The organism is Endoryza foliicola, assembly GCF_050589245.1.
GTDB lineage: Bacteria > Bacteroidota > Bacteroidia > Chitinophagales > Chitinophagaceae > Endoryza > Endoryza foliicola.
Genome location: NZ_JBOBEW010000001.1, coordinates 1 through 57671, shown reverse-complemented (window position 1 = coordinate 57671; position 57671 = coordinate 1). Strand labels below are relative to the sequence as shown.

The 57671-nt window shown below is 40.5% G+C and carries 44 protein-coding genes (1 of these 44 running past the window's edge); 30 read left to right on the top strand and 14 right to left on the bottom strand.

Annotation, left to right across the window (positions count from 1 at the left end; translation table 11 throughout):
* The 5 genes in view from ACQ2HE_RS00220 to ACQ2HE_RS00200 are tightly spaced (at most 51 nt apart) and all read left to right on the top strand, a layout consistent with a single transcriptional unit that may run on beyond the window.
* Positions 1–1517, top strand: partial view of a glycoside hydrolase family 9 protein gene (locus tag ACQ2HE_RS00220; protein WP_430895717.1) — the 3' portion only. Its footprint begins 256 nt before the window's first position; 1517 of the gene's 1773 nt are visible here — the last part of the coding sequence; the start codon falls outside the window, past its left edge; the stop codon is at positions 1515–1517.
* Positions 1518–1536: 19 nt separating this feature from the next.
* On the top strand, positions 1537–2919 hold the full coding sequence (locus tag ACQ2HE_RS00215; RefSeq protein ID WP_430895719.1) for a UDP-N-acetylmuramate--L-alanine ligase: 1383 nt from the start codon (positions 1537–1539) through the stop codon (positions 2917–2919).
* A gap of 51 nt (positions 2920–2970) precedes the next feature.
* Positions 2971–3645: a sterol desaturase family protein gene (locus ACQ2HE_RS00210; RefSeq protein ID WP_430895721.1), complete on the top strand. Its 675-nt coding sequence runs from the start codon at positions 2971–2973 to the stop codon at positions 3643–3645.
* 4 nt (positions 3646–3649) lie between these two features.
* Positions 3650–3922, top strand: coding sequence for a hypothetical protein (locus ACQ2HE_RS00205; protein WP_430895723.1), 273 nt, complete (start codon positions 3650–3652; stop codon positions 3920–3922).
* A gap of 25 nt (positions 3923–3947) precedes the next feature.
* The gene (locus tag ACQ2HE_RS00200) at positions 3948–4718 is read left to right on the top strand and encodes a TIGR02757 family protein (protein WP_430895725.1); all 771 of its coding nucleotides are present in this window, start codon (positions 3948–3950) and stop codon (positions 4716–4718) included.
* Positions 4719–4775: 57 nt separating this feature from the next.
* Here ACQ2HE_RS00200 and ACQ2HE_RS00195 read toward each other — a convergent pair whose 3' ends face one another.
* The gene (locus tag ACQ2HE_RS00195) at positions 4776–5915 is read right to left on the bottom strand and encodes a cystathionine gamma-synthase (protein ID WP_430895727.1); all 1140 of its coding nucleotides are present in this window, start codon (positions 5913–5915) and stop codon (positions 4776–4778) included.
* A 323-nt stretch (positions 5916–6238) separates the two neighbouring features.
* Between ACQ2HE_RS00195 and ACQ2HE_RS00190 the strand changes: the two genes are divergently transcribed.
* Entirely contained in the window at positions 6239–6670 is a 432-nt protein-coding gene (locus ACQ2HE_RS00190; RefSeq protein WP_430895729.1) for a hypothetical protein, read from the top strand.
* 16 nt (positions 6671–6686) lie between these two features.
* On the opposite strand, the gene asnB is transcribed toward ACQ2HE_RS00190, so the two are convergent.
* From asnB to ACQ2HE_RS00175, 3 genes are all read right to left on the bottom strand, one after another.
* A complete protein-coding gene (gene asnB, locus ACQ2HE_RS00185; protein ID WP_430895731.1) occupies positions 6687–8531 on the bottom strand; it encodes an asparagine synthase (glutamine-hydrolyzing) in 1845 nt (614 codons plus the stop codon).
* Positions 8532–8709: 178 nt separating this feature from the next.
* Entirely contained in the window at positions 8710–9273 is a 564-nt protein-coding gene (locus ACQ2HE_RS00180; RefSeq protein WP_430895733.1) for a DUF2911 domain-containing protein, read from the bottom strand.
* 51 nt (positions 9274–9324) lie between these two features.
* Positions 9325–9912 (bottom strand): acyl carrier protein phosphodiesterase, encoded by a 588-nt coding sequence (locus ACQ2HE_RS00175; RefSeq protein ID WP_430895735.1) that lies wholly within the window; start codon positions 9910–9912, stop codon positions 9325–9327.
* 430 nt (positions 9913–10342) lie between these two features.
* On the opposite strand from ACQ2HE_RS00175, the gene ACQ2HE_RS00170 reads away from it, so the two are divergent.
* The 5 genes from ACQ2HE_RS00170 to ACQ2HE_RS00150 all read left to right on the top strand — a co-directional run bounded on the left by ACQ2HE_RS00170 (position 10343) and on the right by ACQ2HE_RS00150 (position 15936).
* Positions 10343–10792, top strand: a complete 450-nt coding sequence (locus ACQ2HE_RS00170) for a hypothetical protein (RefSeq protein ID WP_430895737.1) — start codon at positions 10343–10345, stop codon at positions 10790–10792.
* 78 nt (positions 10793–10870) lie between these two features.
* Entirely contained in the window at positions 10871–11320 is a 450-nt protein-coding gene (locus ACQ2HE_RS00165) for a hypothetical protein (protein ID WP_430895739.1), read from the top strand.
* A 977-nt stretch (positions 11321–12297) separates the two neighbouring features.
* Positions 12298–13272: a deoxyhypusine synthase family protein gene (locus tag ACQ2HE_RS00160; RefSeq protein WP_430895741.1), complete on the top strand. Its 975-nt coding sequence runs from the start codon at positions 12298–12300 to the stop codon at positions 13270–13272.
* Between the two features lie 33 nt (positions 13273–13305).
* Positions 13306–15420, top strand: coding sequence for an LTA synthase family protein (locus ACQ2HE_RS00155; protein WP_430895743.1), 2115 nt, complete (start codon positions 13306–13308; stop codon positions 15418–15420).
* An 84-nt stretch (positions 15421–15504) separates the two neighbouring features.
* Positions 15505–15936, top strand: a complete 432-nt coding sequence (locus ACQ2HE_RS00150; protein ID WP_430895745.1) for a hypothetical protein — start codon at positions 15505–15507, stop codon at positions 15934–15936.
* A 209-nt stretch (positions 15937–16145) separates the two neighbouring features.
* Here the strand turns inward: ACQ2HE_RS00150 and rpiB are convergent, their stop codons facing one another.
* From rpiB to ACQ2HE_RS00120, 6 genes are all read right to left on the bottom strand, one after another.
* Positions 16146–16601: a ribose 5-phosphate isomerase B gene (rpiB, locus tag ACQ2HE_RS00145; RefSeq protein WP_430895747.1), complete on the bottom strand. Its 456-nt coding sequence runs from the start codon at positions 16599–16601 to the stop codon at positions 16146–16148.
* A gap of 33 nt (positions 16602–16634) precedes the next feature.
* Positions 16635–17486 (bottom strand): twin-arginine translocase subunit TatC, encoded by an 852-nt coding sequence (tatC, locus tag ACQ2HE_RS00140; protein WP_430895749.1) that lies wholly within the window; start codon positions 17484–17486, stop codon positions 16635–16637.
* Positions 17487–17558: 72 nt separating this feature from the next.
* Positions 17559–18845 (bottom strand): hemolysin family protein, encoded by a 1287-nt coding sequence (locus ACQ2HE_RS00135; protein ID WP_430895751.1) that lies wholly within the window; start codon positions 18843–18845, stop codon positions 17559–17561.
* A gap of 36 nt (positions 18846–18881) precedes the next feature.
* Positions 18882–19454 carry a guanylate kinase gene (gene gmk, locus ACQ2HE_RS00130; protein ID WP_430895753.1) on the bottom strand — a complete coding sequence of 191 codons (573 nt, stop codon included), beginning with the start codon at positions 19452–19454 and terminating at the stop codon, positions 18882–18884.
* Positions 19455–19484: 30 nt separating this feature from the next.
* Positions 19485–20090, bottom strand: a complete 606-nt coding sequence (locus tag ACQ2HE_RS00125; RefSeq protein ID WP_430895755.1) for a hypothetical protein — start codon at positions 20088–20090, stop codon at positions 19485–19487.
* Positions 20091–20204: 114 nt separating this feature from the next.
* Positions 20205–20795, bottom strand: coding sequence for a hypothetical protein (locus tag ACQ2HE_RS00120; protein ID WP_430895757.1), 591 nt, complete (start codon positions 20793–20795; stop codon positions 20205–20207).
* 201 nt (positions 20796–20996) lie between these two features.
* On the opposite strand from ACQ2HE_RS00120, the gene ACQ2HE_RS00115 reads away from it, so the two are divergent.
* Positions 20997–21152 carry a hypothetical protein gene (locus ACQ2HE_RS00115; RefSeq protein WP_430895759.1) on the top strand — a complete coding sequence of 52 codons (156 nt, stop codon included), beginning with the start codon at positions 20997–20999 and terminating at the stop codon, positions 21150–21152.
* Between the two features lie 415 nt (positions 21153–21567).
* Here ACQ2HE_RS00115 and murA read toward each other — a convergent pair whose 3' ends face one another.
* The 3 genes from murA to ACQ2HE_RS00100 form a co-directional block, all read right to left on the bottom strand.
* Positions 21568–22878 carry a UDP-N-acetylglucosamine 1-carboxyvinyltransferase gene (gene murA / locus ACQ2HE_RS00110; protein WP_430895761.1) on the bottom strand — a complete coding sequence of 437 codons (1311 nt, stop codon included), beginning with the start codon at positions 22876–22878 and terminating at the stop codon, positions 21568–21570.
* Positions 22879–22936: 58 nt separating this feature from the next.
* Complete coding sequence (locus ACQ2HE_RS00105) at positions 22937–23659, bottom strand: DUF4290 domain-containing protein (protein WP_430895763.1); 723 nt, start codon at positions 23657–23659, stop codon at positions 22937–22939.
* Positions 23660–23758: 99 nt separating this feature from the next.
* Positions 23759–24967, bottom strand: coding sequence for a choice-of-anchor E domain-containing protein (locus ACQ2HE_RS00100; protein ID WP_430895765.1), 1209 nt, complete (start codon positions 24965–24967; stop codon positions 23759–23761).
* A 288-nt stretch (positions 24968–25255) separates the two neighbouring features.
* Here ACQ2HE_RS00100 and gldC point away from each other — a divergent pair, with 288 nt between their 5' ends.
* The 8 genes from gldC (at position 25256) to porG (ending at position 31538) form a co-directional block, all read left to right on the top strand.
* Complete coding sequence (gene gldC, locus ACQ2HE_RS00095; RefSeq protein WP_430895767.1) at positions 25256–25606, top strand: gliding motility protein GldC; 351 nt, start codon at positions 25256–25258, stop codon at positions 25604–25606.
* A gap of 15 nt (positions 25607–25621) precedes the next feature.
* Entirely contained in the window at positions 25622–26074 is a 453-nt protein-coding gene (locus tag ACQ2HE_RS00090) for a GatB/YqeY domain-containing protein (protein ID WP_430895769.1), read from the top strand.
* Between the two features lie 6 nt (positions 26075–26080).
* Positions 26081–26623 carry a CvpA family protein gene (locus ACQ2HE_RS00085; protein ID WP_430895771.1) on the top strand — a complete coding sequence of 181 codons (543 nt, stop codon included), beginning with the start codon at positions 26081–26083 and terminating at the stop codon, positions 26621–26623.
* A 69-nt stretch (positions 26624–26692) separates the two neighbouring features.
* Entirely contained in the window at positions 26693–27472 is a 780-nt protein-coding gene (locus ACQ2HE_RS00080; protein ID WP_430895773.1) for an alpha/beta fold hydrolase, read from the top strand.
* Between the two features lie 88 nt (positions 27473–27560).
* Complete coding sequence (locus tag ACQ2HE_RS00075; protein WP_430895775.1) at positions 27561–28220, top strand: CBS domain-containing protein; 660 nt, start codon at positions 27561–27563, stop codon at positions 28218–28220.
* A gap of 40 nt (positions 28221–28260) precedes the next feature.
* Positions 28261–29718: a POTRA domain-containing protein gene (locus ACQ2HE_RS00070; protein ID WP_430895777.1), complete on the top strand. Its 1458-nt coding sequence runs from the start codon at positions 28261–28263 to the stop codon at positions 29716–29718.
* Positions 29719–29745: 27 nt separating this feature from the next.
* On the top strand, positions 29746–30624 hold the full coding sequence (locus ACQ2HE_RS00065; protein ID WP_430895779.1) for an NAD kinase: 879 nt from the start codon (positions 29746–29748) through the stop codon (positions 30622–30624).
* A 56-nt stretch (positions 30625–30680) separates the two neighbouring features.
* Positions 30681–31538 carry a type IX secretion system protein PorG gene (porG, locus tag ACQ2HE_RS00060; protein WP_430895781.1) on the top strand — a complete coding sequence of 286 codons (858 nt, stop codon included), beginning with the start codon at positions 30681–30683 and terminating at the stop codon, positions 31536–31538.
* 33 nt (positions 31539–31571) lie between these two features.
* On the opposite strand, the gene ACQ2HE_RS00055 is transcribed toward porG, so the two are convergent.
* Positions 31572–31832: a helix-turn-helix domain-containing protein gene (locus ACQ2HE_RS00055; protein ID WP_430895783.1), complete on the bottom strand. Its 261-nt coding sequence runs from the start codon at positions 31830–31832 to the stop codon at positions 31572–31574.
* Between the two features lie 553 nt (positions 31833–32385).
* On the opposite strand from ACQ2HE_RS00055, the gene ACQ2HE_RS00050 reads away from it, so the two are divergent.
* The 10 genes from ACQ2HE_RS00050 to ACQ2HE_RS00005 all read left to right on the top strand — a co-directional run.
* The gene (locus ACQ2HE_RS00050) at positions 32386–33150 is read left to right on the top strand and encodes an isoprenyl transferase (protein WP_430895785.1); all 765 of its coding nucleotides are present in this window, start codon (positions 32386–32388) and stop codon (positions 33148–33150) included.
* A gap of 106 nt (positions 33151–33256) precedes the next feature.
* Positions 33257–35995: a BamA/OMP85 family outer membrane protein gene (locus ACQ2HE_RS00045; RefSeq protein WP_430895787.1), complete on the top strand. Its 2739-nt coding sequence runs from the start codon at positions 33257–33259 to the stop codon at positions 35993–35995.
* 106 nt (positions 35996–36101) lie between these two features.
* A complete protein-coding gene (locus ACQ2HE_RS00040; protein WP_430895789.1) occupies positions 36102–36614 on the top strand; it encodes an OmpH/Skp family outer membrane protein in 513 nt (170 codons plus the stop codon).
* Between the two features lie 114 nt (positions 36615–36728).
* Positions 36729–37310, top strand: coding sequence for an OmpH/Skp family outer membrane protein (locus ACQ2HE_RS00035; protein WP_430895791.1), 582 nt, complete (start codon positions 36729–36731; stop codon positions 37308–37310).
* 567 nt (positions 37311–37877) lie between these two features.
* Complete coding sequence (locus tag ACQ2HE_RS00030; RefSeq protein WP_430902415.1) at positions 37878–40181, top strand: hypothetical protein; 2304 nt, start codon at positions 37878–37880, stop codon at positions 40179–40181.
* A gap of 2 nt (positions 40182–40183) precedes the next feature.
* Positions 40184–41278, top strand: coding sequence for a hypothetical protein (locus ACQ2HE_RS00025; RefSeq protein WP_430901823.1), 1095 nt, complete (start codon positions 40184–40186; stop codon positions 41276–41278).
* Positions 41279–41288: 10 nt separating this feature from the next.
* Positions 41289–48269, top strand: a complete 6981-nt coding sequence (locus ACQ2HE_RS00020) for a hypothetical protein (RefSeq protein WP_430901825.1) — start codon at positions 41289–41291, stop codon at positions 48267–48269.
* A gap of 41 nt (positions 48270–48310) precedes the next feature.
* The gene (locus ACQ2HE_RS00015) at positions 48311–49096 is read left to right on the top strand and encodes a hypothetical protein (protein WP_430901827.1); all 786 of its coding nucleotides are present in this window, start codon (positions 48311–48313) and stop codon (positions 49094–49096) included.
* A 37-nt stretch (positions 49097–49133) separates the two neighbouring features.
* Entirely contained in the window at positions 49134–49709 is a 576-nt protein-coding gene (locus ACQ2HE_RS00010; RefSeq protein WP_430901829.1) for a hypothetical protein, read from the top strand.
* 46 nt (positions 49710–49755) lie between these two features.
* Positions 49756–57671, top strand: a 7916-nt coding sequence (locus tag ACQ2HE_RS00005) for a DUF6443 domain-containing protein (protein ID WP_472846350.1), incomplete at its 3' end; no start/stop codon positions are given.

Below are 57671 nucleotides of genomic sequence, written 5' to 3'. Positions count from 1 at the left end.
GACTCGATTTTTCCGATTATACAATTGAAGGACGCTATGTAATTGTGGCCGGAGGTGTCAGTTCTCCGGAGTTTACCATTGCATCCGACGTTTACCGAAAAGGAGCTGATTTCTGCTTACGCTACATGCGTCAGCAGAGAAGTGGATTCAACCCATTTCTGAAAGACAGTTGCCATACCAAAGACGGCTATGTGCTCTACGGCAGTTCAAAAGGGATTAAAGATAGCTCTTATGTTTATGTGAGTGGTGGATGGCACGATGCCAGCGACTATTTGCAATACGCCACTACATCGGCCAATGCAACCTATCACTTATTGATGGCCTATCGTGATTTTCCCGATGTGTTCAATGATATCTATCAGGCCAACGGATTGGCGGGTTCCAATAAAATACCTGATGTATTAGACGAAGCCAAATGGGGTCTTGATTGGCTCTTAAAGATGCATCCTAGAAAAGATTGGATGTTCAATCAGGTTGGAGACGATCGCGATCATGCCGGAATGCGCATACCCAAGGAAGATAGTTTTTATGGAAAAGGAATTCAACGCCCCGTCTATTTCATCAATGGCAAACCACAACAAAGAGGGAAGTTTTTAAATCAAACTACCGGCGGTGCCTCTACCGCAGGAAAATTTGCAAGTGCCTTTGCTTTGGGAGAGCGCCAGTTCAAAGCCATTGCTCCGTCTTTTGCAAAAATGCTTCGCGAAAAATCGTTGACGGCGGTTCAATTTGGTGAAGCGATGCCCGGCGTAGCTCAAACTGTTTCCGTAAAGTCGCCCTATATCTATGCAGAAGGAAATTGGATGGATGATATGGAATTGGCTTATGCCGCGCTGTATGCGCGTGATAAAGATCCGCAACAACTTGCAAAAGGAATGAAATTGGCGTCGAAGGAACCACTTACTCCTTGGATGGAGAAAGATACAGCAGCCCACTACCAGTGGTATCCCTTTATCAATATTGGTCATTATGAATGGATGCGACAATTGAAGGGAGAAGCGAAGAAGAAATTGCTGAGTTATTATAAGAAAGGGATTGAACAGGTTTGGTCTCGGGCACAAAAAAACGGCTTCTATCGCGGTGTGCCATTCATTTGGTGCAGCAATAATTTGACGGTTTCCTTTGCCATTCAATGCTTTTGGTACAGAATAGAATCGGGCGATACCAAATACCAACCTTTAGAGCAAGCCTGTATTGATTGGTTGTTTGGTGTAAATCCATGGGGAACTTCCATGGTCTATGGCTATCCGGCTTGGGGCGACACGCCGATAGACCCGCACAGCGCTTTCACGCAACTCAAAAAATATCATATTGATGGTGGACTAGTTGACGGTCCGGTGTACACGAATATCTATAACAACCTCATTGGGATCAAATTGTACAATTCCGATTCATATGCAGCTTTTCAAAGTAATTTGGCTGTTTATCATGATGATTTTGGCGATTACAGCACCAATGAACCAACAATGGATGGAACGGCCTCATTAATTTATTTACTCGCTGCATTGGCAAAATAATGCATTGTATCTTTGTACCATGATCCATTCTATAGAACCACTTAAGCGTATTTTTTTTATTGGCGTAGCCGGAACCGGCATGAGCGCACTAGCGCAGTATTTGAAGGGAATTGGAAAAGAAGTGACGGGAAGCGATCGCTACTTTCAGCCCAATACATTTAATGATACAAAATCGAAACTTGAAGCCGAAGGCATTCAGTGTTTTGTGCAAGACGGATCCGGCATAACAGCGGAAACCGATGTCGTGATCGTGTCTACTGCAGTTGAAGACACCGTTCCGGAAGTAATCAAAGCAAAATCGCTCAATATTCCCATACTCAAACGTTCTGAATTATTGGCCTTGATTGCAGCCAGTAAAAAAACGATCGCGGTTGGAGGCACCTCAGGAAAATCAACCACAAGCGGCATGTTGTTTCAGATATTGGAAGAAGCCGGTTTGCAACCTAGCATTATAAGTGGTGCCGGTTTGGTTAGCATTATTCAGGAAGGGAAAATAGGCAATGCGAAAGTAGGGCAGGGAGAATGGCTGGTAATTGAAGCCGATGAAAGCGATGGCTCCATTGTTCAATACCATCCTGAAATTGGTTTGCTGCTCAATATTGATAAAGACCATAAAGAGATTGACGTTCTGCTCGATATCTTCCAAACGTTTAAATCTAATTCCAACACCTTTATTGTAAACCGTTCGCATCCATTAGCAGCACCTTTATCTGCCAATGCCGCGTTCGACTTTGCCACTACACCGAATACAGGAGCAGGTTTTGAAGCGAAGGATTTTAAACAAGAAGGATTTGTATGCAAGTTTACCGTCAAAGATCAAGAGATCACTTTGAACACGGTGGGAAGGCACAATATGGAAAATGCACTAGCCGCTTTAACTGTGGCAGCTTCTATTGGAGTTCCATTGGCTACTGCTGCAAAGGCCTTGTACAAATACGAAGGCATTTATCGCAGACATCAAATTGTTGGTAAGGTGCGAGGAGCTTGGTTAATTGACGACTATGCGCACAATCCGGCAAAATGCGCCGCCTCAATTGCAGCCTGTCAGCCGCTCGCCAAAAAAGTAATTGCTTGGTTCCAACCACATGGATATGGACCCACCCGTTTCCTTCGGAATGATTTTGTGCACGAAATAGCCGAAGTATTGCGTCCCGAAGATGAAATATGGATGAGTGAGATTTTTTATGCCGGTGGAACCGCTGTGAAAGATATTTCTGCTAACGACTTAATAGAAGACCTAAAAGCATTAGGCAAACCGGCTTTCTTTGAAGAAGACCGAAACAAATGGCCGGAAAGAATCAAAGAAAGCTTGGGAGACGATGTGGTGGTTTTGTTAATGGGAGCTCGCGACCCAAGCTTAGAGACTTATGCTCAACAAGTTATGGATGCATTTAAACGTTAGTAATTCATTCACATTTTCCTTTCTAATTTTGCATTGGCAAAAAGAAAGTGTATGAAGTTTGAAAAAATCCACAACAGAGGACAGGCACAACTTTTTGAGAATCCTTACCTGGAAATGCTTACTAAAACCAATCCTATTGTTATTTGGTCGATGTACATTCCGATTCTCAGTTTTATTTTGTACACCGCACATTCCAAATTTCATTTTTCAACCGGAAGCATGATTGGAATTTTTATTGCGGGCGTTTTTTTCTGGACATTTTTTGAATACCTAGCACATCGCTACATTTTTCACATGATCAGTGAAAGCAAGCGTATGCAGCGATTTGCTTACATCCTGCACGGGAATCATCATCACTACCCAAGAGATCGCGAGCGCCTATTCATGCCGCCCGTTCCCAGTTTGATCATTTCTTCTACCATTCTAGGAATTATGTATCTAATCATGGGAGTAAAAGCATTTTTGTTTTTTCCCGGTTTTATGGTCGGATACTTGATGTATGGAACCATGCATTATGCCATTCATGCATTTAACCCTCCGTTTAAATGGATGAAACCTTTGTGGAGAAACCATCATTTGCATCATTACAAAGACGAACACCATGGATTTGGAGTGAGCTCCACCTTATGGGATCATGTTTTTGGAACCATGTTCGATCTGAAAGCAGAGAAAGAAGATCAAGCCAAAGTAAATGAACTGAGGTTTGAGAAAAAGAAGATAGCTTAGCAGCATGGAATTGGAAAAGTTGATACAAGCTCCCGATCTCAGTGAGAAAGCAGTTGAACTGGAGGCGGCAGTAAATCATTTGATCAATACCGACTTCAATCGGCTCATCCAGGTATTGTATAGAATTGATATCAACGAATCGTTGTTAAAATATACCTTGAAAACAAATGCAGAAACAGATGCGGCAAAATTGATCACAAAGTTGATCATTGACCGTCAGATTGAAAAAGCAAGAACCAGGGGTGCTTCAGGTGCTTCTGAATGGAAGGATGTATAAAAAGAGGATGTTGTATTTTTGAGCTATGGATCGATCGGAGTTAAAAGAGTTTTTGGATTTTAAGGTGGAACAATACAACAAGCCTTCCTTCATAGAAGCCGATCCCATTGCGGTTCCGCATCGCTATACTTTTAAGCAAGACATTGAGATTTCCGGATTTTTAGTAGCCACTATTTCATGGGGCAATCGTAAATCAATCGTTGCCAACGGACATCGGTTGGCTGATTTATTGGGCAATTCTCCTTACGATTTCGTCATGAATCATAAGAGAAAGGATTTGATAAAACTGGAGTCTTTTGTTCACAGAACTTTTAATGGGGAAGATTTGATACATGCCGTGCAATCATTGCAGCATTTGTATAAGAGCTACGATGATATGGAAGCTGTGTATGCGCGCTATCAAACCAAGGAAAGTCTGCAACCTGCCATTACTGCATTTCGCGAAGCATTCTATTCAACCCCTGTTCCATATCGCACTCAAAAGCATGTTTCCGATCCTTCATCGGGATCAGCTGCCAAGCGCATCAATATGTTTTTAAGATGGATGGTTAGAGAGGATGCAAAGGGGGTTGATTTTGGCATCTGGAAATCGATCTCTCCCTCCAAACTTTCTTGTCCCTTAGACGTTCATTCCGGCAACACCGCCCGCGCCCTAGGCTTGCTCAAGCGTCCGCAAAGCGATGCCAAATCTGTTGAAGAACTGGACCAGTCGCTCCGATTGCTCGACGCCACTGATCCTGTTAAATATGATTTTGCGTTGTTTGGATTGGGGGTGATGGAGAAGTTTGCGAGTTGAGGGGCACAGTAGTACATACAACTAATCATCACACCATCACATTGACAAATCTTTATTCTATCCAATCGCCTTCGCCAAATCCTCTATCAAATCTTCCGCATCTTCAATTCCCACGCTCAAACGAATCAAGGAATCGCTGAGTCCGTTTTTGATGCGCTCTTCTCTGGGAATAGAAGCATGGGTCATAGAGGCGGGGTGATTGATCAAACTTTCAACGCCACCCAAGCTTTCTGCTAAGGAGAACACATGAGTGCTTGATAGCACTTTACGAGCAGCTTCTACACTATCGTCCTTCAATTCAAAACTGATCATGCCGCCAAAGTCTTTCATTTGTTTTTTGGCGATTTCGTAACCGATATTGCTTTCGAAACCCGGCCAATATACTTTTCCAACTTTGGGATGTTTCGCCAACCAATGCGCAATGATCTTTCCATTCTCACAGTGCTGCTTCATGCGTACTCCCAATGTTTTGATGCCTCTTAACACTAAAAAGCAATCCATTGGACCGGGAACCGCACCACAACTCTTCTGAATAAAGTACAACTGCTCACGTAATGCCGGATCATTCATCATCAAACAACCTTGAATTACGTCGCTGTGTCCACCTAAATACTTAGTAGCACTGTGCATTACGATATCCGCGCCTAAGTCCAATGGGTTTTGGAGATAGGGAGAAGCAAAAGTATTGTCCACTACCAAGATCAAGTTCTTAGGCTTTGTAATGGCTGCAATTGCTTCGATATCTGTAATGTTCATCAGCGGATTAGTAGGTGTTTCCAGCCAAACCATTTTAGTAGCAGGACTAATTGCCGCTGCAACATTTGCTGCAATGGTCGTATCTACGTAAGTGAATTTAATTCCGAACTTTTCAAACACTTTCGTGAAGAGACGGTACGTACCTCCATACATATCATTTGCACAAATAACTTCATCACCGGGAGCTAATAATTTGATGACTGCATCGGTAGCCGCAACACCGCTGCTAAATGCCAATCCAAACTTTCCGTTTTCTATAATTGCGAAAGCTTCTTCCAATGCTTTGCGGGTTGGGTTCTGACTTCTCGCATATTCAAATCCTTTGTGATCGCCGGGTGCTGCTTGAACAAAGGTGCTGGTTTGATAAATTGGCGTCATAATAGCGCCGGTAGAAGGATCCGGATGCGCTCCGGCATGTATAAACTTTGTAGCTGGTTTCATATTCGTAGTTATTGACTGCAAAGATGCAACTTTTGCTGCAGTGAATCCATGCTTATTCCCCTGTTTTTAGCGCCTGAGTTTTCATACAAGTAGTTTAACAGCACTTTAACCCGATTGCTGCAATTTGTTGTAACATTTTTCAAATGCTTTACGGTACTGCGTTCTGTTCCATAAAATTCATTACGCAAATTTCTAATAAGTACGAATAAATTCGTTGATTCGGTTTTCTTTAACACCACACTTACCAATTAGCTTGACTTCAGCGACTTACTAGGGTAGATTTGAATCCTGTTTCATTTGTTCACATCACTAAATACAAAGCCATGAAAAAAATTTCTTTAATGATCGTAGCGGCCATTTGCGCCGTGAATGCTTGGGCCTTTAACCCCAATAGCAAAGTATTGAAAGCTTTTAATGAACGCTTCTCTAAAGCACAGCAGGTAAAATGGGAAGATGATGAGGATCGCTATTATGTGAGTTTTGTGATGTCGGGTGTTCGATCTCGCGTGTTTTATAACAAAGATGGTGAAATTGTTCGGGCGATCCGCTACTACCAGCCGGAGAATTTACCCGTAGGAATTCAAAATCGACTGTTGAAAGAATATTCAGATTACAAACAGTTTGGAGTAGTTGAACTTACGGAAGGAGATACCGTGAATTATATCGTTAAGCTTTATGATGACAAGCATTGGTTGACAGTGAAAGTTGACGAGTTTGGAAATTCAGAAGTAACGGAAAAATTGATCAAGGGTTAAGGATCCTATATATTCCCTATAGGAAGGCACCGGCGCATAAGAGTTTCCAGTCGGTGTTAACAGCCGCATAGGAAGGGTGCGGCTGTATTTTTTTATCTAGTATTGAAGCATTAAGAATGCGTTCACGCACAAGTTTTTCTTTCGAATCAATGATTCTTTCTTGAACAGCTTTAAGTTGCATCCATTTTTCTTGCGGCGGTTCAAATCCAATCTTTTTGCGATTCCATACAATTGCCTCCGGTAAATGAGGAGCCATTAATTTCCGGAGAATCCATTTAGAGCATCCTTGTTTGAATTTGTAGTGGGCCGGAACGGACAAACAGAATTGAATGAGTTCAAATTCCAAGAAGGGTAATCGAACTTCTATTCCATGTGCCATGCTGTTTCTATCGGCATAACGCAACAATTCTTCCAATCCACCATTAAAGCAACTGTCTACCAATGCTTCTTGTAAGGTTTTTATCTGCGGCTTATTGATAAAGGTTTTCGATTCTAAGCTGTTCAGCCATTCGATATTGAAATCCAATTCTTTTCTTGCTTTCTTTTCGGCCAACTGAACCAATACCTTGTTTGCTAAATTGGGAGCTAGTGAAGCGGCATAATTTTTCCAGCCCCATCTGGGATCGTATTTTTTTTCTGCGTTAACGGTAGTCCAGTCACCCTTCCGAATACATTCCTGTAAAAACCAATGACGGTATTTATCATATCCCCCTAATAATTCATCGGCTCCTTGCCCATCGAGCAGCACTTTTATGCCTTCTTCCTTTGCCTTTCTGAATACATAGTATTGAGCAAAACTACTGGCACTACTGATGGGCTCATCGTGGAGCTCCAGTAAATGTGCGAGATTACGTTCTATCTCAGTACTGCTGATTTCAATGAAATACTGTTGAAGATTGAACTGCTTTCCAATGGTTCTTGCTGCCATTGTCTCATCTTGAGCGAAGCCAGGAAAGGAGGCAGTGAGACTTTTGTGTTGATAGCTGGATGGCAGCTCTAGATGTCCGGCAATCAGTGCTGCAATAGATCCGCTGTCTAGTCCGCCACTCAAGCTAGTGCCACTGGCTACATCGCTTCGGAGCCTACGGGAAATACTTCGTTCCAAGAGGTCTTTAAATTGCGCTAAGATCTTTTCTTCTGAAAGATCAGTTATATCCATTGGACGAAAGCTCCAATATTTTCGAACTGCTACTTCAATGGTTTCATTTTTCAATTTCACAGTAGCAAAATGTGCTGCCGGCAATTTCTTTATATATCTATAAAAGGTAGAATAATGATTGGGAACATTGTGTAGATGACCAATACTGAGGTATTGCGCCATTAATTCGGGTTCAATTTCTTTCGAAAATCCGGCCGCGAACAGGGCTTTTATTTCTGAGGCAAAGATCCATTGACTGGCATCTTGGCTAAAAGCAAAATAAAGAGGTTTTTCTCCCATCCGATCTCTGGCAACGAATAGCTCTTGTTGCACTTCATCCCAAATAGCCAGCGCAAACATGCCATCAAACCGATTCAAACAATCAGCACCAAAGCGGTCATAACTTGCTAGGATAACTTCAGTATCGGAGGCCGTTCTGAATTGATAACCTTGCTGCTCAAGATCTGATTTCAGCTCTTTATAGTTATACAATTCGCCATTGTAGGTGATGGTAAATCGATTGTTGAAATGCATGGGTTGTGCGGCTGCAGGGGAGAGGTCGATGATGGAGAGCCTGTTATGTCCTAACCAGATATTGCCGCTGGGGTTTTGCCAGGAACCCATTCCGTCGGGGCCTCTGTGTTGAAGGGCGTCCAACATCATAGCGCCCGTTTCAAGGCTTATCGAGGCTGTTTTTGATACAATTCCGGCAATGCCACACATTTATTAAAATTACAATACTTGAATGAATTGCGAAGATTGAAATGATGGTACTTCGTAGAATCTAGGTTGTAACTAGTTCCAAATTCTCGCACGGGGAAGGTTTTTTAAGCATTTAGTAGCCATTTACTACCACACTCCAAATTCACGAATTAGCTAATCCCCTCATCTCCTCCTTTTCTCACCAACTAAACGGCAACTTCGCAACCACGTCGTCCCATCCAATCACCAATTGGCAACCGGTGCCCAATTTTTCGAAGGCCATAGAGAAAGCCTCAATATTTTCAGTAGATTTTTCAGGTTTTATGTCAACTCTTAATACATCTTTTTTTGCGTCGTATTGAAAAGCACCCCAGATATCCGTTTCTTTATTAAATATGATGGTCCACTTGTCTACTGTAGGAATAGCATATACAGTGTAACGACCTTTCTTCAATTTATTGGTACCAATTTTCACATCACGGAACAATTCAATTTCTGTTGCCTCGTTGGCTCCTAAACGCCATACTTTTCCAAATTCAACCAATTCTCCAAAAACGGTACGACCATTTTTTTGTGGACGACTATAACAAACACGCATGATCAACGGATCAGTGGCCTTATTTTGAATTTTTAGAACAGGATAATTAATGGGGAAATAAATCATATCCATCGGCGATTTGTCGATGGCAGGAAATCGGTTCTGAGCCGAGGCGGATATCCAAAAACAACAAATTGTAATTACTAACAATTGGATTTTCTTCATTCTTCATGGTTTAGGAACAAAAATATATAATTATATAGTTATATGCCTCATTTATAAATGAGATGCAATATAATTACGTGAAAGGCTTTCCACTTCCGGAATAAACTCCTCATAATAGCCTTTTAACTGCTCGTAATGCAATTTGAATATGTTAAAAGCTGTGTTCGACTCAGTTATATATTTCGCTCTGCGAACCAACCCTGCAAAACTATTTGCGATACCCCAGGTACTATTATAATGATAAAGCCAGTTTTGTTCTTTCATGAACGGCAACATTCTTTTGAAGCGTTCGGGAAGAACTTCTTGCCTTTCTTCTAAACTTGTATACACTTCTTGCGCAAAAGCCTTTAATGTGGCATCTGGGAGCCTGGTTTCGTCTTTTGCAAGAAAGTGATCGTAAACAATGTCGATAAAGGCCCCACTATAAAGTCGATAATCTTCTCTAAAAAGTTGTTTTGCTTCGGAAGTGACTTTGTGCGAATCGGTAAACTCATCGATCAACCGATGCAAGCGTATTCCAACCTGAATATCAGCGGGCAAGTCATATTGTTTGTTTCCCTTGATAAAATCACTGGTCATATTACCAATGAGAATACCCGAATGATGAAACGATAGATATGCGTGCGCCAAATAGTTCATAAATGGAAGTTACAACATTGCTTTTGTTCGTATTGCTCAAATTTAAAATTATGTGCAATACATTCTAATGTGAGTAAGGATCATTTTCTTAAAAGCGTGTTTTAAAACAAGAAAAATTCAAAATTGGTTAGTAGGCTTCCTATCGGTTAAGTGGGTAGTTTTTCTTTTGTACTATTACTTAACGTTCACTTAACAGCGCATTAGCAATTTGTTAAGACTCTCTTCAAAACTTTGCGGGCATTGAATTATAGCCGACTGTAGTAAAGTATCGATACGCTTACTCTTGTTTTATATCCCTCATTTCATCGCTGAATTCAACAATTCATTTTAAAATAATGCAACCCGCTGTAACAAAAGTTTCCAGTGCACGTCATATTGATGTGACACGATTTGAGTATCACTTATTAAAAACACTATAAATAAATTAACCATGAAAAAAGTAATCTTAACCGCGATTTTATTCGCAACTGTATTCACTAGTTCTGTATTTGCAACTGAATCCTATTCAGTAAGTAAGAAAGTACAAAAATCTTTTGAGCAAACTTTTGTTAATGCAAAATCTGTTGCGTGGGAAAAAGTAAGTGCTGAAGGTATCTATCATGCTTCTTTCATCATGGATCAACAAGAGTACCATGCTTACTTCAGTGCAGACGGCGAATTGGTTGCAACAGGCCGCAGCATCAGCACCTCTTCTTTGCCAATCATTGTAAGTCAATCACTTGGAGAGCGTTTCGGTTCTTTTGCTTACAAGTCTGCAATTGAATTATTGAAGGACGGAAGTACGAGTTACATCGTTTCTTTGGAAACAACGAAGCACAACTTAAGTGTTCAAGTGCATTCAGATGGAGATGTTAATATTGTTAAAAAAGAAAAAAAATAAGCCGGGACTGTAACATTTTAATTCAATGCTCGTCCTATTATCGGAATCCTTTTAAAGAATAAAGAATACCTAAATAAAATGAAACGTTTATTACAAGTTGCACTAATGGTTACCATGTTTGTAACAAGTGCATTCGCTAACAACACTGATAAAGTAAATCAGAAATTGAATCAATCCCTTACACGTGATTTTGCAAATGCAAAAGATGTAAAGTGGGAGCAATCAAAAGAATTTTCAAAAGCAACTTTCACTTTGAACGGACAAGTATTGTTCGCTTTCTATAACGCAGAAGGAGAGTTGATGGCTACTACTCGTAACATTGTATCGGGTCAATTGCCAATCAACTTGCAAACAGAATTGAAGAAAGAGTACGGTACAATGTGGATCACTGATTTGTTCGAAATGGCAGCCAATAATGTTACTACTTACTATGTAACGCTTGAGTGTGCTGATTACACAATCGTTTTGAAATCAGATGATGCAAGCAGCTGGTCTGTTTATAAAAAAGACAAAAAGTTCGCAGAATAAAAGAGTGTTTTCTCAAGTTGGTTTTAGTTGGAAAGTAAGCCTTCGTGTTAATAGCACGGAGGTTTATTGTTTTGAGAGGGAACAGCCGGAACGCAAAGGAATGGTGGTTGGAGGTTGTAGAGTGTTTTGTGAATTTAAGTTTTTTGCAGCTCGAAATTCGAAGAAGCTGTACTTAAGTACGCAAAGGCCGCTTCGCGGGAATACAGAACCACGGGGGCTCGGAGGCACGGAGGTGAACTGGTTTCGGTGGAAGAATGGATTTGACGCTGCGATTCAAAATGAAACTTTGCGACACCTTCGCGGACTTTGCGCACGTTGCGGTGAATGTATTTTTAAACGTAAAGGTTTTGGGGTTGAAGGTTGGAGAGTTTGTGGTTAGTTAAGTTTTAGATAGTTCGATATTTGAAGAGTCGTTTCCTTAAGAACGCAAAGGCCGCTTCGCGGGGAATACAGAACCACGGGGGCTCGGAGGCACGGAGGGTATCTGCCCTGGGCGCAAGAATGGATTTGACGCTGCGATTCAAAATGATACTTTGCGACACCTTCGCGGACTTTGCGCACGTTGCGGTGAATGTATTTTTAAACGCAAAGGTTTTGAGGTTGGAGGTTGGAGTGGTTGTGGTTGCTTTAAGTTTTTGGCTACTTGAAATTCGTAGAGTCGTTTACTTAAGAACGCAAAGGCCGCTGCGCGGGGCAATACAGAACCACGGGGGCTCGGAGGTTATCTGGCTTCATCGGAAGAATGGATTTGCCGCTGCGATTCCGCTGCGATCGCTGCGCCGCTGCGGTAAAAAAACTCGCGACTGCTGAACTCGAAACATCTAAACCTTTGTGTTAAAATGGTACTCTCCTCCTAACCGCCCCCTTTTATTGCTCTTAATTCTCAATTATTAATTAATTTTGCGTCTTTCCCGCAGCGTCTCAATGCACCCGATGTGAATTGATCTGAAGGCGGATCACTTTATAATTGGAAATCAATGAACAAAGGTCCTGTTTCAAATTTTATTCAACACCATTACCGCCATTTTAATGCTGCAGCTTTAATGGATGCTGCCAAAGGGTACGAGCAACATTTATTAGAAGGCGGAAAAATGATGATCACACTTGCAGGTGCCATGAGTACCGCTGAATTAGGTATTTCGTTGGCGGAAATGATTCGTCAAGGTAAAGTTGACATCATCAGTTGTACCGGTGCCAATCTGGAAGAAGATGTTATGAACCTGGTAGCACACTCTCACTACAAACGCGTTCCTAATTACCGCGATTTAACTCCTCAGGAAGAGTGGGATCTTCTGGAGAATCATTACAACCGCGTTACCGATACCTGTATCCCCGAAGAAGAAGCTTTCCGTCGTTTGCAAAAACACCTGGTAAAACAATGGAAAGATGCAGAAGCAAAAGGGGAACGTTATTTCCCTCATGAATTTTTATACAAAACCGTTCTCAGTGGCGAGTTGGAACAATACTATGAAATTGACCCTAAAGACAGTTGGATCGTAGCCGCTGCTCAAAAGAACATTCCTATTGTTGTTCCGGGTTGGGAAGATAGCACCACAGGTAACATCTTCGCGAGCTACGTAATCAAAAATGAATTGAAAGCTACCACAGTAAAAAGTGGTATTGAATACATGGTTTGGTTGGCCGACTGGTACCGTCAAAACTCTGGAGGTAAGGGCGTTGGCTTCTTCCAAATTGGTGGTGGTATTGCAGGTGATTTCCCTATTTGTGTAGTTCCCATGATGTACCAAGATCTGGAATGGCACGATGTTCCTTTCTGGAGTTATTTCTGCCAAATCAGTGATTCTACAACCTCTTATGGTTCTTATTCAGGCGCAGTTCCTAACGAAAAAATCACTTGGGGTAAACTCGATATCACGACGCCAAAATTCATCGTAGAGAGTGATGCAACCATCGTTGCCCCTTTGATGTTCGCATGGATTCTAGGTTGGTAATCGATCGAATTATTACATTAATAAAGTTTCTATATGGCAATTTTGTCGCCTTTTAAGCTTTTAAGCAAAAAAAACAGGTTCACGCCTGTTTTTTTGCTGTTAGCCATTGTTGTAAGCATCTCATTTCTTACTCGATTGGCCCTTCTTATTAAAACAGGTTCAGGTTTCGAGTTCTCAATTAGCAACCTACTCGGGGTATTTTTTATTGGTTTAGGATATGACTTGGCTGTAGCTTCTTATATCATCATACCAATGGTATTGTACCTCTGGTTTATGGACGATATAGCGTATACTAATCCGCGTTATACAATTATTGCATCAATTCTTACCGCATTTGTGCTGGTACTCTTATTCTCCGACTTAATTCCCAAAGACTACAACGCCGATCTTCGCAAAGGAGCAATTGGATATGTAGTGTTCCGTCTCTTGGTTTTTGTATGGATGAAATTTAAGTCAACTGAATTCAGAGTGAAATGGCGTTTGGGAGTGCTTACATTCGATTTTATCTTCTTAAGCTTCTTACTCATCTTTAACGCGATCTCTGAATGGTTTTTCTGGGACGAATTCAGCAATCGATACAATTTCATTGCAGTAGACTATTTGGTATATACCAATGAAGTATTGGGAAACATTAAAGAAAGCTATCCGGTTGAATGGATCATTGCAGCAGTATTGCTGATAGCCGTTGGCCTTACTATTTGGATTCGCCCTCAATTGAGAGCTGCACTTCAAGCAGAAACTCCCTCTTTCCTTAAGAGAACATCGTATGCTTTAGCCTTTTTGATTGTTCCTGCCATTGTTTATTTCAGTTTAGACAATCATTGGCGAAAATTCAGCAAAAACGAATATGCCAATGAGTTGGCAGGAAACGGGATGTTCGAATTTGGAACCGCTTTCTGGAACAATGAATTAGACTTCTTCAAGTTTTACAAAGCACTACCCGATAAAGAAGCGTTTGAGATCATTCGCCAACAACTAGCATTACCTAATGCAAAATTTGTAAGCAATGATCCCTTCAATTTAGAGCGAGACATAACTTATTCGGAGCCTGAACAGAAAATGAATGTGGTACTTATTAGTGTAGAAAGTTTAAGTGCCGATTTCATGGAAGCGTTTGGAAGTACAAAAAACATCACGCCTTTTCTCGATTCTCTTTCAAAGGAAAGTTTGTTTTTTACCAATTTGTATGCTTCGGGTACTCGCACCGTGCGTGGCTTGGAGGCGCTCTCACTGGCTATCCCGCCTACTCCCGGACAAAGCATTGTAAAGCGCCCTGATAATGGCAATCTATTTTCCATCGGCTCGGTATTGGCGTCAAAAGGATACATTACTCAGTATATGTACGGTGGATACAGTTACTTCGATAATATGGGAACCTTCTTTGGCGGAAACGGTTATCAAGTAATTGATAGAACGGCAATAGACCCTGCCAAAATTCATTTTGCCAATATTTGGGGTGTTGCCGATGAAGACATGTTCGATAAAGCAATTGAGCAATTAGATCAAAACCATCAATCGGGTAAACCCTTTTTCACTCATATTATGACTGTGAGTAATCATCGTCCTTTTACTTATCCGGCCAACCGTATTGATATTGCACCTGAAAAACAAATGCGCGAAGGAGCGGTAAAATATACAGACTACTCAATTGGTAAATTCATTCGCGATGCCAAACAAAAACCTTGGTTTAACAATACCTTGTTTGTTATTGTATCGGATCATTGCGCCGGAAGCGCCGGCAGTGTTGCACTCCCTGTAACCGGTTATCACATACCATTGATCTTTTATTGTCCTTCCAAATTGAAACCCGCTAAGTTTGAACGCCTCACGGCTCAAATCGACATAGCCCCCTCAATTCTAGGCTTTATGAAAATGAGCTATCGATCCAAGTTCTTAGGACGCGATCAGTTTTCGGCTCCCGAAGGGGCTGAACGGGCATTTATTAGTACCTATCAAGGATTGGGGTATTTGAGGGACGGAAAGCTGGTAATTCAGTCGCCGGTAAAAAATATCAAAGAATTTAAGCCCGATTTTTCGACAGGTAAGGCAGAACAATCGCCCCTCACCGATAGTCTTGTAAAACAAGCAGTTGCGTATTATCAAGTGGCCAGTTGGCTATTGAAAAATAAACGCTATGGCTCCAAATAGTTAAAATTTTTATAAGGGGTTGTTTAAACTCGAACGGTCAATGCGGGTCTATGTATACGTACCAGCAATTAAAAACCGTTATTTATGAAACAAAACAGCACCATGAAATTTTTAATGTTAAGTCTTGGTCTTACCGCTTTCACTTTCGCCGCTAATGCGCAAACAGCTAGTGATAAAAAAGACCGCGTAGAAAACAAAATTGATCGTAGAGAAAATCGCAAAGACCGTCGCGAAGATGTGCGTGATAAAAAAGAAGATGTTCGCGATAAGAAAGAGGATCGTCGCGACAAGCGCGAAGATGTTCGTGATAAACGCGAAGACGTTCGCGATGCAAAACACGATGGTGGTAAACGCGATAAAATAGAAGATCGTAGAGACAAACGCGAAGATGTTCGTGACGCTAAAGAAGACAAGCGCGATAAAAAAGAAGATGTTCGTGACAAAAAAGAAGATCGTAAAGATAGAAAGGAAAATGTTCGCGATCGTCGTGAGAACAGAAGAGACAGAAGAAATTAATAATGAATAATTAATAATTAAGAATGAGCCGCCTTAGGCGGGGAGTTAATTAAATATATTCAAACAGAGAGGGCCGCACTTGTGCGGCCCTCTCTGTTATTCAGCAATTACTTCCTAATTCTACGAGTTTGAAATCCAAACACAGGATTGATTGTATTGATTCCCTCTTCTACACTAATTACCACATTCACCAATTCTCAAATTCTGATTTAGCTACAACTAATCTTATTTACCCTATTCTGATGTCTACCACCTTCGAATGCAGTTGTGATAAAAATATCTACCATTTCTTTTGCTAGATCTACACTTACAAAGCGAGCAGGTATGCAAATGATATTTGCGTCGTTGTGCTGACGGATCAAACTCGCTACTTCAGCATTCCAGCTCAAGCCCGCGCGAATACCCTGATGCTTGTTAGCAGTCATGGCTACGCCATTTGCGCTGCCGCAAATCAAGATTCCAAATGCAGCCATTCCGGACTCAACTAAGTCTGCTACAGGATGCGCGTAGTCAGGATAGTCTACCGAAACATTTTCAAACAAGCCTTTATCTACCACCTCATAACCTTTTTCTTTCAAATATTCGATCAAGGTTTTTTTCAAATCGAAACCGGCATGGTCTCCACCAATTACAATCGGTTTGCTTAGATCTAAATTCGCAGCCATAATATGTTGAATTCGTTTAAAGTTCGTTATCTATTACCACTCATTCATTTTCTTTTGTTCAGCCTTGTACACTCTCGCTGAAATAATCACCCCAATTTCAAACAACAAAGCCAATGGCACGAATACCAACATTTGACTGGTCCAATCAGGAGATGGGGTAATAACGGCGGCAATCACAAGAATTGCTACCAGTGCATATTTGCGATAAGTGCGTAAAAAGTTAGGAGTAATCAATCCTATTTTGGTAAGCACATAACTGATGATTGGTAATTGGAATGCGATCCCGGCCCCTAAAATAATGTCGACCATGTTTTCTGTATAGTCGTCCAAAGTAGGGATGGTGGTTACAAATCCGGTTTTACCCATCGTATAGTTGGCCAAGAAGCTAAACGTAAAAGGAGCCAACAAAAAATAACCAAAAGCTGCTCCGGTGAAAAAGAAGAAAGAGACCCAGAAAATACCGCCTCTGGCAGCTTTCAATTCTTTTTGATTTAAGGCAGGGCGAATGAATTTCCAAAATTCCCAGAATACATAAGGAAAGGCAACTATGAATCCACCTACAAAGGCAATGGTGATGCTCGACATGAACTGCGTACTGAAGTTCATAGCCTGTAATTTCACATTCGGAGCCGGCATACAAAGGGCGTCGCCTAATTTGGCCCAATGACTGAAATTGCACAAACCGGTATAGGTGATAAAGTTTGGGCGCATGGGTCCCATGATCACATAATCAAAGATCTCGTCGATGTATATGAAAATGGTAATTGCAAAAACCAAAATCACTAGTATAGATCGGGTTATATGTCCGCGGAGCTCTTCCAGATGATCCACGAACGACATCTCCTGATTATCCTTGTTCCTCTTATTAAAAAATGGTAATGCCATAGCGAAAAGTGGAGCAAATTTAAGGGTATTCGGTCGGGTCGCCAATCGAAAACAGTGGATTAACTTTCAGTTTTACTGTAATCGTTTCAATTTCACCGACTCAATTCGAGTATCAGTTACTTGGAGCACCTCGAATTCATAGTCCCCAATTACAATCCGCTCCTTTTGTCGGGGTATTTTCTCGTGTTGATGGATAATATAGCCGGATAGTGTTTCAGACTCGTTTTCCGGAAATTCCAAGCCATAATGCTCGTTGAGATAGTCGAGTTCCAAGCGGCCTGAAAAAATGAATTCGTTTTCATTGATGCGCTTTTCCTCCAATTCTTCTACATCGAATTCGTCTTTTATTTCTCCAAAAATCTCTTCCAGTAAGTCTTCCATGGTTACAATGCCCGCTGTTCCTCCAAATTCATCTACAACCCAAGCTATGGATTTGCGCTCTTTGGTGAAGCGGCTTATCAAATCACTTACACTCATGCTTTCCGGAACGGCCGGTATGGGAAGCAAAATGTCTTTTACCGAAGCAGGGCTTTTGAAAAGGTCTAATTGGTGCACATAACCCAGAATCTGATCAATATTTTGATCGTACACTACCAATTTGCTCAATTTGGTGGCAATCATTTTTTGACGCATTTCCTCGATGCTAGCCGTTAACGGAATGGCTTCAATTTCCTTTCTGGGAATCAAGGACTCACGAATTTTTACCTTCGGTAAAGTTAATGCTGCTTTGAAGAGGGCAGCATTCATGTTCTGATTTTCATCGTTGATAGGGCCTGTTTGTTGGATCAAGTAATCCAGATCAGCCCTTGAAAACGATTCTTTGCGTTTGTCTACACGAACGTTAAAAATGATATCGAGAATCCAATTAGAAATATTGATAAAGGGTTTTGCAATCCACCAAAACGCAAAATCACTGGCTCTTAGCAAACCGCTTCTGGCTCCGAAATTCAGCATGGAGTCGGCTTTGGCGCGGAAGATGGCTCTGGGAATGATATCGCTTATTAGTACTACCACTATCAACGACAAAACAATTTCAATGAAAATCCGCATCCAGGTTTTGCCACTGTCGTTGAAGTATTTGTTGATGAAAGGGCTCAGGTCGAGCAATACTTTCCAGAAAGTACTCACTAATAAAATGAAGCATACCAAGAAGAAATTATATGCAACAATGGTAACGCCTATAAACCGAGAGGGGTGTTCAAAAAATTTCGAAAGTAAAATGCCGCTTTCCGATCCTTGCTTTTTCTTGAGTTCAACATTCAATCTGTTGGCCGCCGCAAAAGCCACTTCAATGCCCGAATAAAAGGCCATTAAAAGCACGATCAGAATCACTATTATCAGGACTATTGTGGTATTCATAGTAGCTACAAATGTATAAAACAAGGCAGGATTGTCCTATCCTTTCGCCATAAACTCCTCTATAATCGTGCAAGCTTCCGCTTGAGCTTTGCTAAGTTCTTCATTTACAATTACTTGGTCGAAATGATCTTTGAAAGAGATCTCATAACTGGCCTTGTTTACCCGGTCGGCTAGGGTTTGTTCGGTTTCGGTGCCTCTGCTCATCAATCTTCTTCTCAATTCTTCTACAGAAGGGGGTTCTATGAAAATAGAAAGGCTGGAATCGGGGTATTGCGATTGAACATGGATGGCTCCTTTAACGTCAATATCCAGCACCGGAACTCTGTTTTGGCCCCAAATACGCTCGAGTTCCATTTTTAGGGTTCCATAGTACTTCCCTTCATACACCATTTCCCACTCTACAAACTCTTGATTTTGAATTTTTTGTCGAAAATCTTCTACCGACATAAAGTAGTAATCGATTCCGTTTTTTTCATGTGCTCTCTGCTCACGAGTTGCTGCTGATATGGAAAACGACAACTGAGGGTATTTCTCCAATAAGTATTTGGTGATGGAGGTTTTGCCCGCACCCGACGGGGCTGTAATGATAATGATGGGATGCTGAACCATGCGCAAAGATAGGGCTTAAAAACGCATCTGTTAAGTGCTTCGCTTCAAAATAAAATTGACCAAGTTGTACAAAGCAATGACCCCAATCACCCATCCATTTGCCCGGGTTCGCTTGCCAAAAATAGGGATCGACCGGCCCGTGTTGGTGGTTTTGGTGGCAAAGCAGAGAGTATACCAAATAAATGGCCCAACGAAAACGATAAAACTTAGCACATAACTTAAGATAATTAACGGTATACTAAGTTCTGTTGAAATGGTGGCGCCTTTATCTATACTGCTATCAGGGGAATTGAGTATTAGTGAAGCCATCTTACGATCGTACACATTCCAACTGTCTGTTTCATATAAGATCGCCTTCAACTCCTCCGGTTCCATTTGCTTCAAATATTCAGGGATCTCTTGCTGTTCAAAATCTGAACTGGCTTTCATTTCCAAGGCTTGATCTGCCTTCACGGTGGCCGAGGGACGGATTTTTACAACAAACATTGGTTCTATGGGACGACCGAAATAGATAGGGTCTACCATTTCCTTTTCCTGTTCTACCAAGTAAGCGATACCCGCTTTGTCGAAAATAGCGAGTAAGGCACTCATAGAAGCTTCATCAAAAAAACGATTATAGTCTCTCCATTGCTCCATGTTCATGAATAGGCACCGAATATAATCATTTCAATGATGAGAACTTCCTGTTAATTAAGTGATCATCGTTTTGTTGTCGATCTGTTTATACAATCAGTCAACTTTTCTTTTGGCTCATCGAGCGGGACGGTAATACAACACATGCGTACTGTCTTTAGAAACAATCATCCATTGTGAACCAAGCCGCTGCATCATAACATCAGCTTCATAAATAGTGTAAGGTTGAACCTCTTTTCGTTGTTTAAACCAAACAGGTTTCTCTCCAAATAAAGGGTATTCTTCCACTGAACAGCTTAAGGTGTCCATATCAATTTTGTGGAACCGATCGCGCTTTAACAAATAGGAAAGTTCTGTGGGGCTCACTTCAAATTCTAGCCAAACACAACTGTCGTTTCTGCTGAACAACTTGTCTTTTCCATTCAAAACTTTAGAGCCGGGTTTGAAATCGTCGATATAGAAGGTGAAGAGTCGTTCCGGACTTCGCCCCTGAAGTTTGGTGCCGTCGATCACTTCTAGGTCGAGCAACCATTTTTGTTTTTCAAAAACATAGAAAGTAAAACTCACTACGCCAATTCCGGCTAAAACAAACATGCTAAGAAAAATGATCTTGATCCAATGATAATTATTGATCAGTTCAAAAATCATTAAAAAGGCACCAAGAATACACACGGTAAAGCACACGAAATAAATGGATACAAATATCATAGTTTGAAATTTTTTCGATTAATCATGATAGTTGTGTAAAGCTAGGGGAAAAAAGTTGTGAAACACGCTATGGTACTGCGTTTGGAGGAAAATACTTTTTTTGATGGTAGATTACATCAAGAAGTTTTGAGGAAAAAAACATGAAGTGGTGAGGAATTCAACATGGGGGATTAATTAATAATTAAGAATTAATAATTAATAATGGAACAGCCGAAAATAGGAACGAGGATAGAGGAGACGAGGATAGAGGAAATACAGAGAAAGAACAAGAGGAGGAACAAGGGGAATACAGGAACGAGGATGAGAGAAAATACAGAGAAAGAACAAGGGGGAGGAACAGGGGGAGTTAAGAATTAAGAATGAAACAACCAGGGAGATAATTGGTGAATTTGGGAGTTTGTGAATGTGGGAATGAAATATTAGTCCGCTTTTCACGTGATGAACTATACGGGACAGGCAACGCTGTTGTTGGAAGGTAGGAAAGGCGGAGAGACCGCTAGCGCTGCGAAAACGCTGCGATCGCTGCGGTAAAAGAAGAAGTATACAAGACTGATATAATTTCAGCTCTAATCTGAGAGAATATGTTTCAATTTGTGTGTTCTGTGGTCAAAAAAGCCTAGCCCTAAAGCCCAATGCCTAATACACTGAACTCAATAACACAAAACTTGTTCCGAAGGATAGGAGTGATGAAAAATTAAGAAGGAGGAAATCTCTGCGAAACCTTCGCGTTCTTTGCGCTCGTTGCGGTGAACAACTACCGCGGTGAAGTAATCTATATCGACTTCCTCGAAATTTCTGCTCCAATATTTTTCAAACGCTCATCAATATATTGGTATCCGCGATCAATTTGTTCGATGTTTTGAATGATGCTTTTTCCCTCCGCACTTAAGGCTGCAATCAACAAGCTTACACCCGCTCTGATGTCGGGACTACTCATAGTAATGCCTCTTAATTTCTGTTCTCTTTCTAAACCAATTACAACCGCACGGTGTGGATCACACAAAATGATTTGAGCGCCCATGTCAATGAGTTTGTCTACAAAGAACAAGCGGCTTTCAAACATCTTCTGATGAATCAACACGCTTCCCTTTGCTTGGATCGCTGTTACCAAAACAATACTCAATAAATCGGGAGTGAAACCAGGCCAAGGATGATCATAAATAGTTAGTACGCCACCATCGAGATAGCGTTGTATTTCATAGATCTCTTGTTCGGGTATATGAATATCGTCGCCCTTGAATTCCATCTGAATGCCCAGTTGACGGAATTTTTCAGGAATGATTCCAAGGTGTTCTATGCCGGCATTCTTAATAGTAATATCACTTTGTATCATTGCAGCCAATCCAATGAAAGAGCCGATCTCAATCATATCAGGTAGCATGCGGTGTTGCGTGCCACCCAGATAGCTCACGCCTTCAATAACCAACAAATTACTTCCAACGCCACTGATTTTCGCACCCATGCGAATCAGCATCTTACTGAGTTGCTGTATATAGGGCTCACAGGCAGCATTGTAAATAGTGGTCGTTCCTTTTGCCATTACCGCCGCCATAATAATATTGGCCGTACCGGTAACAGAAGGCTCATCGAGCAATAAAGTAGTGCCGGTTAAATTTGGAGCTTCCAAATGGAAAAAACCATCTTCAGGATGGTAGTTGAATTCTGCACCTAACTTTTCAAATCCAATGATATGGGTATCTAACCTGCGACGACCAATTTTATCACCGCCCGGTTTAGGAATGAATGCTTTTCTAAAGCGCGACAACATGGGGCCGGCCAACATTACCGAGCCACGCAGTCTCCCACTTTTCTTTTTGAAAGCTTCGCTGTGTAAATAATCGATGTTTACATTATCGGCTTTAAAGATGCAGGTATCTCTGCTGGGTCTTTCAATCCCAACGTTCATTTCGCCCAATAATTCAATCAATAAATTTACGTCCAGAATGTCTGGAATATTGGTGATGGTTACCGGCTCTGGAGTTAACAAAACGGCGCTGATAATTTGCAAGGCCTCGTTTTTAGCACCTTGCGGAACAATATCGCCTTTGAGTCGTTTGCCGCCGGTTACTTCAAATACATTCATGCAGCGAAGTAATAAAGGGTTAAACTAGTTAGTGTTGTTTGGCTCGAAGGATAGCGGTTTAGTAGCGTTTCTTTTTGAACTTGCCACCATTGTTATTACGGTCATTACGATCGTTGCGGTCGTTTCTGTCATTTCTATTATTGCTTCCGCCTCCACCTCTTTGTTGATGGCCAAATTTCTGATTGCGTTTGTTACGGTAATCGAAATTGCCGCGGTCTCTGTCGCGGTTATCGCCACCCGGACGAGGAGTTCTCACAAACGGTGTATTCGTAAATGTAAGTTGACCTTCGGTAATGTTCGATAGTTCACTTTGAATGGCATCGTCGTGAACGGTCTCTTTGTGCCAGTTACTGTAAGCCAACTTCATATAATATGCCACAGCATTCGCGAAACCCTGACGTTTTTCAGGATTTTCTTCCTTCAACGCTTTGTCAATTACCAACTCCATGTTTTTACCCAAGTGATAATGTCTTGGATAACGCTTTGGATAAGGTAAAGGCTGAGGTCTGGCTTTTAATGTTTCGCGCGTAGGGATGGGATACGGAGAGTCAACGTCTAATTTGAAATCGGAGATCAAAAACAAATGATCCCATAATTTATGACGGAAGTCTTCCACATTTTTTAAGTGAGGGTTTAAGAATCCCATTAGTTCGATCACAGCGTAGGCATTGCGCTGACGCGTTTCTCTGTCCTCTAAGGTTAACAGGTATTCAACCATGCGTTGAATATGCCTGCCATATTCCTTCATAATGAGATGGTTTCTCGTAGTATTATATTCCATTAAACTAATTTGATAATAAACAAAAGTAAGAAAGTAATATCAGAATGAAAAAAGGCCCTCCGACAGGGCCTTTAGTATAAAAACGCAGGGAATAAGTTCTTATTTTGTAATCGACACTTTAGAGCTGTAAACCGCACCTGTTCTTACTTCTTTCGCTCTCAAGATATACACTCCTGCAGGTGGCTGGCTGTTCAATTCCAGGTTAATTACATTGCTTTGTTGAACACTCATGGTTCTGTTGTACATCACCTGACCGCTCATATTTACCAATTCTACAGCATAATCACCGGTGATTGGCTGCTCAAACATCATTTGGAATTTCGCACGAGCCGGGTTAGGGAATACAGAGATTCCACCTACCGTTGTTCCATCAAAAGAAACACCTTTGATAGCGGTAGCGGCCCATTTACCACTGCTTTGTACTTGCTTTACTCTGAAATAAAGTTTTCCGGCAGTTTGGTTCGCCTTATAGTTGAACTCGTATTTAGAAGCGGTACTTCCTACAACCGTGCGGGCATCCACCGTTCCGGCCGATTGGAAATCTCTTCCATTTGTAGAATATTCAATTAAGTATTTGTTGGCGGCGCTTTCATTGTTGGTGGTCCAAGTCAATAAAACATCTTCTTTCGACTTTTTAGCAACATTGAAATCTGCCATACCACTAGCTAATAAGGCAGTTATACAGTAATTGTATTCAACTCCCACGGTTACGAAGTCTTGTGAACTTACCGAGAAAATATAGTTCACACCACCCGTTACGGTTGTTTTACCTGTTAACTTGTAATAGTAAGTAAGTGTGCCATTTCCAAGAAAAGGAACCACATTTGAACTGATTGTACGACTGAGGTATTGATTTTTCAATACACTGTCAGGACCAATAAAAATGTAATCGGGTCCTGAGAAGGTATTACCATCACTTTCTGCAAGAGTATATGGACCATAGTTCTTTGAAAAGTTGGCAGAAATTGTAGGGGATAAACCCGGACCTAGAATTTGGTCGGTACGCGTATAAGAGATACGATAGTTCAGAGGATAGATCTCATCGTTCTCCAAACGCATTCTCACTACTGAAGTAAGATAAGAATAGACGTTCACGCACACCAATTCACCGATTGCTGGGTCAAACTGACTTAAATTGAAGTCGGTAGAGTCATCGATTGGACGAATCAAACGGGTTTGCTGATAAGAAACGGTGCTTGGATTACTACCATCGGTACATAAGCATTGTGCTCTTATGGGTAAGGGTAAGTAGAGGATAAGGGTTAAGCAGGTCAATAATATTGACACTTTTGAGTATCGTTGTTTCATAGGTACTGATTTTACTTTGGGTATTACGGATTGCTGTAACAAAGCTAGATAACGTAAAATTGGGATGCAAAGTGTAACTACTTATTTTTTTTACACCGTAAAATCCGAACCTTTAGCGCAGTTTTTCCTCGGTAACATAACTATATTAATACATAAGTTATTCAATTTCAATTTACATTAAAACTATTTTATATCTATAAAGTGCGCAGTTATTTTTGGGTATCAAAAGCCATTTAAGATTGGTAATTTTGCATTCAATTGATAGCGAATCACTAAGAAGAATTACTTATGCAAAAATCAACCATAACAATTGAAGTTGGATTGGACGAAAAGAGAGTTCCCGAATCCATTCAATGGAAAGCAACCGACAGTACCGCAGAAAAACCAAGAGATGCGAAAGCCTTTATGGTGTCTTTTTGGGATGGTGCCGACAATGCAGCCCTTCGAATGGACCTTTGGACCAAAGAAATGAGGGTAGATGAAATGGCAGATTTCTATTATCAAACCCTGATGACCATGGCTGACTCATTCGACAGAGCCACGCACCAGCAGGAGTTGGTTAACAAAATGAAGCAATTCGCTCATGATTTTTATAAGCGTTTTGCCGAATTACAAGAAAAAGAGAACAAGATTCAATAATCTAAAGTGTTGATTATGAGTTTAGAACAAAAAATTACGGCTTCCTTGAAAACGGCTATGTTGGCTAAAGATGAGAAGGCGTTGAGAAGTTTACGTGCGATAAAAGCAGCTTTATTGTTGGCGAAAACAGCTGAAGGGGCTTCGGGAGAAGTTTCCGAAGCTGAAGAAACCAAACTCTTGCAAAAACTGGTAAAGCAAAGAAAGGATTCATTGGAGATTTACCAGCAGCAGAACCGTCCCGATCTGGCTCAAAAAGAGATCGAGGAGATCGAAATCATTGAGCTGTTTTTACCCAAGCAATTATCGGCCGATGAATTAAAGCCTTTGATCAGTGCTATTATTTCCAAAGTAGGGGCTGCTGGTCCTCAAGACATGGGGAAAGTGATGGGCGCGGCTACGAAAGAATTAGCCGGTCAAGCCGATGGTAAAACCATCAGCGCTTTGGTAAAAGAACTGTTGGCGAAGTAATCTGAAGTGTCAATCGACTTATTATATATGATTGTGGTGGCCATAGCCATCATTAAAGGATTGAAAAAGGGCCTCATTGTTGCGCTGTTTTCTTTCTTCGCCATTTTCATTGGATTGGCAGCAGCTACAAAACTTTCGGTAGTGGTAGCAGCGCATTTTCGGGGCGATGATAAGGAGGTAAGTGTTTGGTTGCCGATGTTGAGTTTTGTGGGTGTATTGGTTGCCGTGGTGCTAGTAGTTCGATTGATCGCAAAGTTTATCGAAACATCCATGGAATTAGCCTTTGTAGGCTGGGTAAATAAACTTGGGGGTGCTATTTTATATACAGTGTTATACACCACTATATTCAGTATCCTTCTATTTTATTTGGTGAAAGGCAAAATTATTCAACCAAGCACTGTACAAGAATCGGTTGTTTATCCGGTTATTGGTGATTGGGGTCCTGGCTTGTTAAACGGTTTGGGTGCTGTTATTCCTTGGTTCAAAAATATGTTTCAACAGTTGGAATATTTCTTCGGAAATGTTGCTGAAAAAATCCAAGAAAACTAAGAAGTGTACATATTTGCGGTAAAACAGTTATTTTAGCGATTATTTGAATAGAACTCTTAAGAACAAAAGATGCAATACGAGATCAAAGAAGTTGACAAGTTTAAATACATTGAGGTAGGGGAGGGAGAGCCGCTGATGCTACTGCATGGCTTGTTCGGAGCATTGAGTAACTTCGAATACTTAATTGAGTACTTCCGTCATCATTACAAAGTAGTGGTGCCAATGCTTCCTTTGTTTGATCTGGATCTATTGCATACTTCCGTGGGTGGATTACAGAAATACGTTCATAAATTCATTGAGAACCGCAATTATACCGGCATTAACCTTTTAGGTAATTCTTTGGGAGGTCACGTGGCTTTAGTGCACACGCTTAAACACCCCGAGAAAATTAAATCACTCATTTTAACGGGCAGTTCAGGCCTATTCGAAAGTGGAATGGGTGATACCTACCCCAAGCGCGGCGATTATGAATACATTCGTAAGAAAACGGAAGTGACCTTTTACGATCCCGCGGTAGCTACCAAAGAACTGGTTGACGAAGTGTACAATACCGTTAACAATAGAATTAAAGCCATCAAAATCATTGCACTGGCAAAAAGTGCCATCCGCAATAATTTGGGGGAAGAGTTGAACCAAATTAAACAACCAACCCTTCTTATCTGGGGAAATAACGACGCAGTAACACCTCCTTTTGTGGGCCGAGAATTCCACAAATTGATTCCCAATAGTGAACTCCATTTCATCGATAAATGCGGTCATGCGCCTATGATGGAAGTGCCTCAGGAGTTCAATCAAATTCTTCATAAATTTTTGACAAAATTGAGTCAACCGGCAGCGGTAAACCCTTAATTGTCGTCTTACTAAATAAAAAGGCTCTTTCTACGTTCTAATCTTAGTTCTGAGAGTCCCTTTTTAACCTCTAAATCATATTCAAAAGATGTTGAATAAAAACATCCTATCTAGCTCTATACCTTCGCTTCGTTTAACAGACGATGTGCGTCATGCATTGGATATGATGGAGGAGAACCATTGTTCTGAATTGGCGGTGGTGAATGGTGATTTATTTGAAGGGTTGGTTTTAGAGTCCGATTTGCTTTCTGTTGATGAGGGAGAGGAAATTCAAGTCATCCAAAGTAGGTTCTCTAAGCTTGCAGCACAGGCTAATTCACATGTATTCGAAGCCGTACAATTGGCCAACGAATACCATCTTACGGTGGTGCCGGTGGTAGACAAAGAAGGCCATTATTTGGGAGTGATTTCCAATGCAGATCTTTTGTTACAATTGGGCACTATTAATGGCGTAAAAACAGCCGGCGCTATTATCGTGTTAGAAATGGAAAACAAAGCTTTTTCTTTTTCTGAAATCAGCAAATTGGTAGAAACCAACGACGCTCAAATTACTCAACTTAATACGCATTGGGATCCCGCCACTGAATCTTTTCTTGTTACTCTGAAAATTAATAAATTCGAAGTGAGTGATATACTTGCTACCTTTCAACGCTATGAGTATTCTGTTCGTCACTTTTTTGGTGAAGAACAATATGAAAATGAGTTGAAAAGCAATTTTGATCATCTCATGAATTATCTGAATATTTAAAGCAGTGGATTCCTGAAAGGGACGCTACCCGCTTTAGTACATGCACCAACAACTTAAATTATATTACTGTGGGTTAGTTTTACTCCTGCTGACCGGTTTTTGTGCCCAAGCTCAAGTAGCTTCGAGCCCAAACCTTAACTTATTACAAATATTAGAAGACCACGATTCCACTGGCGCCCGCTCTTCCTCTAGTTCTAATCACTTTATTATCGGTGATATCACTGTTGAAGGAAATTACAAAACCAAAGATTACATTGTAAAGCGTGAATTACCTTTCAGTACAGGCGATTCTATTTATCTGCCCGACCTCGTAAAAGGTTTTGAAATTGGCAGGCAACAGCTTATGAACACAAAGTTGTTCAACGAGGCAATCATATCTGTTAAGTCGTTCAGAGGCTACGTGGTTGATATTAGAGTAGAAGTGAAAGAACGGTGGTACATCTTTCCCATTCCTTATGCGAAGGCTGTAGATAGAAATATCAATGAGTTTTTCCGTCAGGGTGTTGGTATCCAACGTATCAACTATGGCTTCAAATTTCAATACAACAACTTCACCGGTAGAAATGATAAATTAAAAATTTGGTTGATCACCGGGTATACGCAACAGTTGCAGTTTGAATACGAACAACCCTATGCCGATCGAACCTTGAAGCACGGCTATAAATTAGGGATGACCTATAGCTTTAACCGAGAGATCAATTACGCAACCATCAACAACCAACAACAATTCAGTGATTCTTTTGGAGGAACCAGACGTTGGTATGCACACGTAGACTATACCTATCGCCCCGGCTTACGAACTTTCAATAGTGTGCGACTGGCTTTGGTGCGACAAGACATCGATTCGGCTGTCATCAATGCCAATCCAAAATATTTCTTTGGTGGAAAAACATCCATCGTTTTTCCTGAGCTGTCGTACAACTTGAACTATTATAAAGTAGACTATATTCCTTATCCATTGAAAGGGTGGATGGGGGAAGTATCGTTTTTAAAACGAGGGTTTTCAAGTGAAATGAACATGTGGCAATTCGGAGGAAAGCTCATGAATAACTGGGATTTGAAAAAGAAATGGTATTTCTCCACACAAACACAAGCCGTTATTCGGTTGCCATTCGAGCAGCCCTTTGTAAATCAGCGCATGTTTGGTTTTGGCGACATGTACTTGCGTGGTTTGGAGCGATACGTTGTAGATGGCGTGGCTGCCTTTTTATCGAGATCAACTTTAAGAAAAGAAATCATACGATTCAAAGTGCCCACACATTTGAAATCGAAATCGCATAGCGAAGTTCCTTTCCAGTTTTATGCAAGGGTGTTTGGTGATTGGGGCTCAGTGTACAATAAAGTAAATCCGGAAAATTCGCTCACCAACAAACTTCTCTATACTTATGGGGTGGGCTTAGACATGGTGAGTTTTTATGATTTCGTGGTACGGTTCGATTATAGTTTTAATCAATTAGGACAAAACGGGGTATTTTTACACATCAAGAGTGATTTCTAGGCCTGATACAACAATTAATATGCATTCATGAAAATAGCAATCTATAGTAGGGTAGTGGAGCAGGAGCATTTGCCTGCTGTGCAGCAATTGATGGATGAATTGAACAAAGAACAGATTGAGGCGGTTATCTATGAGCCTTATTTTGAGAAAATAAAGCCCGCTGTTCATCTGCCCAATCATTACTCTCTCTTTTCTTCTTCTGCTGACTTAGATGATACGATCGAATGCATGATAAGCTTAGGTGGTGATGGCACCCTACTTGATACGGTTACCTATGTAAGAGACAAGAATATCCCTGTTCTAGGAATCAATTTTGGAAGATTGGGCTTTTTGGCTTCGCTAGGTAGAGAAGAGATCCACAGTGCGGTACAAGCCATAGTTACCAGAACCATGATCATTGATCGTCGTAGTTTGATTCACTTGGATGCTGAACAACCCCTTTTTGGAGAAGTTCCCTATGCTCTTAATGAATTCGCGATTCATAAAACCGACACCTCTCCCATGATCAAGGTACATACTTACTTGAATGGTGAGTTTTTAAATACCTATTGGTCGGATGGACTTATTGTTGCAACACCCACAGGATCAACAGGCTATTCCTTAAGCTGTAGTGGTCCGATCATTTTCCCCGATTCTTCCAGTTTTGTAATTACCCCGGTGGCACCGCATAACCTCAATGTGCGCCCCATTGTGGTACCCGATAACAACGTCATTTCTTTTGAAATTGAAGGGAGAACCGATCATTTTATTTGTGCCTTAGACTCTCGTAGACAATTGGTTAACAAGAAAGTACAATTGGCCGTACGAAAAGAACGCTTCGATATTGGGCTGATTCGATTGAATGAAAACAACTTCCTACAAACACTTCGAAACAAACTTTCTTGGGGGCTGGATACCCGCAATTAACAGCATATTATAGGGATAAACCTTTATCAACTGCCGCATTTTATTATATTGCAGCTATGAAATTAAAGATCTTAGCTGCTGGGATATTGGTGGCAAGCTTTATAAGCTTTAAAGCCAATGCTCAATATGAAAGTACTGTTCAAGAAGGTGAGTTGGGATTCAGTATTGGTGCCGCTCATTACTTTGGTGACTTAAATACGCGTGCGCAACTCAATCGCCCGAAATTGGCGGTTGGCGCATTCTTCAGAAAACAATTCGGAAATTACATTGGACTTCGAATAGCTGCCCACTATGCGAAATTGGGTTATTCGGATGTGTACAATACGCATAACGAATACATGTATCGCAGAAATCTCAGTTTCAATACCAATATTTTTGAATTGGGATTGCAAGGCGATTTCAACTTCTTCAAGTTTGTACCCGGAGATCCTTACCATCGATTTACACCTTATGTTACTTTAGGAGTAGGATTGTTCAACTATGATCCCTATGCGTTTTTGGGAGGTCAAAAATATTTCCTTCGTCCGTTAGGCACCGAAGGTCAAGGAACCAATGCATATCCCGATCGCAAGCCTTATAGCACCATGGCTTTCGCCTTTCCTTTAGGAGTGGGTGTAAAATTCAACTTGAATGAAAAAATAAACATCGGATTTGAAGTTGCCAATCGATTCACCACTACCGATTATCTGGATGACGTAAGCACAACCTATGTTGGTGCAGATAAATTTCCTTTATTGCCCGATGGTTCTAAATCTCCTGCCGGCTTATTACAAGACAGAAGCTACGAGCGTGGCGATATTATTGGTATTGAAGGCAGACAAAGAGGAAATCCCAAACAAAAAGACCAGTATGTGTTTGCAGAGTTTACCATCTCATTCAACTTAACATCGTATCGCTGTCCAACAGCCAACTAATAAAAAAAGGCCACCATTTGGTGGCCTTTTTCATTACGCTCTCATTTTCATTTCAGGTTCCTGAAATTCCATGCTGATAACGTCTTTTTTCTTGAACAACTCACCTACTTTGGTCAGTTCTTCAATATTGCTTTCCAATGCAGATAAGATCTGGGGCAGTCGCCCTTTTCGAATCCACAGGGAGTTTTCAATTTTCGAATAAGCTTGTTGCGTGATCCCCATCTTTTTTGCGATGGCGGTCTGCTTCATGTCTTTGGTTAATCGTAGGCGTTTGATCCAAATTCCTGGTGTCATAGTGAGTGTTTTCAAGTTCTAGAATTACTGCAATGGCAGTTGGGTTAACGATTCGAAATTAACTCGACCTATTGTGCTGCACATGTGAGCTTTCACAGAATACAACGGGAGAAAAACGAGGGAATGGAGAGGAAAAAAGAATCAATAATTAATAAGTAATAATTAATAATTGAACAGCCGGAATACAGGAACGAGGAGAAGAGGAAGCGAGGAAGGAGGAAATACAGCAATGCTTTGCGAATTTGTTGCGGACTTAGCGGTCGCTGCGGTGAAGCTACTCCAATTACAGAGGCTAATCTGTGGTGAAAAATAGGAGGGATGAGGGAGGAGGGAAGATGGAGGAAATTTGGAAAGACTGCTAACGCTGCGTAGACGCTGCGATCGCCGCGCCGCTGCGGTGAATCAAACAAGCCCTTCATAATATATTCACAATCAATTTAATACAACCCTTTCAAATTCTTCTTTCTCTCAAAACCCCAATCTGCCCGCTCGGGTACGAATTTTCTAGCGAAACGGGGCTTTTTCATTAACTTTGTGCGCCTTAAAAAACAGCATGAGCAGCCTTAAAGAACAAATTGATACCGAACGCCTCCCTCGGCATATCGCCATTATCATGGATGGTAATGGAAGATGGGCGCAAGAAAAGGGGAAGGATCGCCTCTACGGCCATTTTCATGGCGTAGAAAGCGTGCGCGATATCGTGGAAGGTTGTGCTGAATTGGGGGTAGGCTATCTAACGCTTTACGCATTTAGCACCGAGAACTGGGATCGACCCGCTTATGAAGTAACCGGTTTGATGGAACTATTGGTTGAAACCATTCGTAAAGAAACAGCCACACTCAATAAAAACAATATCAAACTCCATGTAATTGGCGATCATAGCATGCTTCCGGAAAACGCCAAACAGGCGCTGAAAGAAAGTCTGGACATGACTTCCACCAATACCGGCCTCCATTTGATCATGGCTTTGAGCTACAGCAGTCGCTGGGAATTAGTGAATGCAGTTCAAAGAATTGCTTCCGATGTTGAGCTCGGCACCATCAAAGCAGCTGATGTGAATCAGGATACCCTGCAGCGCTATTTGAGCACCAGCGAATTTCCCGATCCTGAATTGATGATTCGCACCAGCGGAGAATACCGCATCAGTAATTTCTTATTGTATCAATTAGCATATGCAGAACTGTATTTCACGCCGGTTCGTTGGCCCGATTTCAGAAAAGAAAACCTCTACGAAGCCATTTTGGATTTCCAAGGAAGAGAACGCCGCTTCGGTAAAACCAGTGCTCAAGTAAAAAGCGAAACAAACCTGAACAGTTAACTGCCAAAAAAGCGAAAAAAAGCTTATTCTGAGCGATTTTCAGCGACTATTTAACAAACCATTTCAACTAAATCACTTTAATTTGCCCCAGCTTAAACAACCCGGAATGCAGCGTACGTTTACCTATTCATTCATCTTTTTTTGTTTTTTGGTGGGCATCGCCAATTTTGCCACTGCTCAGACCTCAAAAGATACTGTTCCCGACTCAATAGACCCCGATCTTTTGAACATTATGAACTCTCGGGTTCCTAAGGAATATACAATTGCAGGAATTAAAGTGGTAGGTACCAAACGTTACGACGAGCAATTGTTGATTTCAATCTCCGGATTAAATGTGGGTGATAAAGTATTACTTCCGGGAGCAGATAATTTCTCTAAAGCTATTACTAACTTGTGGAAGCAGAACCTGTTTTCAAACGTACAAGTTTACTTTACCAAGTTGGAAAACATGAATCTGTTTCTTGAAATTCGAGTTTCTGAACGCCCGGCCCTGTCGAAATACTTTTTGAAAGGCATTAAGAAATCTGACGACGAGGAATTGAGAGGTAAAACTGGATTAGTAGTAGGTAGAGTGGTTACAGAGAACGTGAAGATGAGCGCCATCCAAAACATTCAAAAATACTACACTGAAAAAGGGTACCAGAGCGCTAAAGTAAAAATTGAAGAAAAACCTGATCCCGCACTTCCCAACACCATCATTCTTACTTTCGATATCGTTAAGGGCGTAAAAGTTCGTATCAACGACGTAAAGACTTTCGGAAACATCTTTGTTTCTACTGCGAAAATCAAAAAGCAGATGAAGGGTACGAAAGAAATGAGTCGCCTCACCCTTTATCCTAGCAAAGATTCCAGCACCTACGGTCAATCTAAAAAATATACCACAGCAGAATATTTAAGCGATGCAGGGTTCCTGTCTCCTACCAAAACAAAGGAGTTCATGGATCCTTATTTCCGTTTTAAACTCTTCAGTTCTGCAAAATTCAACGATAAGAAATACGAGGAAGACAAAGAGAAAGTGATCGATTATTACAACTCTTTGGGCTATCGTGATGCGGTGATCGTAAAAGACACCCAATACTTTAACGACAAGGGTAACATGAACATCGATATCAAAATTGATGAAGGCCGTCGTTATTATTTCGGAAATATCAACTGGAAAGGAAATACCAAATACTCTGATTCCATTCTAACCTTCATTCTCGGAATCAAAAAAGGAGATATTTATAATCTCGAAACCTTGAACAGAAAACTGGGTAAGCAACTTTCTCAAGAAGGTGGCGATATCAGTGGTTTGTATATGGACGATGGTTATCTGTTCTTCCGAGTTGATCCGGTAGAAACAGCGGTATATAATGATACCATCGATTTTGAAATTCGCATGGTAGAAGGTCCGCAAGCTACTATCAAAAACATCACGATCTCCGGTAACGAAAAAACCAAAGAGTATGTGGTTCGTCGTGAGATCAGAACTTTGCCCGGTGAGAAGTTCAGCCGTACCGATTTGATCCGTACGCAACGTGAATTATCACAATTGGGTTATTTTAACCAAGAAAAAATTGGTATCAATCCCGTTCCTAATCCTGAGGATGGAACAGTGGACATTCAATATACATTGGAAGAAAAATCGAGTGACCAATTGGAATTGAGTGCCGGTTGGGGTGGTGGTATCGGTTTAACCGGTACAGTAGGGGTATCGTTCAATAACTTCTCGATCAAGAATATCTTCAATAGAAAATCATGGGATCCTTTACCAACCGGCGATGGACAAAAATTAAGTTTGCGTATTCAATCGAATGGTAAGGCCTTCCAAACCTATAACTTCTCGTTCACCGAGCCTTGGCTGGGTGGAAAGAAGAGAAACTCTTTGACTATTGCCTTGTACAAGAGTGTGTTCCGTCAGAGTGGTTATAACTATGCTACCAATCGTTACGTATTCAGCGATACTTCTTCATTGAAGAACTTTGGTGCGAGTATTTCATTGGGTAAGCAATTGAAATGGCCTGATGACTTCTTTACCTTGGTATACTCCTTGAACTATACTCAGTACAAACTGCGTAAGTATCCTTACATCTTTGCGAACATCTCGGATGGTACTTCACACAACGTAAACTTTAAAGTGGCGTTGGCACGTAACTCAGCGGGTCCAAACCCGATCTTCCCAACAAGTGGATCGAACTTCTTGTTGAGTGCTCAGTTTACGCCTCCTTATTCTTTGTTCAAATCGCAAGGAACTGTTACCAAAGAAGACGGTTACCGTTTGCCGGAGTTCCACAAATGGAATATGACTGCAGAATGGTTCATTCCTATCGGTCGCGCTTTGGGAGCAGACAAGAGCCGTCAATTCGTGATCCGTGCTGCTGCGAAATATGGATTCATGGGCAGATACAATCCGAAATTGGATTTCTCTCCGTTTGAGCGTTTCCAAGTGGGTGATGCCGGTTTGGCGAATGGTAACTTCATCTTAGGATACGATATCATCGCTCATCGTGGTTATCCGGTTTACGACAACTCAGATCCTAAAGTGAACCCTGATAAGCAAACCGCTTCTCAGTTCTTCACCATGTTCAATAAATACACTGTTGAATTGCGTTTCCCATTCACGTTGAACCCTAGCAGTACTATTTATGGTATGGCTTGGTTTGAAGCGGCCAACGGTTGGTACGATTATAAGAGTTACAATCCTTTCCGTTTGAGAAGAAGTGCCGGTGTGGGAGCTCGTTTCTACCTGCCGATGTTTGGTTTATTAGGATTTGACTATGGTGTAGGGTTTGACCGTTTGAGACCCGGTACCAGCTTTAAAGATGCCGGTAGATTTACCTTTATGTTAGGATTTGAGCCGCAATAAGAAGCAGCCAAATGGAGAAAATACGCGTCTTATTTGTTATTAAGGCAAGTGTGACGTAATTTTCTCGATAATCGTTTCATTGTCAGTACCAATAAATATAACCTGTATGAAAAAAATCCTTTTTCTGGCCATGGCCCTGTTCATGGGTTTTGCCGGTTTGAAAGCGCAACGATATGCAATTGTTGACACGAAGTACATCCTCGACAAAATGCCTGAGTACAAAGATGCTCAGAAGAAATTAGACGAGTTTAGCATTCAGTGGCAACGTGAAATTGACGAGCGTCAGCGCACTTTGGACAAAATGTACAAGGATTTTGAAGCGGAGCAGGTAATGCTGAGCGATGAATTGAAGAAAAAGCGTGAAGATGAGTTGTTTATGAAGGAGAAGGAATTGCGCGATTTGCAGCGCAAGCGTTTTGGATTTGAGGGCGATCTGTTCAAAAAAAGACAAGAACTGGTAAAACCTGTTCAAGATAAAGTATACAATGCCATCCAAAAGATAGCACAGGCAAGGGCTTACGATTTTATTTTGGATAAAAGTGAAGGAATTACCGTTATCTTTGCCGACCCCAAGTTAGACAAGAGTGAAGATGTTTTGAGAGAATTGGGGGTTAAATAAGTTCCAAAGAATCTGTTAAAGAAGCGGAGGGACGCAACGACTCAAGTAAGTTTTTCAACTTAGAATATACACTCGGACTTGTCCGAAGCTTGAATTTTAAAACACAACGCAAACATGAAAAGAATTTTTACCGTAGCAGTATTGGCTCTAGGTTTATTAGCCGCTTCATCAGCCAGTGCCCAAACAAAGATTGGTTATATCAGTTCTCAGGAATTGATTTCTCTGATGCCAGAAACTAAAAAAGCAGATTCTTCTTTACAACAATTAAGAGCAGCTTTGATTCAAAATGCTCAAGACAAAGAAGCTAAGTTGAATGCTGATATTGAGCAGTTCAATAGAGACAGTGCAAAATATTCTGAGGCAGTAAAAACTGTAAAGCGTGCTGAATTACAAAAAGCATATCAGGAATTAGCCGGTGAAGAGCAAAGAATTCAAGAGCAATTGCAAAATGAACAACAACGTTTGTTGGCGCCTATTCAGAAGAAAGCTAATGATGCAGTTCAGTCGGCAGCTAAAGAAAACGGATTCTCTTATGTATTTGAAAGAGAAGTGTTGATTGTAGCTCCTCCTGCAGAAGATTTATTGCCATTGGTGGCTAAAAAATTGGGCATCAAGTTGCCGAGTCAAACTCCGGCCAACAATCCAACGCCAACCGCTCCTAACGGTGGTGCTGCGAAGCCTCAAACAAAACAATAAGCATCTCGCTTAATGATAGTAGAAAGTCCCGCCAAATGGCGGGATTTTTGTTTTAATTTAAGCGCATACCCTAGCCGATTCTATGAGTTGGAATTTGGATAAATTTGGTTAGATTTTGTTTGTGTTGTTTTTCTTTTGCACTCCTGCTTTCAATGCAAATATTTGGGAGGCCTGGTTTTGGGACACTACAATAAATTGATAGTTATGCGCACGATTCTGACTCTTGTGCTGCTGGTAGCCATTTTATCAAAGCATGTTTTATCAAGCAAATAATCTCTACATATAAACTTGGGCAGTGTGTTAAGTTGTATTTTCTGATTTACTTCTCGCCTATTCGATATTTTTTGATAAATTCATTAGGTAATGGATAGTGTTAATGTAGGTACATACACTTATGTTTTTAATAAAAGTAAAAATTTTTGTTGCGCAAAAAGCTTTTATATCAAAATAAAAAGTAAATTCATATCGAGAAATTGAACTGACGCCTTTTTTAAACCTTTTTGTTCATCCTTTTAAAGTACTCTTTTGCGATACATTGTTTGTATAGCATTAGCTTTCTTTGTGTTTATGAACCTTAACCGAGCTCAAACTGCTGGCCAACACTTCCGTATAGTGAATTCGGCCGATACGCTCTCCCAGCTTGGTTCCGGTGGATTCTTCTCTATCCCCATCTTGTCATCTTGTAAGAACTTTTCATCACTGAGATATATTATTGTAAATGAACCACAAGCTAGTCCCATTCAAGGGGATACTAGTATTTTACCCAATCTGACTTTTTCTCGTCATAATATACTAACGTTAACAGGGTACATTAGTTACACAAATAATTATCAGGCTTTTATTGATACCCCTGTTTCTGAGAGAAATCTTATGCAGCAGACTGTTCAGGGCCGTTTACAGGGCGTGTTTAAGAAGCGATATCCATTTAATATCAATTTTAGCTATCGCTTTAATAATTCATCGCTTTTTAAAGATTATTTTGACCTGGGCTTAAATTACAATGCCGAAGATTTTAAAAGGCTTTTACTCAGGGCTTTTCGCGATCAGGTGAATACTAGATTGAGTGATTATCAAAGAGAACTTGATTCTCTATTAGCTCTTGTAAAGCCACTTACTCCCGATCTTACGGAAAAGTACATGAGTCTTTCAATGCCGAATGCTCCCCAGGTTGAAACAGAGCGAAATGAAAGGCTTTTTCTCCAGCAACAAGAGACGAAATATGATTTGTACGAAGACTCGCTGCGTGCATTGAGTGGTCGTCGTGAAAAAAAGGGAATGATTTTTTTTAAGTCATTTCAGCATAAGGGTGATTCTTCAGTAAGTAGCATACAGTCAAAAATTCCCTCTCCAAAATTTGATACTGCTTCTCGGTTACGTGGAATGGTTGATACCAACAAGGAAAAGTACGATTCGCTGATCAACAAAATTGAAAAGCTGAAAAAGAAAATAGGAGCAGCGAGGGATTCTATACAATCCTATAAAAATTTAGATTATTCTAAATTGGCGGAGGAGAATGTGTTTGACACTAGTAATATAAGAAATGCAAGACTGGCAAGAATCTACAAGATTTTGTTGTCAGTGAAAACAGTTTCACTGGGTAGAACGGTTGTGAATTATTCCGATTTAACTGTTCGTCAGTTGAGCCTGAATGGAATCAATTTGGAGGTTAACCCAGGCTACTATTTTGCGGTAACGGCCGGAAAGATTGATTTCAGGTTCAGAGACTATATTGTTCGAAATGCCTCGGTAAAGGGTCAAAAATTCGCGATGATTCGCGTGGGTAAAGGATTCATAGATAAAGATCATGTTGTATTGAGTTATTTCTATGGGCAACGACAAAGTTTTAACTCTATTCTGAATACTCAAAGCAATCAATTAATACAGCCGGGGAATAATTTAGCCGGTATTAGCTTAGAAGCAGCCAAACGAATTGGTTCTAATGGTTTGCTGACAATGGAAATAGCTAAATCTTCAGCTCCCTATTATGTTTTGGATACACTGAATGGGGTGAAATGGATGCGCGGTATTTCGAATTTTTCTGAACGCCATAACGAAGCGTACTCATTGAAATACGTTCAGGGTTTTAAGAAAATTGATCTTACTGTTCAAGCCGGTGTAAAATATTTGGGCGCTAAATATCAATCCTTTTCTGTCATCAATACTGGAAGCTATCAAATTGGATGGCATTTCAAGGTGAAACAAAGCTTTCTGAAGAAGCAGATTCAGTTTCAAGGATCAATACAGCAAAACGAGTATTCCAATCCTTTTTCCATTCTAACATATCGTTCTACAAACATTGTGGCATCGGCATTTGCTAGTTTCAGATTTAAAAAGCTGCCGTTTTTTTCCATTGGATACTATCCAACACAGCAGGTGTTAAAACTTTCAGACAACAGCCTGAGCATCCATCAATACTGGACTTTAATGGCTACTGCTGTTAAGAACTTTAAAATTGGGAAGCAGTTTGGGACGAGTATGCTGATGTTTAATCAGTTTAAAGGAAGCTCGAAAGATAGTGGTTCTTATCTGAATGATTTTTCAAGTGTTCAATGGTCAAATTCTGTTGTTTTAAAGAAGGTAATGGTGGGGTTGAACCTGAGTTCACAAGTGTCAAATAGAACAGCATTTAACACAGTTGAAACCGAATGTAGTTATTCTCCTTTTCAGTGGCTGAGTTTAAGTTCTAATCTAAAGTTAAGCGTTCTGCAAGGGAGTAAGAGTTTGTACAAGGGGTATGGAGGGAGCATAAATTTCAAAGTTGGGATTTTGGGTGATGTTTCTGTTTCATTTGATAGGACCTATGTGCCTTATATGTTGAATTCAATTGTGAAAAACGAATATGGTCGATTAACATACTATAAAACATTCTAGAAATGAGAAAAATACAGTTGGTAATACTTAGTCTGTTGTTGGTTTATGGGGCCTATTCTCAAGTGACCATCGTTGCTCCTGAGATCCCGGGAGGGCTGGTAACCAAGCATCAGCTGTGGAGCATAACACTCATGAATGCAGGTGCGGCTGATCAAAAAATCGCCGTGGGTGTAAGCGTCTACAGTATCAATGAGAATCAACTGCTGTTTGCGTCCGTTTCAAAACCGATTACATTAGGACGCGGAGGCAAGGCAATCCGGTTTTCTGATGCTGAGCCCGTTCAATATCAGTCGGTGTCTCCTCGATTTAATTTAAATGGATTTTTACAGGGCTTTTTACCATTGGGGTCTTACAAGGTTTGTTATACGATTTTTAATAATCCCGGTTACTTGGAGAGTTATTCTGCCGAAGAGTGCGTGCAAGTAACAGTAGATGCGTTGACCAGACCGCAATTGATATATCCAGCTGACAGTGCGAGTTTGGTTGAATCCAAACCATTGTTTTCGTGGATACCTCCCGCGCCGCTTCAGCTTTTTCAAGACTTGAACTATGATCTTGTGTTAACTGAAGTGTTTCCCAATCAATCTCCTTTAGAAGCCATACAAAATAATATGCCAGTGCTTTTTCAAAGAAGAGTGATGCAGAGTAATCTTCAGTTTCCGACAACGCAACGGCAATTAGATACTGGGAAAGTCTATGCATGGCGGGTTTATGCCAAAAACGGATTGAATCCCGCGATGGAAAGTGAAGTTTGGACTTTCTCCTTATCGGGGAAGGATAGAGAGGCGCCAATTGTAAAAGGTATAACTTACTTTGAATTAAAGCAGAGTACAGAAGCTGCAAGTCATTTTAGTCTTAAATCAACTGATTTGAGCGTATTGTTTTACTCATATCTCAAAACTTATAAAGGGCTGATCGTAGTTCGTGATTCGAAGGGTAAGTTGATATGGTCAAAAGAGCAAGAAGTGTTTTATGGAGGGAATTACTTAACGGCGGCTTTAAAAGGTAAAATTCGTTCGGGACAAGATTACACTGTTCAGGTGTTAAATGGTGACGAAATAGTATTCAAAGGAAATTTTAATTACACAAAGAAATAAGCGATCTCCCATGGTACAGAATTTAAGTATTCATTCTAAGAAAGTTGCTGCTTTATTGTTTTGGATCTTATACGGGTCATTGATTGGCGAAGCATGGGCAGGGGTTCGATCTGAGCCTGCTACTTTCATTAAAAGTAGTTCCAGTTTTAGAAATAGTAAGGCTGATAGTATTGCGAAGAAAGGACTTGTGATAACACCCGAGAAAGTCGGTGAATATCCTAAGTTCGATGTAGCCCCTGAAGCAGAAAACAAGGTGTATATCGGAGGACCTTCTCAACCCGAGATGAGTTCATTCAAATCTGTTGGTGTAGATAATATGGTAAATACATTTACCGGGGACTTCAGCTATAACATTCCGCTCTTGGATGTTGGTGGATATCCTGTAAATATTTACTATACTGCTGGAATTGATCCAGAGCAGGAAGCGAGTTGGGTCGGGCTTGGCTGGAATATCAACCCTGGAAATATCAATAGAAGCATGCGTGGGGTACCTGATGATTTTGATGGTAGCGATACGTTGGTTCAACAGCAAAATGTAAGAGAGAATAGAACTTTTGGCGCTAAGATAGGTCTCGATTTTGAATTCGCAGGTAATAAGCCTATTGAGAAGTTGATGCCAACTATTTCTCTCGGTTTTACTTTGAACAATAAACTTGGCCCATCAGTTGAAGGGGGAGCGAGTTGGAATTTTAATATTTCACAGAATCTCTTGCGAAATAACTCCACAGGACATTCAACTAAGCAGGATACTTCAGCTACATTAGGGTTGAACCTAGGAATGAATTTTAATACAAGCTCTCGGTCTGGAGCAAGTTTAGGACTGCGTGCATCTTTGAGTTTTTCTTATTCTGAAAATGATGACAATATGAGTCAAGGGATTGGTGTTGCAACCTCATATAGTTCACGAGCTGGCTTAAGAGAGATGTCACTCTTTGAACAACGCTCTTACAGTAAAACAAAGGAAAAGGACAATGCGGAGAAAAAATCCAATGTAGGGTTTAGCAACATGGCATCTTCCTCGATCAGCTTTTTAAAGCCGAGCTATATTCCTGCTTTGAGGCCTGTACTCACCAATAAGTCTTGGGCTGGTAGATTCGAAATAGGTCCTGGTCCAGGAACTGGATTTCGATTAGGTGCTTCAACAGAGCTATTTGGCCAGACTTCAACAATTGAGCCTGAAGATCAAGTGCAAAAAAAAGCAATGGTGGGATATATATATAGCGAAAAGGCTGTTGGAAACCCAAATGTTGTAATGGATTTTAATCGATTAAATGATAAAGAAGTTACGGCTCATACGCCCATTGTTTCAGCACCGCAATATTCTTATGATGTGTTTTCAATTCAAGGTGAAGGTACGGGAGGAAGTTTTAGGGCCTATAGAAACGACTACGGCTACATGCGAGATAAAAGAACAACTTCGAAAGATAAAAGTATTTCTGCTGGTATTGATATTGGGCCGTGGGCACATTTTGGGGGTAGTTTCTCTCAAATTTCTACTCCAACTGTTTGGGGAGATTGGGAAAAGGGCAATGATATCAAGACCTCATTTAACTTTTTAAGCAGTGATTCCACGTTTGAAAGAGTTTACTTTAGAAACCCTGGGGAATCAAGTTTTTTGGATTCAGAGAGAATTTCAAAAATCGGTGGAGTAGATCTAGTTAGGTTTCAAATTGGGGGTAGTGAAACCCAACCTCAGATTGTACCAACATTGAATCAGTATAATAAGTACAATCAACTTATTAAGTCGAATCCAATTGCGGGGTCAAGAATTTCCGAGAAGAGAAATAAGCGGAGTCAAGTGATTAGTTTCTTAACTGCAAAAGAAGCATCGGAGATTGGAATGGATCGGAAGATTCGGAGTTATGATTTGAAGAAGCGGTTAGACTCTTTAACAAAAAATCTTCGGTATACTGAATTTGAGAGAATTGATGGTTATAGAAAAAGCAATCATATTTCTCAGATAAATGTGACTGAGGCTGATGGTAAGCGCTATATATATGGCATCCCTGTTTACAATCTTACTCAAAAGGATTTTACATTTTCTGTCGATAATTCCTATACAACAGTTCCTTCTCGAGTGCTGATCAATCAAACTCAAATGAGCTTGAGTTCACCGCTATTAACAGAAAGTACGAGCGCGAATCGAGACGGATCGGTAACAATAACTCAAACTCCGGCGTATGCGCACAGTTTTTTATTGACAGGACTTGTATCAAGTGATTATGTTGATGTGACCAATAATGGTATTACTGAAGATGATTTGGGAACAGCTGTTAGGTTTAACTATTCAAAACTTTTAGCTGGTGATGGTGTTTCGCCTCTAGTCCACAAATGGAGAACGCCGCTTACTGCGGGTGATAGTGCGAACTTCATGCCTGGGAGCAAGACTGAGGTAAAGGACGATCAGGCATTTGTGTCTTATGGAGAACGAGAGAGTTGGTATCTCCATTCTATTGAGTCAAAAAGCATGATTGCCTTTTTTTATCTTTCGAACAGGGATGATTCAAAAGGACCATTAAATCAATATGGACAAATAGATGCGAGTGATAGCAGCTCTCAAAAATTGGATAGTATTGCACTGTTTAATAAAGCCGATTTGAAGAAAAATGGCTTGACAGGGGCGAGACCCATTAAAACGGTTCATTTTAGATACTCATATAAGCTATGCAACAATACACCGGATCATGCAACAGCGACGGACGGTAAGAAGGGAAAGCTCACACTAGACTCCTTATTTTTTACCTATAATGGTGTTAGAAAGTCTTTTATAAATAAGTATAGTTTCAAATATACCTATAACGATACTTCTGATGTAACATCCAACCCTGATTACAGTCCTAATACTTCAGATCGCTGGGGTGTTTATAAAGCATCAAGTCTTAATCCGGCATCCCTTCCAAATGCGGACTTTCCATACACGCCCCAAGATAAGTCGAAAAAACAGCAACTTGATGCAAATGCGGGTGCATGGTGTTTAAAACGAATTACCATTCCTTCAGGTGGAGAGATTACGGTAAATTATGAAGCTGATGAGTATTCATTTGTGCAAAATAAGCGGGCACAATACATGGTTAACGTTCTTGGTTTTGGTTCTTCCAGTGCCGGATATGATAATAGTTTATATGGCTTTAATGGAGGTCTCGAACGTGATTATGTATTCGTTAAACTTCCAACTGCAGTTTCAAGTGTAACGGATTTGTTTAATCGGTATTTATCAGGAATAGAGCAATTGGCTTTTCGAATTACGGTAACTATGCCTAAAGGCAAGGAGACAATCCCTTGTTACGCCACTTTTAGCAGTGGAAGTTATGGATTGGTTAGTGGAAAGGACAACGTGGCTTGGATAAAGTTGGACAAAGTTGGAGGCTATAATCCGATCTCTCTTCAAATTATGGAGCACTTGATTGAAAACCTACCGGGTCAGGCATATCCGGGTTATGATGTTTCTAATACAAGTGGCATGCAACAAATAGGTGTTATGATGAACGCTGCATTAACGAATCTATTCAATCTGGGAGTAAAGCCATACACGGTTTTGCGTGGAGACGGAAAGGCGAGATTGATAGACACCTCTAGTTCATTTGTACGATTGAATGTGCCGGACATGATCAAATATGGAGGCGGGCATAGAGTAAAGTCTATTACAATAAGCGACCAATGGAATAAATTAACAAGTCAATATACTAGCGTTTATGGACAGAACTATGACTACTCTACAATAGAGAGTACGGATTTCGGTACTGCCAAAATTAGTAGTGGTGTAGCTTCCTATGAACCTAGTATTGGAGGTGATGAGAACCCATGGCAGACTATGTTAAAAGTTGAAAATAGAGTCCCACTTGGCCCGACGAACTTCGATGCAATAGAGATGCCAATATTAGATGCACTGTTTCAGTCTCCTTTAGTTGGTTATAGGAAGGTTTCTGTTACATCTCTTAAAAAAACGATGACCAATAAGAAATCTCGATCTGGTGTAGGTAAACAGGTTTCTGAGTATTACACTGCGAAAGATTTTCCTGTTTTTACTCAGTACAGTAAACTAGATCCGGATGCAAATAAAGAAGCACACGACAATGGCTTGAATTTTTCCTTCCTTCACAAAATAACATTTGATTATAGGGCTATTTCTCAGGGCTTTTTGGTGGTATTAAATGATATGCACGGTAAATTGAAGAGTCAATCCTCTTATGCTGAGAATGATACTGCTACGAGAATTAGCTATACTCAAAATTTCTACACTAATACGGGGAAGAATGGATTAAACGATAAAGTGAATTTTATTCTGTCGGACAGCAGTGGTAAAATGGTACAGGGAAATATGGGTGTTGATGTAGAGCTAATGACCGACGCCAGAGAGTTCAAGATGAACAGTAAAACCGTTGAAGCACAAGCAAATGTTGACTTTATAGGCTGGATTTTTCCATTGATTACAGTATGGCCTACTATTGGCAAGTCAGAGTCTATATATAGGGCCATTACTACAACTAAAGTAGTTAACTATCATTCGATATTGGATAGTATAATTGTTGAAGACAAAGGTAGTGTTGTTTCTACTAAAAATTTGGCTTATGACTTTTACACCGGAGATGTGATTGTTTCCAGAACCAATAATGAGTTCAAAAAGCCAATATACAATACAAGTTATCCTGCATATTGGGCGTATAGTGGAATGGGACTAGCCTACAAGAATATTGATTTAGTCTATAAAGATGTTGACTTTCAGGACGGTAAAATTATTTCAGGATTTGTCAATCTTAGCAATTTTGAAAGCGGTGATGAGATTTACATTATGGGTGTTGGTAGTAATAATGTTTCTGAATGTTTTTTCTATCTTTCTACACCACAATCAACCAAGATGATGTGGGTTGTTGATAAGAATAAGAATAGTTCTTCTTTAACAAATAGTACACGCGACTTGTATTTTATTGATGAACGTGGCCAGTTTATTACACTGAACAAGGTTACATTTAGAGTAGTAAGAAGTGGGAAACGTAATTTACTTGGCGACAGAGCGGCCTCTGTAGTTTCTGCTGTTAACCCAACTGAATTAGGTAAGTTGACAATAAATTCCAATAGCAAAGTGATAAATACTTCAGCTGTTGAGTATAAAGAAAAATGGTTGTCAGAAGCAGATGTATTTCCGAAGGTGAAATTGGTTTTTGATACAAGCCAATGTAAATTAGTGTGGATTGAAGATGAAAACGGAAGCTTGGAAAAGAGCATTAATCCCTATTTAAAAGGAATACTTGGGAATTTTAAACAGTACAGATCTTTGGTGTTTTACAACAATCGTAAGGAAAAAGATACTATTTCTCAAACTAATATCTCATCGTACGGCTATTTGGATAGCATGAAATTGTACTGGGATTTTAATGCCATGAACAACCTCATTCCTGATACAACTAACAAGAGTTGGGTTTGGAATAGTAAGATCGCTCATATAAATTCGAAAAATCTTGAAGTTGAGACGGTAGATCCACTTGGAATTTACACAGGTGCCCAATATGGATACAATAAGACTTTGCCAGTTGCTATCGCAAATAACTCAAGATATTATGAGTTTTTTGTTGAAGGTTTCGAAGATTATCAATACTCGGAATCAATTAACAAAACAACTTTTAATAAAACGGTAAGGCACATTGATTTCTCCCGAGCAACAAATGCATCAATCGTAGATACTGATACCTTAGGCTTTAGAGCACATACCGGGAAATATGCGCTTTCTGTGTCTGGGACATCAATATTAAATATTCCTGTTCAAGTTCCTAAAGAGGAATTTCGTCTAAACACAGTATCAAGACCACTTCCGACTTTGGTAAAGGGGACGCTTGGAGGGGTAATTCAATCAACATCATCAAGTGTAACATGGCAGGTTAGTGGTTCTAATCCGGGTAGTGCTTCTCTTCAATTTACAAACGCAAATACCGTTTATAATACGGGAAGTAATGTAGGTGGTGTAGAGTATACAATAGAGCCTTTCATATCCAGTTCAAACTACACCTCTGGAAGCATGCCTTCAGTAAATTATTCGTACACTGTAACGACCAAACAATATATCGAAGTAAGAAACGAAGGAACTTTTAAGTTTAACTTTCGAACAACAAACCCTTTTATTGCACCGAGTTCTAGCACGCAGTTCCCTCAAATAAACACTGTAACAATAGTAGACACAGTCAATAATATAAGTTATCCAGGGACATTTCTTTATAGTACAGTTTCTGGTACAAGCTATATCAAAACTCGACAGTATTGTCTACCGAAAGGAGTATACGTAATGACGATGCAGTTTTTGGTTGGCGGAAGGAACTATTCGTGTTCGTCAGGAAGCTCATGTAATTTTGGAGCAGGTGGGCTTTATTTGATGCAGGATAAGTTTGCTGTGACTGATGATAGCTATCCTTCTTCAAATTCCATTCAGTTTTTCCGCACGTATTCTACGGTCGTTAATTGTAGTTATACAGAACCGTTTAATGCTTCTGATAGTATGTTTAAGATTGTATACAGCCCAACTGTAGAGAAGAAAATGGTTCTAAGTGCTTGGGTACGTGAAAATTGTGGAAATCTGTCAACAAATATTCCGTGTAAGCAAGCAGTATATACGAATAATCAAATTCAATTAAAGTTTTTGGGGACTTCTAACTCCACGATAAACTTTCTCCCAACAGGGCCTATTATTGACGGCTGGCAACGATATGAAGCAGTATTTACAGTTCCTTTTGGTACTACAAATATTGAATTAAGCTTTATGAATACTGGCTCAGGATCTGTTTACTTTGATGATATACGTGTGCATCCATTCAATTCGAATGTTAAGGGATATGTTTATGATCCGGTCAATCTAAGGCTGACGTCAGAGATTGATGCGAATAACTATGCCAGTTTTTATGAGTACGATCCCGAAGGGACGTTGGTTCGGACTAAAGTAGAAACTAAGGAGGGTATTAAAACGATTAACGAAACTAGAAGTGCTTTGCAAAAAATTATTAAATAGAAATAATTATGAGTTTTTACAGTAGAGTTATATTAATAAGTATGATTACTCTTTTTGCAAAAGGTGTTTTGGCGCAAAAGAAAAATAGAGTTTCATCAAAAGACAAATGGGCTGTTTTGCTTGCGGTTATTCAAAAGTTGAGTAATGAAGAATCAATGCTAGATTTTGAAGTAACTAAAAAGGAAAGTGTTGGAAGGCTTTCAGAAACATCTCCAACAGTTAGGTTTAAGACGATAAAAATGGGAGATGCGACCTATTTAACCAGTGGAGCTGTAGAGCAATTTGTTAATGATTCGCTGATTGTTCTAGTTAACAATGATAATCGGCAAGTAATTGCAACTAAGAAGGAGACCTCTAAAGCAGAAACGAATGCCCCTTTTTTTCTAATGAAATCGGATTCTTTGATAAAGCAATTGAGAAAGGATTGGGAAATAAAAGAGGAAATCACTAGGGAGGATTCAATTGAGTATGTTATTGTTAAGAAAAAGACTAGTAAAGAAGACATGAGTGAGTCTGTTTTTCGAATTGTGTTTGTAGCTAAGACCTTTGATTTTATAAGTTGCGTTCAAGAAGAAACTGAACTTGACTTGGTTGATAAGACAAAAACATCATCTTATAAAGAACAATTTGGAGAAGAAGCAATAGTAGAACAAAGTGAGGTTGTAGCCTTAAAGAAAACAAGTGTTATGAATATTAGATTATATCAAAGAGAAAAAGTATCTAATGACTTAACTCCTTTTAAAATGAATAATGTTATTGGGAAAGTTAATGCTGAGTACAAACTTACTGATCAGTATGCATACTATAAGTTGATATTTATTGATTAAATGCTTTATTATGAAAAATTGTTTGTTAATAATTGTTTTGGTTCTATCGTCATTTATTTCCTTTTCACAAGTTCAGATTTCGGGGCCTGATTGTGTTGAAGTAGCAAGCGTGGGTCAATATCAATTGAGTTTTAGACAGAGTAGAACCGATAGTGTAATGATAAAAGTGACAGGTGGGCATTTTGAATCAGGTGACTCTGTGAAATATCTAAAGTATCCTGGTGCGGTGTTGGTTGTGTGGGATTCATTAGGTATCAATAAGATTGAAGCAAGTTTCGGTGGTAATTCTTCTTCGGTCTATATTAATACCATTACTGGTTTGGTAAGCGGAGAGGTTCTACCAACCGAACGAATTCAGTATTGGAGTTCTAATGTTCTTAGTTACGTATTTCATTGTGCGGACCCAATCGGTGGTGCCTGTCAACCTACATATTCATTTCAATGGCAAAGTTCTACGGATGGTATTACGTTTACAAATATTCCGGGTGCTATTGGTCGTGACCTTACATTTAGTCAGTCTATAACTTCGACGATTATATTTCGGAGAATTACTAAAGAGTCGCAATCAAATACGAGTGCAATGTCTGAAGAATCTCGGTTGGTTAAGCAATAGTAATTATAACTAGTTGAAACATTGATTATAGTTCAAAAAAATTGATATGAAATTTCTTTCTTGTATTTTTCTGTTTTTGACGATTTGTATAGGTAGTCAAGCTCAGTTCACAGCTCAAAAGCAAGGCGACGATCGTGCTTTCAGTGTACGTCCCAGCTCGGAATCTACGGATCGTCTGTTCATTTGGTGGGATTCAAATTATGAGAAAGAAAATAATATTGGTAAATTATCGATAAGCCCTGTTGAATCGGTTGATTTAAGTGAGGATTGGGCAAACACGGATATTGCGGCGTATATCCCTTATCTGCCCGGTGGGTTGGTAGGACAATCGCTTTCTCCTAGTACTCAAAATATCAATTACGGAGGTTACCCTTCAACGATTTCAGGTACTAGTGCAACGGGCGGAACCACTCCCTACACTTATTTATGGCAGTCAGCACCTTCTAGCACAGGTCCATGGACTGATATTAGTGGAACAAATAGTACTTCGTATACTCCAAATGCGTTGACATCTTCAACTTATTATAGAAGAAAGGTTACAGATGCAGCAGGGGCTTTTGCGTATTCGTCAAATACCGGTTTTGTAAATGTATATCCTCAGTTGACTGTTACAATTGATCCTACTACTCAAACAATAACTAGTGGTGGTCAACCTACAACACTGTATTCGGAAGTTTTTGGTGGGAGCGGTACTTATACTTTTCAATGGCAGCGTTTGGATGGGAGTACATGGACAAATGTGGCCACTACGGCAAACTTCACGCCACCTACACTTACTGCAACAACTTCTTATCGAGTTATCGTTACTAGCAATGGAGCATCGGTAACCAGCAGTGCTTCTGTTGTGAATGTGACGTCTGCGCCAACGGCAAGTTTGGCTGTAACTAATACAACTCCAAGTGGAAACGGCTCAATCAATACCTTGACGTGTACTGCAGGAGCTGGAAACGGAACTTATTCTTATGCGTGGTATTATTCAACAGATAATGGAGCCACCTATCAAGCCATTTCCAATACCACGTCAAGTTATACTACAGGTGTAGTTACCGCAACAACAAAGTACTATGTTTCTGTTACATCCAATGGACAAACAACAAGTAGCAATATCGTTACATTGGATATGCCAACAACACCAACAATTTCAGCTGCAACTTCAACTACGCTTTGTAATGGGGCGAGTGTTGTTTTAACTGCATCTGGATATTCAGGTACTATTCAATGGTATAATGGTAGTAATACATTAGTAGGAACTGGCACAAGTTTTTCATCCAGTACTTCGAATTCATACTATGCCGTAGGAGTTTCAACTTATGGACGGTCAGCCAACAGTAATAGTATTACAACTACCGCACTGACAACTCCAACAGGCGGAACCATTCAAGGAAGTACACAGTTAATTTTAGGTTCTACCAATCAACTAACCAATACGTCCTTAGGCGGAAACTGGTCGACCTCAAATAGCAGTATTATTTCGATCAATAGTTTCGGTACAATGACGGGTAAGGCTATTGGTACAGCGAGCCTGAGCTACACCCAAACAAATGCCTGTGGTACAGGAGTGAGTACAATGGCGGTTTCTGTTGTGCCCATCACCCAGCTTAATCAAACTTTAGGCGTTCCTGTTTACGATAATACGAGCTCCGAAGTGATACCTTTGACAGTTAATGCAATCAGTACCAGAGAGTATGTACAAGATGGGTCAAATTCAAGGGCGCACTTTCTTACTAATATTATTGCATTAAGTGTTATTGAGGAAACTAGTTTGTTTATTCCCGGCGATTTTACGGCGAGCGTAACGTTTCAAGTTCAATATGGGCATACCTCAAACGACCTGAGCGCAGCCGAAACATATACTTTGGATATTAGCTATACCAAAAACGGCACTCAAAAATACAAGGCTAAAAACTATATTTCGTTCAAAAACGCCGAGTATGTGAAGGTAACAGTTATTGGTGTAACAGCTCCTACAACTGTTAACGGATTGAGTTTTGATACAAAGCAAGTATTGCGTTTAGAAAACATCATGGATGCGTCTAGGTCATATGAATTGGCTGACAATAAGGTTCCAACGCTTGCAGTATTGGATCCCGCAACTATCAATGAGATTGATTCGGTGAAAGTAAAGTGGACACTAGCACCACAAACAAATGGAAATGCTGTTCAATTGGAATGGACCTGGGTGGATAGTACGATGGAAGCCTTTTACAGTCAATCCGGCAGCTTGAACACAGAATTGTTGTTTAGAAACAATTCTACAAGAATCGATTTGCCTATTAGTCGGTACGATAGTAGCTATTCCATACCGTTGTTTTATGATGGGGGAGGAAAGTTGTATACACGTGTTCGTGCAGTGAATTTTCAGCAATCGGGAACTAGAAGCGATGGACCTTGGTCTACTCCTGTGTTCTATGCATTTAAAGGCCACTCACCTTCATTAAACTGGCAGTCAACTACAAGCTTTGCCGAAGAAGGTAAACGTAAAACGGTGATTCAATACTATGATGGATCTTTACGCAGCAGGCAAACGGTTACCAAGGACAATACTTCTTCAACAGTTGTGGCAGCTGAAACTTTGTATGATGGAGCGGGGAGACCTGCAATACAGATATTGCCAGCACCTACCATGAACAGTGTGCTGAAATATTACATAGGATTGAATAAGTTCAATGGTCAGTCATCTAGTGCCGACGATATGACGCAGTTTTTCGATTTTAGTTCCAATGCTGCGGACTTTGCAGTGAACAAACTTGATACAACGGTTGGTACAGGGAACTACTATAGTACGCTAAATCCTTTGGTTAGTCAGGGTATTAATAAAAATATTCCCCTTGCAAACGGGTATGCTTATACAGTTACAAGGTATACTCCTGATGCTACCGGCCGAATTATGCGTCAAAGTGGTGTGGGTGAGTCCATGGCGATGGGTGGGGATCATGACACACGTTATTACTATGGAACGGTATCGCAAGAGGAATTGGATGGCCTGTTTGGAACTGAAGCCGGCTATGCATCTCACTATTTTAAGAATATGGTTAGGGATGCAAATGGTCAAATGAGCATTAGTTATCTTGACATGAGAGGAAAGACGGTTGCAACCGCTCTTACCGGACCAACTCCAACCGGAATGCAAGATGGAAGGCTTTTGGATAGCACAAAATATCCCAATCAAAATACTCGCTCAATAACGAGAAATCTATTAGACAAGCACACTAACACTGTTAAGGGAAATACAGTTGAAGCAACGAATACTATTCTAGTCGGGAAATCCGGCATGTATAACCTTAGTTATGTTCAGCCTAAAAAAACCTTGGTTCTTCCAAAATGTGGTGGAGGTACGGTCTCGTTTAATTGCTACTACGACTTACAAGTTTCGATCTTTGAAGAATCAAGTGATACGGCATTTAGAGTGAAAACCTATCTAGCTAAGGATTCGATTAACTACAAAGACAGTTTCAATTTGGTTCCTGGTTCCTATACTATTCGAAAAACACTGACCATCAACCAAGATTCTTTAAAAGCATTCATGGCGTATTACAATACAGTGGGGATTGGTATTTGTAAATCGTTCGAGCAACTTACTGATTCGATTGTGGCAGTTGACTCTTTGAAAAGCAATTGTTCGATTGCTGTTTCTCCTGTTTCTGCTCAAGCATGTCAAGACAGTCTGGGAACTTATGCCTCTTTTCTAGCAAAAAAGGCCGCCCAGTTAGGAACTGTAGTTGACAGTTTGAAGCCCGACTTAGTTATCGAATTACGGAGTCAATATGTAGAAGATTCGACTGCGTGTTTGATCTTTAACCCAAATCGTTCTTCTTATTTGGATCAAATTAAGGAGATGATGTTGGCTGATATGGCACCTTATAGTGGTCAGTATGCCAAGAAAACGGTGGACAACGATTTAGATAAACAGTTTAATATTTTCTCAACTTTTTATGCTACCGGTTCCAACCGAAAACCTTACTATAAGTATCCTAAAAACAATGGCGCGGTTGATTTTAAGTATAAAGACTACAAGGGGCTTAATGAGAAGATAGACAGTGCGGCACTTAGCACCATGACTCAAGATCAGTTTGAAGATGCTTTTTATAATTCATGGTCTAATTCCTTGATCGAATACCATCCTGAGTACCAACGTTTAAAATATGCGCAGGATAATTTGAAAGCGACCTTTAATTTTCATGATAGTGTTAACAATTTAAAATCTGCTTTCAACCCATTTCCTTCTGATCCATTTTTTACCAACATCGCATCTTCAACAGATGCAACTACCATGAGCAATTACGTTTCAAGTAATTGGAAGAATGGTTGGAGTATGTGGCAAGTAGCATATGGAAATGCGGTTGGTTGCGCTGTAAAGAAAGACACTGCTTCAAGAGGTCTCTGCTATCGAAATATGCCTAAAACGATGGCCACCGTGGGAACTAGTTTAACGATTGCTTCCGGTGTTACGGTGCTACTTACAAATACGTTGCAGGAAGAAGCTTGGGGTAATTTTAAGAGTTCGTATTTAGAAGAGAGATTAAACCTGATCAACAAAAAGATCAGCGAAACCAAGCCTATTTCGGCTACAGATTCTCTTATTAATTTACAGTACCGAGTATATTTTGTCAATAATAGACAGCAGTCTTTTAATTTAATTGATAAGGCTAATCCTGGTTATTCCATTGGCTCTTGGGCAACCATTACCAGCCCTGCTGGCATTCCGAGTTCAGTTACAACTGCTGCAAATGATTTAACTAATAAATGTGCCAGTTATATTGACATGTGGAGAACAGCACTATTGCAATGCCCCGCTTTAGCATCCTATGATCAAACGAAGAAGGAAGCTGTTTTGAATAGTATTACAGCGAAGTTGTTGGATGTATGTCAACGTGGAACTGATGCTTCCAACCCGAATGGAGCTTCTACTGTAGCACCTTCTAAAACAGCAGGCGCAACCTATTTAAGTTTTGAAAAAGCTGTCGACTTTGTTTTTGATAGCCTTGGACTTGGTTCTTCACGTTTTGTTTGTAACCCTTACAATATCGGATTCCCAAGACCTCACGGCGTCAACAGAAGTGTTGCCCCGGTATTGGTTTCTAGTATCGACTCATGTAATTGCGGACGTTTTGCTGCCTTGAAATTAGAAATGATTGCAGCGAATAGACCCACATCCGACACAGCAAATTTGTATAAAATAAATCGATACCTTGATTCGCTATACAGAGACACCATTTCAGTAGCTTTATATCAAACCCTTCAGCAGTGTGGTTCCTACTATATGAAGATTGGTAGTTCAGGAAATCTTGAGTCTTCCTATTCGATACCGGTAGATACTTTGTTTACACTGCCCATTCCGTTAGTCTGCGGATTTGATAGCTTGAGTCGTAAATGCTATACCTGTACCGAATTTAAAGCACTTGAGGATAGCTTCTATTTACGTGTATCAAAGCGGCCAAATTTTTATTCCGAAAATTTATCAGACTCTCTTATTGCGATCAATGTATTGTTTGAGAAGTATGTGAATTTTAAGACAGGACTAGAGACTACATGGCAAGACATGGCAAATTTGAGGACCAGTAGTAACAATCCTTGCGACGTAGGCAGATTCGATCTACTCGGAACACAAGTGACAGCTAATACCAATGCTCCACCTGTGATTCCAACAAAGATCTGCTTTACATCTACCAAACTTTATGACTCGGCCTATATTCCAAAAGTTTCTAAATGCGCAGTTACTAGGGAGAAAGCAGGCGCTACAGCAGGGTTATTGTTTGATGTAATCAAGCAGCAAACCTTAGATAATTTCTTCGATTCTTATATGTCAACAGCTACGAGTGTATCTGAGACGATGGAATTGAAGGAGTCGATGTTTGACTACCACTTCACCCTTTACTACTACGATCAGGCAGGTAATCTTATAAAAACTGTTCCGCCTAAAGGGGTAAATCCGGATTATTCTACTACTTTCTTGAACAACGTTAAAACAGCCCGTGCGAATGGTACGGTGTTGGTGCCTGCTCACAGTTTGGTGACGCGCTATAATTACAATAGCTTAAACCAAGTAGTGCTTCAAAAAACACCTGATGGTGGTATGAGTGAGTTCTGGTACGATGCCTTGGGAAGACTGGTGGTGAGTCAGAATGCCAAACAAAAGGCTATAGGGGGCACCAATGTGTACAGTTATACGCTCTACGATAGCTTGGGTAGAATTAGTGAGGTAGGACAGCTTTCTGCTTCCACTGTAATGGTCAATGGTACGAGTAAGAGCCCCTCTTCTCTTAATACTTGGGTGGTAAATGCCAGCAGTACGAAGTCTCAAATTACCAAGACTACCTATGATGTAGCTAATCCGAACTTAAGTAAGTATGTGGTGGTTCAAAAGAACCTACGCAACCGAGTGAGCTATACCGAGATCTATGATACGGCTCAACAGTTGACCAATATGACTCCGGCGGCTGCCTCTTATTATACTTATGATATTCATGGTAATGTTGATACCTTGGTGCAAGATTTTGGAAGCACCAGTGCTGTGAAAAATATCATGAACAATAAGAACAATCGCTTCAAAAAGATTGCTTATTTCTATGATTTGGTGAGTGGCAAGGTGAATCAAGTGACGTATCAGCCCGATTATTATGACTCTGTTCTAGCGAAGTGGATTACTCCGGTTGATCAATACCACCACCGCTATAAGTACGATGCGGAGAATAAGCTAATAGAAGTAGTCAGTGGCCGCGACTCGGTGATGCTGGCTATTTTCCCGGAACGAGAGGCCGCTTACAATTACTACAAGCACGGGCCGTTGGCAAGAACGGAATTGGGTAAACTGCGTGTACAAGGCTTGGATTTTGTGTATACACTGCAGGGTTGGATCAAAGCGGTAAACCCTGTAAAATCAGGAACCTTTACCAATGGAACGGATTCTACAGAGGCTTTCCCCGTGGCACAGGATGTGTTTGGATATAGCTTGAACTATTACGAAGGCGACTATAGAGCCATTGGCTATGCACCTGCAGCCGGTTCCATCATCAGCAAATTGGGCGCTAGTGCGGCACCTTTGTACAATGGAAATATTGCGGCCATGTCGGTGAATATTCCGGTACTAGGGGGAGGAGCGAAGGTGTACAATTACAAGTACGATCAACTGAACAGAATTGTATCGATGGACCTATTCGATGGGTTGGCCATTGGAAACACAAACTACGCCCTAACCCAGCAAGAAGCGTATAAGGAGCGGGTGAGTTACGATCCGAATGGTAATATCTTGACCTATTTGAGAAACGGTGCACCGGGTGCCACTACCATGGACAACATGACCTATAGCTATACGGCAGGTACCAATAAGCTGCACAAGGTGGTAGACGCTGCTGCGAACAATGCAGCCTATAGCGATATTAAGACGGGGCAGAATGACAATAACTATCAATATGACGCCATTGGTAATTTGATAGCGGATGGTTCTGAGAACATTACCAATATCAGTTGGAATGTATACGGCAAGATCAGTACGATTACAAAGGGCGGAGCAACGATCTCGTACAAATACGATGCATCGGGCAACCGTATATTGAAAATGACGGCCGCGGATACGACGGCTTATGTAAGGGATGCCAGTGGGAATGTAATGGCGGTATATGTGAGAACGGTGGGTACAGATACGACGTTGAAGCTCATGGAAACCCATTTGTACGGAAGTAGCAGACTGGGCATGGTTACCCGACATAATGACATAGATTCTGTGGTGAAGGTGAATTCAAATGAATTTGGTAACTTTATAAAACGCTATTTTACTAGAGGAGAAAAGCTCTTTGAATTAAGCAATCATTTAGGAAATGTGCTGGTTACGATCACCGATCGCAGACAGCAGGTAAGCGCCGGAGGTTCAACCGTAGACTCGTATCTAGCGGATATCAACAGTGCCAGCGACTATTATCCGTTCGGGATGTTGATGCCAAACCGCTCCTATACCGCTGGAAGCCA

Bases quoted from the DNA above. Each gene is read 5' to 3' on its own strand.
- ACQ2HE_RS00025 (WP_430901823.1), top strand. From the start codon at position 40,184: ATGAGAAAAATACAGTTGGTAATACTTAGTCTGTTGTTGGTTTATGGG.
- ACQ2HE_RS00030 (WP_430902415.1), top strand. From the start codon at position 37,878: ATGAACCTTAACCGAGCTCAAACTGCTGGCCAACACTTCCGTATAGTG.
- ACQ2HE_RS00045 (WP_430895787.1), top strand. From the start codon at position 33,257: ATGCAGCGTACGTTTACCTATTCATTCATCTTTTTTTGTTTTTTGGTG.
- ACQ2HE_RS00035 (WP_430895791.1), top strand. From the start codon at position 36,729: ATGAAAAGAATTTTTACCGTAGCAGTATTGGCTCTAGGTTTATTAGCC.
- ACQ2HE_RS00170 (WP_430895737.1), top strand. From the start codon at position 10,343: ATGAAAAAAGTAATCTTAACCGCGATTTTATTCGCAACTGTATTCACT.
- ACQ2HE_RS00190 (WP_430895729.1), top strand. From the start codon at position 6,239: ATGAAAAAAATTTCTTTAATGATCGTAGCGGCCATTTGCGCCGTGAAT.
- ACQ2HE_RS00100 (WP_430895765.1), bottom strand. From the start codon at position 24,967: ATGAAACAACGATACTCAAAAGTGTCAATATTATTGACCTGCTTAACC.
- ACQ2HE_RS00180 (WP_430895733.1), bottom strand. From the start codon at position 9,273: ATGAAGAAAATCCAATTGTTAGTAATTACAATTTGTTGTTTTTGGATA.
- ACQ2HE_RS00210 (WP_430895721.1), top strand. From the start codon at position 2,971: ATGAAGTTTGAAAAAATCCACAACAGAGGACAGGCACAACTTTTTGAG.
- murA (WP_430895761.1), bottom strand. From the start codon at position 22,878: ATGAATGTATTTGAAGTAACCGGCGGCAAACGACTCAAAGGCGATATT.
- ACQ2HE_RS00115 (WP_430895759.1), top strand. From the start codon at position 20,997: ATGGAACAGCCGAAAATAGGAACGAGGATAGAGGAGACGAGGATAGAG.
- ACQ2HE_RS00015 (WP_430901827.1), top strand. From the start codon at position 48,311: ATGATTACTCTTTTTGCAAAAGGTGTTTTGGCGCAAAAGAAAAATAGA.
- ACQ2HE_RS00160 (WP_430895741.1), top strand. From the start codon at position 12,298: ATGAACAAAGGTCCTGTTTCAAATTTTATTCAACACCATTACCGCCAT.
- ACQ2HE_RS00150 (WP_430895745.1), top strand. From the start codon at position 15,505: ATGAAACAAAACAGCACCATGAAATTTTTAATGTTAAGTCTTGGTCTT.
- ACQ2HE_RS00125 (WP_430895755.1), bottom strand. From the start codon at position 20,090: ATGGAGCAATGGAGAGACTATAATCGTTTTTTTGATGAAGCTTCTATG.
- ACQ2HE_RS00090 (WP_430895769.1), top strand. From the start codon at position 25,622: ATGAGTTTAGAACAAAAAATTACGGCTTCCTTGAAAACGGCTATGTTG.
- ACQ2HE_RS00070 (WP_430895777.1), top strand. From the start codon at position 28,261: ATGCACCAACAACTTAAATTATATTACTGTGGGTTAGTTTTACTCCTG.
- ACQ2HE_RS00205 (WP_430895723.1), top strand. From the start codon at position 3,650: ATGGAATTGGAAAAGTTGATACAAGCTCCCGATCTCAGTGAGAAAGCA.
- ACQ2HE_RS00200 (WP_430895725.1), top strand. From the start codon at position 3,948: ATGGATCGATCGGAGTTAAAAGAGTTTTTGGATTTTAAGGTGGAACAA.
- ACQ2HE_RS00065 (WP_430895779.1), top strand. From the start codon at position 29,746: ATGAAAATAGCAATCTATAGTAGGGTAGTGGAGCAGGAGCATTTGCCT.
- tatC (WP_430895749.1), bottom strand. From the start codon at position 17,486: ATGGCATTACCATTTTTTAATAAGAGGAACAAGGATAATCAGGAGATG.
- ACQ2HE_RS00105 (WP_430895763.1), bottom strand. From the start codon at position 23,659: ATGGAATATAATACTACGAGAAACCATCTCATTATGAAGGAATATGGC.
- ACQ2HE_RS00080 (WP_430895773.1), top strand. From the start codon at position 26,693: ATGCAATACGAGATCAAAGAAGTTGACAAGTTTAAATACATTGAGGTA.
- ACQ2HE_RS00020 (WP_430901825.1), top strand. From the start codon at position 41,289: ATGGTACAGAATTTAAGTATTCATTCTAAGAAAGTTGCTGCTTTATTG.
- ACQ2HE_RS00165 (WP_430895739.1), top strand. From the start codon at position 10,871: ATGAAACGTTTATTACAAGTTGCACTAATGGTTACCATGTTTGTAACA.
- ACQ2HE_RS00050 (WP_430895785.1), top strand. From the start codon at position 32,386: ATGAGCAGCCTTAAAGAACAAATTGATACCGAACGCCTCCCTCGGCAT.
- ACQ2HE_RS00215 (WP_430895719.1), top strand. From the start codon at position 1,537: ATGATCCATTCTATAGAACCACTTAAGCGTATTTTTTTTATTGGCGTA.
- gmk (WP_430895753.1), bottom strand. From the start codon at position 19,454: ATGGTTCAGCATCCCATCATTATCATTACAGCCCCGTCGGGTGCGGGC.
- ACQ2HE_RS00040 (WP_430895789.1), top strand. From the start codon at position 36,102: ATGAAAAAAATCCTTTTTCTGGCCATGGCCCTGTTCATGGGTTTTGCC.
- ACQ2HE_RS00155 (WP_430895743.1), top strand. From the start codon at position 13,306: ATGGCAATTTTGTCGCCTTTTAAGCTTTTAAGCAAAAAAAACAGGTTC.
- asnB (WP_430895731.1), bottom strand. From the start codon at position 8,531: ATGTGTGGCATTGCCGGAATTGTATCAAAAACAGCCTCGATAAGCCTT.
- ACQ2HE_RS00075 (WP_430895775.1), top strand. From the start codon at position 27,561: ATGTTGAATAAAAACATCCTATCTAGCTCTATACCTTCGCTTCGTTTA.
- gldC (WP_430895767.1), top strand. From the start codon at position 25,256: ATGCAAAAATCAACCATAACAATTGAAGTTGGATTGGACGAAAAGAGA.
- ACQ2HE_RS00120 (WP_430895757.1), bottom strand. From the start codon at position 20,795: ATGATATTTGTATCCATTTATTTCGTGTGCTTTACCGTGTGTATTCTT.
- porG (WP_430895781.1), top strand. From the start codon at position 30,681: ATGAAATTAAAGATCTTAGCTGCTGGGATATTGGTGGCAAGCTTTATA.
- ACQ2HE_RS00195 (WP_430895727.1), bottom strand. From the start codon at position 5,915: ATGAAACCAGCTACAAAGTTTATACATGCCGGAGCGCATCCGGATCCT.
- rpiB (WP_430895747.1), bottom strand. From the start codon at position 16,601: ATGGCTGCGAATTTAGATCTAAGCAAACCGATTGTAATTGGTGGAGAC.
- ACQ2HE_RS00175 (WP_430895735.1), bottom strand. From the start codon at position 9,912: ATGAACTATTTGGCGCACGCATATCTATCGTTTCATCATTCGGGTATT.
- ACQ2HE_RS00135 (WP_430895751.1), bottom strand. From the start codon at position 18,845: ATGAATACCACAATAGTCCTGATAATAGTGATTCTGATCGTGCTTTTA.
- ACQ2HE_RS00055 (WP_430895783.1), bottom strand. From the start codon at position 31,832: ATGACACCAGGAATTTGGATCAAACGCCTACGATTAACCAAAGACATG.